This is a genomic window from Patiriisocius marinus, from assembly GCF_008974325.1.
Taxonomy (GTDB): Bacteria; Bacteroidota; Bacteroidia; order Flavobacteriales; family Flavobacteriaceae; genus Patiriisocius; species Patiriisocius marinus.
In genome coordinates, this window is record NZ_BKCG01000004.1 from 1 (window position 1) to 57,671 (window position 57,671).

General features: G+C 35.8%; 48 protein-coding genes and 1 tRNA gene (1 of these 49 running past the window's edge). 20 read left to right on the top strand and 29 right to left on the bottom strand.

Going from position 1 to position 57,671, the window contains the following annotated elements; all coding sequences use genetic code 11:
• The 4 genes from GBH57_RS08475 to GBH57_RS08490 all read right to left on the bottom strand — a co-directional run.
• The coding region (locus tag GBH57_RS08475; protein WP_151674041.1) for a DUF11 domain-containing protein at positions 1-7,868 on the bottom strand (7,868 nt) is incomplete at its 3' end.
• A 419-nt stretch (positions 7,869-8,287) separates the two neighbouring features.
• The gene (locus GBH57_RS08480) at positions 8,288-9,217 is read right to left on the bottom strand and encodes a zonular occludens toxin domain-containing protein (protein ID WP_151674043.1); all 930 of its coding nucleotides are present in this window, start codon (positions 9,215-9,217) and stop codon (positions 8,288-8,290) included.
• Positions 9,217-10,176, bottom strand: coding sequence for a hypothetical protein (locus GBH57_RS08485; RefSeq protein WP_151674045.1), 960 nt, complete (start codon positions 10,174-10,176; stop codon positions 9,217-9,219). The genes GBH57_RS08480 and GBH57_RS08485 overlap by 1 nt, the downstream gene beginning before the upstream one ends.
• 4 nt (positions 10,177-10,180) lie before the next feature.
• On the bottom strand, positions 10,181-10,633 hold the full coding sequence (locus GBH57_RS08490) for a hypothetical protein (protein ID WP_151674047.1): 453 nt from the start codon (positions 10,631-10,633) through the stop codon (positions 10,181-10,183).
• 148 nt (positions 10,634-10,781) lie between these two features.
• On the opposite strand from GBH57_RS08490, the gene GBH57_RS08495 reads away from it, so the two are divergent.
• The 3 genes from GBH57_RS08495 (at position 10,782) to GBH57_RS08500 (ending at position 14,637) form a co-directional block, all read left to right on the top strand.
• Positions 10,782-13,637 (top strand): TrlF family AAA-like ATPase, encoded by a 2,856-nt coding sequence (locus GBH57_RS08495; protein ID WP_151674049.1) that lies wholly within the window; start codon positions 10,782-10,784, stop codon positions 13,635-13,637.
• A gap of 86 nt (positions 13,638-13,723) precedes the next feature.
• The gene (locus tag GBH57_RS16290) at positions 13,724-13,855 is read left to right on the top strand and encodes a hypothetical protein (RefSeq protein WP_262714254.1); all 132 of its coding nucleotides are present in this window, start codon (positions 13,724-13,726) and stop codon (positions 13,853-13,855) included.
• 50 nt (positions 13,856-13,905) lie between these two features.
• Positions 13,906-14,637 (top strand): hypothetical protein, encoded by a 732-nt coding sequence (locus GBH57_RS08500; protein WP_151674052.1) that lies wholly within the window; start codon positions 13,906-13,908, stop codon positions 14,635-14,637.
• Here the strand turns inward: GBH57_RS08500 and GBH57_RS08505 are convergent.
• The 6 genes from GBH57_RS08505 to GBH57_RS08530 form a co-directional block, all read right to left on the bottom strand.
• Complete coding sequence (locus GBH57_RS08505) at positions 14,606-14,983, bottom strand: hypothetical protein (protein WP_235904673.1); 378 nt, start codon at positions 14,981-14,983, stop codon at positions 14,606-14,608. The two genes, GBH57_RS08500 and GBH57_RS08505, sit on opposite strands and share 32 nt — an antisense overlap.
• Before the next feature lie 103 nt (positions 14,984-15,086).
• Entirely contained in the window at positions 15,087-15,332 is a 246-nt protein-coding gene (locus GBH57_RS08510) for a hypothetical protein (protein WP_151674056.1), read from the bottom strand.
• Positions 15,333-15,334: 2 nt separating this feature from the next.
• The gene (locus tag GBH57_RS08515; RefSeq protein WP_151674058.1) at positions 15,335-15,955 is read right to left on the bottom strand and encodes a hypothetical protein; all 621 of its coding nucleotides are present in this window, start codon (positions 15,953-15,955) and stop codon (positions 15,335-15,337) included.
• A gap of 9 nt (positions 15,956-15,964) precedes the next feature.
• On the bottom strand, positions 15,965-16,279 hold the full coding sequence (locus tag GBH57_RS08520) for a hypothetical protein (RefSeq protein ID WP_151674060.1): 315 nt from the start codon (positions 16,277-16,279) through the stop codon (positions 15,965-15,967).
• Between the two features lie 3 nt (positions 16,280-16,282).
• Positions 16,283-16,609, bottom strand: coding sequence for a hypothetical protein (locus GBH57_RS08525; RefSeq protein WP_151674062.1), 327 nt, complete (start codon positions 16,607-16,609; stop codon positions 16,283-16,285).
• Positions 16,602-17,615, bottom strand: coding sequence for a DUF7192 family protein (locus GBH57_RS08530; RefSeq protein WP_151674064.1), 1,014 nt, complete (start codon positions 17,613-17,615; stop codon positions 16,602-16,604). Before GBH57_RS08530 ends, GBH57_RS08525 begins: the two co-directional genes overlap by 8 nt.
• Positions 17,616-17,762: 147 nt before the next feature.
• On the opposite strand from GBH57_RS08530, the gene GBH57_RS08535 reads away from it, so the two are divergent.
• From GBH57_RS08535 to GBH57_RS08570, 8 genes are read left to right on the top strand one after another with little or no spacing between them, the layout of a single operon-like run.
• On the top strand, positions 17,763-17,957 hold the full coding sequence (locus tag GBH57_RS08535; RefSeq protein ID WP_151674066.1) for a helix-turn-helix transcriptional regulator: 195 nt from the start codon (positions 17,763-17,765) through the stop codon (positions 17,955-17,957).
• Between the two features lie 2 nt (positions 17,958-17,959).
• Positions 17,960-20,545 (top strand): type I restriction-modification system subunit M, encoded by a 2,586-nt coding sequence (locus GBH57_RS08540; RefSeq protein ID WP_151674068.1) that lies wholly within the window; start codon positions 17,960-17,962, stop codon positions 20,543-20,545.
• A gap of 1 nt (position 20,546) precedes the next feature.
• Positions 20,547-21,725: a restriction endonuclease subunit S gene (locus GBH57_RS08545; protein ID WP_161596082.1), complete on the top strand. Its 1,179-nt coding sequence runs from the start codon at positions 20,547-20,549 to the stop codon at positions 21,723-21,725.
• 12 nt (positions 21,726-21,737) lie between these two features.
• A complete protein-coding gene (locus tag GBH57_RS08550) occupies positions 21,738-24,863 on the top strand; it encodes a type I restriction endonuclease subunit R (RefSeq protein ID WP_151674072.1) in 3,126 nt (1,041 codons plus the stop codon).
• A gap of 44 nt (positions 24,864-24,907) precedes the next feature.
• On the top strand, positions 24,908-25,501 hold the full coding sequence (locus tag GBH57_RS08555) for a DUF4062 domain-containing protein (RefSeq protein WP_151674074.1): 594 nt from the start codon (positions 24,908-24,910) through the stop codon (positions 25,499-25,501).
• A complete protein-coding gene (locus GBH57_RS08560) occupies positions 25,498-26,985 on the top strand; it encodes an RNA-binding domain-containing protein (protein ID WP_151674076.1) in 1,488 nt (495 codons plus the stop codon). Before GBH57_RS08555 ends, GBH57_RS08560 begins: the two co-directional genes overlap by 4 nt.
• Entirely contained in the window at positions 26,982-29,654 is a 2,673-nt protein-coding gene (locus tag GBH57_RS08565) for an McrB family protein (RefSeq protein ID WP_151674078.1), read from the top strand. The genes GBH57_RS08560 and GBH57_RS08565 overlap by 4 nt, the downstream gene beginning before the upstream one ends.
• Positions 29,651-30,928, top strand: coding sequence for an McrC family protein (locus GBH57_RS08570; protein WP_151674080.1), 1,278 nt, complete (start codon positions 29,651-29,653; stop codon positions 30,926-30,928). The genes GBH57_RS08565 and GBH57_RS08570 overlap by 4 nt, the downstream gene beginning before the upstream one ends.
• A gap of 5 nt (positions 30,929-30,933) precedes the next feature.
• Here GBH57_RS08570 and GBH57_RS08575 read toward each other — a convergent pair whose 3' ends face one another.
• From GBH57_RS08575 to GBH57_RS08595, 5 genes are read right to left on the bottom strand one after another with little or no spacing between them, the layout of a single operon-like run.
• Positions 30,934-31,884, bottom strand: a complete 951-nt coding sequence (locus GBH57_RS08575; protein ID WP_151674082.1) for an AAA family ATPase — start codon at positions 31,882-31,884, stop codon at positions 30,934-30,936.
• A gap of 2 nt (positions 31,885-31,886) precedes the next feature.
• The gene (locus tag GBH57_RS08580; RefSeq protein WP_151674084.1) at positions 31,887-32,093 is read right to left on the bottom strand and encodes a hypothetical protein; all 207 of its coding nucleotides are present in this window, start codon (positions 32,091-32,093) and stop codon (positions 31,887-31,889) included.
• A 6-nt stretch (positions 32,094-32,099) separates the two neighbouring features.
• Positions 32,100-36,359, bottom strand: a complete 4,260-nt coding sequence (locus GBH57_RS08585) for a strawberry notch C-terminal domain-containing protein (protein ID WP_151674086.1) — start codon at positions 36,357-36,359, stop codon at positions 32,100-32,102.
• Positions 36,352-36,753, bottom strand: coding sequence for a hypothetical protein (locus tag GBH57_RS08590; protein WP_235904674.1), 402 nt, complete (start codon positions 36,751-36,753; stop codon positions 36,352-36,354). Before GBH57_RS08590 ends, GBH57_RS08585 begins: the two co-directional genes overlap by 8 nt.
• Before the next feature lie 20 nt (positions 36,754-36,773).
• A complete protein-coding gene (locus GBH57_RS08595) occupies positions 36,774-39,434 on the bottom strand; it encodes an N-6 DNA methylase (protein WP_151674090.1) in 2,661 nt (886 codons plus the stop codon).
• Between the two features lie 327 nt (positions 39,435-39,761).
• Between GBH57_RS08595 and GBH57_RS16295 the strand changes: the two genes are divergently transcribed.
• A complete protein-coding gene (locus GBH57_RS16295) occupies positions 39,762-39,893 on the top strand; it encodes a hypothetical protein (protein WP_256867456.1) in 132 nt (43 codons plus the stop codon).
• A gap of 11 nt (positions 39,894-39,904) precedes the next feature.
• On the opposite strand, the gene GBH57_RS08600 is transcribed toward GBH57_RS16295, so the two are convergent.
• Genes GBH57_RS08600 through GBH57_RS08615 form a run of 4 tightly spaced genes read right to left on the bottom strand, consistent with a single transcriptional unit; the run spans position 39,905 to position 42,959 of the window.
• Entirely contained in the window at positions 39,905-41,059 is a 1,155-nt protein-coding gene (locus tag GBH57_RS08600) for a glycosyltransferase family protein (protein WP_174844034.1), read from the bottom strand.
• Positions 41,059-41,331, bottom strand: coding sequence for a hypothetical protein (locus GBH57_RS08605; RefSeq protein ID WP_151674091.1), 273 nt, complete (start codon positions 41,329-41,331; stop codon positions 41,059-41,061). Before GBH57_RS08605 ends, GBH57_RS08600 begins: the two co-directional genes overlap by 1 nt.
• On the bottom strand, positions 41,331-41,816 hold the full coding sequence (locus GBH57_RS08610; RefSeq protein WP_151674092.1) for a hypothetical protein: 486 nt from the start codon (positions 41,814-41,816) through the stop codon (positions 41,331-41,333). Before GBH57_RS08610 ends, GBH57_RS08605 begins: the two co-directional genes overlap by 1 nt.
• A gap of 3 nt (positions 41,817-41,819) precedes the next feature.
• Positions 41,820-42,959, bottom strand: coding sequence for a hypothetical protein (locus GBH57_RS08615; RefSeq protein WP_235904675.1), 1,140 nt, complete (start codon positions 42,957-42,959; stop codon positions 41,820-41,822).
• A 616-nt stretch (positions 42,960-43,575) separates the two neighbouring features.
• Here GBH57_RS08615 and GBH57_RS08625 point away from each other — a divergent pair.
• The 4 genes from GBH57_RS08625 to GBH57_RS08635 all read left to right on the top strand — a co-directional run bounded on the left by GBH57_RS08625 (position 43,576) and on the right by GBH57_RS08635 (position 46,453).
• Entirely contained in the window at positions 43,576-44,271 is a 696-nt protein-coding gene (locus GBH57_RS08625; RefSeq protein WP_151674094.1) for a hypothetical protein, read from the top strand.
• Positions 44,268-44,546 (top strand): hypothetical protein, encoded by a 279-nt coding sequence (locus tag GBH57_RS08630; RefSeq protein WP_151674095.1) that lies wholly within the window; start codon positions 44,268-44,270, stop codon positions 44,544-44,546. Before GBH57_RS08625 ends, GBH57_RS08630 begins: the two co-directional genes overlap by 4 nt.
• A gap of 124 nt (positions 44,547-44,670) precedes the next feature.
• Positions 44,671-44,844, top strand: coding sequence for a hypothetical protein (locus GBH57_RS16010; RefSeq protein WP_161596083.1), 174 nt, complete (start codon positions 44,671-44,673; stop codon positions 44,842-44,844).
• Between the two features lie 4 nt (positions 44,845-44,848).
• Positions 44,849-46,453 carry a recombinase family protein gene (locus tag GBH57_RS08635; protein ID WP_151674096.1) on the top strand — a complete coding sequence of 535 codons (1,605 nt, stop codon included), beginning with the start codon at positions 44,849-44,851 and terminating at the stop codon, positions 46,451-46,453.
• Here GBH57_RS08635 and GBH57_RS08640 read toward each other — a convergent pair.
• Positions 46,419-46,492, bottom strand: a tRNA-Arg gene (locus GBH57_RS08640). The genes GBH57_RS08635 and GBH57_RS08640 overlap by 35 nt on opposite strands.
• A 156-nt stretch (positions 46,493-46,648) precedes the next feature.
• On the opposite strand from GBH57_RS08640, the gene GBH57_RS08645 reads away from it, so the two are divergent.
• On the top strand, positions 46,649-46,828 hold the full coding sequence (locus tag GBH57_RS08645; RefSeq protein WP_151674097.1) for a hypothetical protein: 180 nt from the start codon (positions 46,649-46,651) through the stop codon (positions 46,826-46,828).
• Between the two features lies 1 nt (position 46,829).
• Here the strand turns inward: GBH57_RS08645 and GBH57_RS08650 are convergent, their stop codons facing one another.
• The 7 genes from GBH57_RS08650 to GBH57_RS08680 form a co-directional block, all read right to left on the bottom strand.
• On the bottom strand, positions 46,830-47,105 hold the full coding sequence (locus GBH57_RS08650) for an ATP-dependent Clp protease adaptor ClpS (protein WP_151674098.1): 276 nt from the start codon (positions 47,103-47,105) through the stop codon (positions 46,830-46,832).
• A 5-nt stretch (positions 47,106-47,110) separates the two neighbouring features.
• Positions 47,111-47,953: a 50S ribosomal protein L11 methyltransferase gene (gene prmA, locus GBH57_RS08655; protein ID WP_151674099.1), complete on the bottom strand. Its 843-nt coding sequence runs from the start codon at positions 47,951-47,953 to the stop codon at positions 47,111-47,113.
• Positions 47,954-48,035: 82 nt separating this feature from the next.
• The gene (tpiA, locus tag GBH57_RS08660; RefSeq protein WP_151674100.1) at positions 48,036-48,788 is read right to left on the bottom strand and encodes a triose-phosphate isomerase; all 753 of its coding nucleotides are present in this window, start codon (positions 48,786-48,788) and stop codon (positions 48,036-48,038) included.
• Between the two features lie 29 nt (positions 48,789-48,817).
• Positions 48,818-49,324 (bottom strand): TlpA family protein disulfide reductase, encoded by a 507-nt coding sequence (locus tag GBH57_RS08665; RefSeq protein ID WP_151674101.1) that lies wholly within the window; start codon positions 49,322-49,324, stop codon positions 48,818-48,820.
• A 20-nt stretch (positions 49,325-49,344) separates the two neighbouring features.
• Positions 49,345-50,418 (bottom strand): ABC transporter permease, encoded by a 1,074-nt coding sequence (locus tag GBH57_RS08670; RefSeq protein WP_151674102.1) that lies wholly within the window; start codon positions 50,416-50,418, stop codon positions 49,345-49,347.
• 3 nt (positions 50,419-50,421) lie between these two features.
• The gene (locus GBH57_RS08675) at positions 50,422-52,080 is read right to left on the bottom strand and encodes a BT_3928 family protein (RefSeq protein WP_151674103.1); all 1,659 of its coding nucleotides are present in this window, start codon (positions 52,078-52,080) and stop codon (positions 50,422-50,424) included.
• A 25-nt stretch (positions 52,081-52,105) separates the two neighbouring features.
• Positions 52,106-52,645, bottom strand: coding sequence for a DUF1599 domain-containing protein (locus GBH57_RS08680; protein WP_151674344.1), 540 nt, complete (start codon positions 52,643-52,645; stop codon positions 52,106-52,108).
• Between the two features lie 51 nt (positions 52,646-52,696).
• Here GBH57_RS08680 and folP point away from each other — a divergent pair, with 51 nt between their 5' ends.
• From folP to GBH57_RS08695, 3 genes are read left to right on the top strand one after another with little or no spacing between them, the layout of a single operon-like run.
• Complete coding sequence (folP, locus tag GBH57_RS08685) at positions 52,697-53,533, top strand: dihydropteroate synthase (RefSeq protein WP_235904676.1); 837 nt, start codon at positions 52,697-52,699, stop codon at positions 53,531-53,533.
• Positions 53,534-53,577: 44 nt separating this feature from the next.
• Positions 53,578-54,348 (top strand): diadenylate cyclase, encoded by a 771-nt coding sequence (locus GBH57_RS08690; protein ID WP_151674346.1) that lies wholly within the window; start codon positions 53,578-53,580, stop codon positions 54,346-54,348.
• Between the two features lie 9 nt (positions 54,349-54,357).
• Positions 54,358-55,200, top strand: a complete 843-nt coding sequence (locus tag GBH57_RS08695; RefSeq protein WP_151674104.1) for a DUF3667 domain-containing protein — start codon at positions 54,358-54,360, stop codon at positions 55,198-55,200.
• Here GBH57_RS08695 and GBH57_RS08700 read toward each other — a convergent pair.
• Entirely contained in the window at positions 55,164-56,927 is a 1,764-nt protein-coding gene (locus GBH57_RS08700; RefSeq protein WP_151674105.1) for an ABC transporter ATP-binding protein, read from the bottom strand. The two genes, GBH57_RS08695 and GBH57_RS08700, sit on opposite strands and share 37 nt — an antisense overlap.
• Before the next feature lie 17 nt (positions 56,928-56,944).
• Positions 56,945-57,671 carry the 3' portion of a tRNA pseudouridine(38-40) synthase TruA gene (truA, locus tag GBH57_RS08705; RefSeq protein WP_151674106.1) on the bottom strand. Its footprint extends 23 nt past the window's final position, so only the last 727 of its 750 coding nucleotides appear in the window; the start codon falls outside the window, past its right edge — the gene reads right to left on this strand; the stop codon is at positions 56,945-56,947.

Consider the following 57,671-nt stretch of genomic DNA (forward strand, 5'->3'; position numbering starts at 1 on the left):
ACAGATACGCCTGTCGCATCATCTGGTCCTGAATTTGAAATCGTTAACTCAAAGGTAATCGTGTCTCCAATGTTAGGTGTCGAACTACTTGATAAGCTTATGCCTTTTGTTAATTCTAAATCAGCTTGAGTTGGAACTACTACTTCATCATCTTCATCATCTTCACTTTGATCACCATCATCATTATCTGGTTCACTATCTGGATCATACTGATCACTATCTGTAATCTCTGCTATATTTCTATATTCGTCTATTGTACCTGTTGGTGCATTTACCGTTACTTGGTAACTGACTACTGTACCTGTTAATGGTACACTCGCTAAATCCCAAGTAATTGTTGTACTTCCTGCATTGAAAACACCACCATTATCTATACTTCCTGATACTAATGTATATCCGATTGGTAAAATATCATCGACACTTACATTTGTAGCAACTGATGTTCCATCATTTGTTATTGCAATACTAAAGGTTAGTACATCTCCAACATTTACTGGTGCGCCATTGTTATCTACAACCGTCTTGTCTAATGATAAGTCTGCTGTTTCTGGTATAATATTAAATGTGTCTTCATCATCATCATCTCCATCGCCGTCACCATCTTCATCAACGGTACTATCTGTACCTGGATCACTATCTGGATCATCTTGATCACTTGCAGTAATTTGTACCGCATTTGTATATTCTCCTGCTGCGCCTGTTGGTGCATTCACTGTTGCTTCATAGGTTACTGTTATACTTCCATTGGCTGGAACAAACAATCCTGTCCAACTTGCTGTATTTCCTGTTGCAACTCCTGCATCATTAACTGTTCCTAATGTATATCCTATTGGTAATACATCTTCTACTGCAACACCTGTTGCGTCATCTGGTCCGTCATTAGTAATCACTAATTCAAATACTAAAGTATCTCCTACATTTGGTGTTGCACTTCCTGAGGCTAAACCTTTACTGATACTTAAATCAGCTTGTGCTGGTGTAATCGTTATTGTATCCTCATCATCATCGTCACCATCGCCATCGCCATCTTCATCTACTGTACTATCTGTCGTTGGATCACTATCTGGATCATACTGATCACTTGCAGTAATCTGTGCAGCATTCGTATATTCTCCTACTGCGCCTGTCGGTGCATTCACCGTAGCTTCATAACTCAGTACAACTGTACCATTGTTTGCTGCTACTGTTAAACCTGTCCAATCTGCTTGATTACCAGTTTGAATACCTCCATTGTTTACCGCTGTAAGAGTAAAACCTAATGGTAAGATATCTTGAACAGATACATTGGTGGCTACATCTGGTCCTGCATTAGTTACTACTAAAGTAAACGTTACTGTATCTCCCACATTTGGACTCGTAGTATCAATACTCTTTACTAAACTTAAATCTGCCTCTTGGATCGTTACGCCTGCTGTATCCTCATCATCGTCATCTATACCATCGCCATTATCATCTACACCTGACCCTGTTGTTGGATCACTATCTGGATCAAACTGATCGCTCGATGTAATTTCTACACCGTTCAAGTATTCTCCTGAGATGCCTGTTGGTGCATCTACTGTTGCATCAAACGTTAAGATTACTGTATCTATTCCTACTGGTACTGATAACCCCATCCAATCTATTTGATTGCCTGTCGCTATTCCGACACCACTAATATTTACTATATTACTATAACCACCTGGCACTATATCTTGTACCGAAACACCTGTTGCAGCTACACTTCCTGCATTGCTAATTGCAATACTAAAAGTTACGACATCGCCTACATTTGGGGTGCTATCACTTACTGTCTTCTCTATCGATAAATCTGAAGTTTGTGGTGTAACTTCAAAACTATCCTCATCATCATCATCTCTATCGCCATCACCATCTTCATCTACATTACCATCGGTACTCGGATCACTATCTGGATCAAATTGATCACTTGCTGTTATCTGTGCATTATTTAAATACTCGCCTGCTAAACCTGTTGGTGGATTTACTACTACATCATAACTTAATGTGATACTTGTTCCATTAGCAATACTTAAACCTGTCCAATCAATCTGATTCCCTGTTGCTATACCTGAGTCACTTATCGTACCTCCTGTGATTGTATATCCTATTGGAACTAAATCTTCTACAGATACGCCTGTCGCATCATCTGGTCCTGAATTTGAAATCGTTAACTCAAAGGTAATCGTGTCTCCAATGTTAGGTGTCGAACTACTTGATAAGCTTATGCCTTTTGTTAATTCTAAATCAGCTTCTAAAATATCAAATGTTTCAGAATCCTCATCATCTTCACTTTGGTCGCCATCATCATTACCTGGATCACTATCTGGATCTTCTAAATCACTTCCAGTTACTTGAACTGTATTTGTATAATTTCCTGAAGCATTTACTGTAACATCGTATGTTAGAGCAACTGATAAACCATTTAGTATTGCTAAGTCTGACCATTCAATAGAATTGTTTCCAATAATAAAAACTCCTGAATTAGATATCGTTCCAGGAACTAAATCAAATCCATTAGGAAGTAAATCCTCTAAATCTACTCCTGTAGCATCACCTGGACCATTATTTTCAACTAGAACTGTAAAAGTTACAGTATCTCCAACTGAACCTGTAGCAGGAGATGCTGATTTAGTGATTTCTAAATCTGCTACATCTAATGTCACTTCAGCATTATCTTCATCATCTTCACTTTGGTCTCCATCATCATTGTTTGAATCACTATCTGGATCTCCTTGATCACTTGCTGTAATTTGTGTACTATTCACATACTCGTCTGTTGCCCCTGTTGGCGCATTGACTGTTACTGTAATATTTAAAACTGCATTTGTACCATTGGCAATTGTTCCAACTGTCCAAAGTCCTGACGCAGTATTATAGCTTCCACCAGAGTCGTCACTTTGGTAAGTGTATCCTGCTGGAATTTGGTCTACTGCTTCTACATTGGTAGCATCGTCTGGGCCACTATTATTTATTGTAAGTGTAAAAACTACTGTATCACCTACACTTACTGGTGTTGTTGGTGCTACAGTTTTAATTAAAGATAAATCTGCAGACTCGATTGATATTTGAGCAGTATCTTCATCATCATCATCACCATCACCATCACCATCTTCATCAGTATTTTCGTCTGTAGTTGGGTCACTATCTGGATCAAAATTATCACTTGTTGTAATTTGAGCATAATTGACATATGGTCCAGAAGCATTTATTGTTGCTTGGAATGTAAGATTTAGTGTTGCTCCATTGGCAATATCTAAACCTGACCAAGTTAATGTTTGCGTTGCTAAATCGAATGAACCAGAATTAGAAACAGTTCCTGGCACTAAAGAATATCCTGTTGGTAAAACGTCTTCTACGCTTACACCTGTAGCATCAGAATTTGACGCACTAGCATTGTTATTGAAAATAGCAATAGTAAACGTCACTACATCACCTACATTTCCTGTAGTTGGAGATACTGATTTAGATAATTCTAAATCTGAAACAGGTATAATTTCAATTGTTACTTGATCAGAAGTTGCTGCACAAGTTCCATTAACTACAGTCCATTCGAACACATAGGTTCCAGCAATTGTATTGGTTACTGCAGTATTTGGATCGTTAGGGTTTATAAAATTAGCCGTAGTTGGTCCCGAAACTTGAGACCAAGTACCTTGTCCAACACTTGCTGGATCTGCTCCTAAAATAACTGGTGAGAATTGTACTAAAGATTGATTAGGTCCTGCTTCTGCAACTGCTGGAGTATCATATACAATAACTTCTACTGTATCTTCAGAATCACATCCTCCACCTATTACAGTCCAAGTAAATTCGTATACTCCTGGAGCCAGTCCAAGAATTAAACTATTTGGATTATTTGGCATCGTTATATTTACTGGATTACCACTAGTGAGTGTCCAAGTGCCTTCTCCTACTGTGACAGGAGTTGCATTCATAAAAGTATCTGTTTCATCACATAATTCTTGATCTGGACCTGCTGCTGCAATTGAAGGAGGCGTTCCAGTAAAAGTTAATGTTACGTCATCGAATTGTGGTGCACACGATCCAGAAGAAAAAGGACCATTAGACACTGTCCATCTTAAAACATAAACATCATCTTCTCCATCACCTAAATAATCGTCTGGAATATTTGAAACAGTTGACGCTGGATTATTTGGACTATCTATAACAATCATAGCACCAGTATTATCTGTTTCTGTAGTTGCACCAGAAGTCACAGATACAAATGTCCATGTACCTAAACCAATATCTGGAGATGTGGCTTCTAGTTGTGTATCTTGTTGACAAGCTAAATCTTGATCGTCTCCTGCAAAAATTATTGGACCTGGTGCTTCAAAAGCTTCTACTCTAACTATATCAGATCTATCGTCACAGTTACCAATTGAGAAATTTAACTCAAATATATAAAGACCTGACAAGGTAATGCCATCAACAATTGTCACAGCTGTATTATCATCTGTAAAAGTGATATTTGCTGAAGGTACTGGTCCAGATAAATATCTCCACTGGGCATTTGTAGCATCCGCAGGTAATGGAAATACAGTATTACCACTCATAAGTGTTGCTTGATTAGTATCTGCTAAACAAATATCTTGATCAATTCCTGCATCAGGCTCTTCTGTAAGACCAGCACTATTATCAATAGTTACTGTAGTTGTAGTGTTACATGGCGCTCCTGGTCCTGGATTTGGGTAATCTGTAGTATACTCGTAAACATATACAGAACCGGGATCTATTGAAGCACTTGCTACATTATTATTTGTTGGAGTTTGAGTTGGAGCAAATGGTGCTATTACACCTGGAGTAGTATCTCCATCTACAGACACTATAGTCCATGTACCAGTACTTCCAGAAGTTGCTTCTAAAAATACGCTATCTGCTTGACATAAATCCTGATCACTTCCTGCTGATGCTTCTTGAAAATAATCTATAGTAACCTCTGCGAAAGAATTATCACATAAAGGAGAACCACTTGTTGTTGTCCATCTAAAAACGTAACTACCAGTTATTAGACCAGAAACCGTTGCTTCATTAACAGTCATTGGATCTACTACAATACTTGGAGTATTTGGACCGCTTATAATTGACCATGCTCCTGTTTCTGCATTTGGATTTTGTAAAGGGTTAGCTATTAATGTGGTTGATGTACCATCTGTAGCAGAGCATAATGCTTGGTCTCCACTAGTAATTACTGCATTGGTTGGTGGTATACCAACTTCTATTCGTACTTGATCTGGAGCATTTGCACTCGTACAAGCTCCATAATCTATAACCCATTCGAAAACATAGACTCCATCTAATAAATCTGAAAATGTTGCCGTTGGGCTATTTATATTGTCAATTGTGAATCCTGTAAGACCAGAAACTAAATTCCAAGTCCCTGTACCTCCAAGAGGTGCAGGATCTGTAGCATTCATTGTGAATGATAATAATACTGGATCTAAACATAATGTTTGATCTGCACCAGCACTTATCACTGTTGCTATATCTGCTACTATAACTTCAACTTGATCTGTAGTTGGAGGACATCCATTTGTTGGAGTTGTAAATTCTACTGTCCATTCAAAAACATAGGTTCCTATTGTAAGATTATCTATTCCTGTTATTGGATCATTTACATCATCAAAACCAGCAGTAGTAGGACCAGAAACTTGAGTCCAAGTTCCAGTTTCATCTACATCTAAAGGCACTGTTTGATTTGCAGCCAAATTTGTTGTGGTATCTGTAGCGTTTAAACATATATCATCTCCTGCGTCAGCTATTGTAGGCGACTCGTCTGCTAATGTTTCAACAATCAATGTATCAACGGCTGGTGCTCCACAATCTAAAAACCCTGGCGCTTCATCAACCGTCCAAGTAATCGTATATTCATTACCATTCGCTACTGTTGCATCTCCAACAGAAAAACCTGAAGCAATCGCATTAGGATCGTTTACATCTGAAAACGTAATTGTGCTTGGTCCAGTTGCAGTCCAAAAACCTTGTTGACTATCTAATAAAGGATCTGCACTTAATTGCACATCTGCATTTAAACAAATTAATTGATTTGGACCTGCTTCAATTGGCAAGTTACTTGTAGGAGTTACTGTAACAGTTGTTGTGGATTCAGCAGGTGGTGAACAATTAGGGCCAGCACTTACAGAATAACTAAACGTATATATTCCAGGTATTAGACCCGTTAAACCTGGTTCTGAAATGAATCTGTCGCTAATTATAGCATTTGTCATTCCATCAGGACCATCAATTAATGACCAAACTGATGTTTGACCATCCTCTGTGGCAAGCCCAACTAAACCTCCGTCCATTTGACCACAAGCAAAAGTTTGGGGTGTACCTGCATTAGTCCCAGGAACAGATTCAGATATAAATATACTTATAGAACTATTAGCTTGATCACAGCCACCTTGCTGTGAGTTACCATTTCTTCGTCTTCTAAAATTAACTGTGTAAGTTCCAGCTACATCAAATATATCTATTGTAGTTGGACTACCTCCTGCACCTACATAATTGGTTGGAAATGTTAATCCAGAATCTACTGGACCACTTGTAATACTATATTCTGTTACATTACCACTCGTAAAAGCAAAAGGTACATCTACTGTAGTTTCATCGCAATTTACATTTATGTTATCGCCTCCATTAACCAATATAGTCACTGGGTCAACATTATAACTAATGTTCACTACTGCTGTAGAGAAACAATTTGTTACTGTATTTAATATAGTGTATGTAAATTGATAAGAGTTTGAAGCCACTAAACCTGTAACTTGTGTTGTACTGCTATTTGGATTTACTATAGTAGCTGCTGGACCACCTGTTTGCGTCCAAGTCACTGTCTCATTTGCAAATTCTGAAAGATTACCTATTAAGGTTGTTTCTGTAATAGAAGCATCACAAAACCTCTGATCGCTATTTGTTGTTGAAGCTGTTGTTACATCCTGTGTTGCAGGAGGAACCGTTATAGTTACTATATCGTCACCGCTAACACAAGGTCCATCAACATCCCATCGAAACACATAAGTCCCTTCTGTTAAAGGCCCAACACTTGTATTATTATTATTTTCATCACCAATAGTTGGGCTTGTAGGCCCACTAACAAACGTCCATGTACCTTGCTGTCCGTTTGTACCATTACCTGCAAAACTTCCGTTTAAATTATAATTCTGGCTTATTGTATAACAATTTGTCAATGTTTCATCTGGTCCTGCATCTACAGGATCGACTCCACCAAAATTAGTTATTACTATATCATCTGAAGACATACAACCATTACCACCTGTAATAACCCAACTTAAAGTCGTGCTACCTGCAGATCCTTCTGGCAGTGTTATCGATGTTGTTGCAGAATTTACATCTGCTATTACAACACCAGATGCGTTACCACCCGAAATTATCCATTCACCTGTTTCTCCTGCTCCTGCTGGATTACCAATTATATTAAGAGAACCACTACTATCTGGACAAGACTCTAAACCTTCTCCTGCGTCTGCAACTGTAATTGGTAAAACACTTACACTAACAGTTTGAGAAGGTGTTTCTCCGTTTCCACATTCTGCAAACAACCTAAACACATACGTATTTCCTGCAGTAGCCCCTGAAATAATAGGATCATCTGCCGAAGGATCACTAATGAATACTGAAGGTCCTGAAATTTGCTCCCAAGTTGGTCCATCTACGAATGTGCCTGAACCATTTCCATCAAGCTGAAAAACTTCGTTTACACATATAGTTTGATTAATACCTGCATTTACTGAACAGGATTGCGCATTAACGTAAAAGATTTGGCACAAAAATAGAATAGAAAAAAAGACAAACTTTTTTAAGCTAGTCGAACTAATTTCTTTTTTGAATGAGTAGATATGATCCATGTAATTTATAGTTTATAGTTTATAGGCATAATAATTCTCAAAAATATTTATTATGAATGTAATTCTTAGTTTTCTGTTAATAAAAATATAAAAAAATAGATTAAATGTAAATATTTCAGATTAAGTGTTAATTTTTTGTAAATAAAAAACTACAAATTAAAAAAAATGAATTAATGATTGAATTTCAAATGAAAAACAAGGCTATGGAGTTTGTAAATTAAATCAACTATAAGTTGATATGGTACTTAAAAAAAGAAAAGACTCAAGTTAAAACTTTTACATGGTAAAATTGACTAAAAGCATATCCCCGTATCGAATAGGAAAAAGCCCAATTAATTATTTTATTTCACATTTTTATGAATTATGCGCTTTAAATCCTCATCAAAATAGTTCGACTTTTGTCCCTTTGACTCCACCAATTACATCGGACTATTCAACCCATCCTCGTGATAACGTAACTTATCTGAAATCAATTTTACAATAGCCTCGTTCTTAGTTTTGTAAATGTTATTTCCGTCAAAATCCTGTTCATTTAAAAGCATCTTGACTTTACGGCTTTCTTCTTGGTCAATAAACTTTTTGCAGGCTCTTATAAATGCAGCACGACTGCAACCTTTAATGCGTTGCTCTCGCATATTGACGTACACGAAGAAACTCTTCTGGATTTTATATTCAAGTTCAGTAATCTTACCCATTGCAAAAGCATTAGAACATAATTCATACTGCTCATCTACGATAAGCTGACCAATGCGCACCATTTGATATTTAGGAATACGTTCTCGATAGCGCGTCACATCATCTACTTGGTGGTGCAATCGCAACCAAGTACAGTTCTGCCATTCAGAGGTTGTGATTTTTGCTACAGACTGGTGTGTGAGCACAATATCAATTCCTTTATGACGTACCGTACAAAGGGCACCTATCATAGACTGTCCTTTTGCACCTGTCATATAATGGTCGATATCGTCTAAGACTACAAGACCATTTTTATAGTGTTTCATAATCTTGGTGATGACTTCTTTTTTTTCGTCATTATCCATAGGCGAACCATCTGCATTAAAAGGACGAATACGTCTTGAAGAGACTTTGGTAAGTGCTTTTAAATGATTTGGGCTTACAGTTCTAAATTGTGGGTAATCATCATCGTTAGTATCAAAAGCCAAAACCTTGCGACCTTTCTTTCCCATTACTAAATGATCCATCATATAGTGTTTGATCTCTTGTTTGTTGCGATAGGTTTTACCAACGCCAGTTTCTCCACATACGAGCATAATCATTGGTTGACGCTCTAAATCTTCCTTCTTATAGCTTATGGGCTTACGACCACGATTTGATGCAATTCCAGACATTACGAATTGTTTTGTGGTTCTTCAGCAACATCTATGATGGGAATGTCATCATCAACTTCTTCAACCTCTATATCTTGAATGGTAAGTTTTGGTTTAATTTCTTTTTCTACTTCCGCTTTCGCGAAAGCGGAATCCGTACCATCTGAAACATCCTTATTTTCATCTTCCTCCTCAACATCTTCTATTTCTGTTTCTCCTTTTTCCTGACGGACGATGTCCAGAATGCGATTTTCCAGTAGACTGTTTTCGGCACGTACTTCCATAACGACTTGTGCCTTTTTCATTAAAATAGAAATAACCGCACCCATTAATTGCTGTTCTGGCGTTAGCTTTTTAGCCTTCTTGCGCAGGACTTGAGCTAGTAATGGTCTTAAGAGAGCTTGATCTTCTTTATCAAGCTTGATGCGTTCTACATTTTTATCATTCTGCTGGTCTACAACCTGAATGATTTCTTCAAACTCATAGAACTCTTGATGCTTTCTTATTTTTACGAAGTAACCACCGCCAACTGCAAGAACATTATTGGACATTCCCAATATCGCATCGGCTGCTTGATTAGCTTGTGCAAGTGGAACTTCAAAATCTTGGTCGGCTGCGGTTTCATCAGCTTCGGTATCAAAACCATTTCCGTTGATTTCTTGTTCTGGAGCATCAAGTGGTTCTTGTTCTTTTTCCTTTTCGACCTTGGCTTCCACCTTAGTTCTAAAATCGGTTTGAGTATTTCCGCTACGTCCAGGTTCTAGTTCATCAAGAGTTTTATGCTCTTGCTCTGGTTTCCAAACGTTCCAGCTTTTTTGTTTTTCTTCATCTGCATCAACAGGACGTTCGCCACCTATGTCTTTTTCAATTACAGGTTGGTTAAGCGGACTACTATCTTCGTTCTGTAGTTGTTCAAAATTGATTTCTTCTGGAGTTGCGGTAAGGGCATCTTGTACCTCTTGAGCGATTTTGTCTTGCATAGGCTTAGTTCAATTTTGCGATAAAATTGATAATGTTGTTTTCGAGGATTTTGAATTTTTCTACAAAAGGCTTGTAGAATTGAGGGATGGAAAGAATCTCATCACACTTATGGTAATTGTAAAGTATCGCACGTTTAGACTGCTTAAAACTCTCGCCAATCTTTGCATAACTAGAATCAGTATATTTTTTCAGCAAATAGTAACAGGACATACGAGCTTCACGATATTCTTGTACCGTACTTGTATAGAAGTTTTCTTCTTTTAAATCAAAGACTTCAATACTTTGAGAAATAATAAAAACGAGAAGGAGTTTCACTTTCTCTTTATCCTGAGTGGTAAGTTCTGTGTTGCTAGTCAAACTATCAATAACCTCAATAGTTTTTTGAAGTCCAAACTTCCCAATCAAGGAATCTATACTCTGTTGTAAATCGTGGTAATCGTGTGCTGTCTTTTTCATTGGGCAATTGCCGAATTGTTTGACAGGCAAACTACTAAAAGTTGTTTTTCAATTTATTTACAAAAAGTTTATAGAAGATTTACTTTGGTTTTTACTTGAGTAGGTAGGAATGTTTTTTAACTTGTAGGGTTTAAAATTTGAACAATAAATGAATAAAGGAGCGAAATTTTATAAATGCGATTTTCAAGTACATAGCCCAAGGGATATTGCTTGGACAGGAAATAGGTTTGGAATGAAATCCCCAGAGCTGGAACAACTTACTGAAGAAGAAAAAAGTGATTTAATTGATAAAAGAGAACAATTTTGCAAAGAGTATTTAGATAAAATTAGAAATTCAGGTCTCAATGCAATAGCGATGACAGACCATCACGATGTCACTTTTGTTAAGCATTTAAGAAAAGTTGCTAACGATGAAAATGAGATATTTGAACTTACTGGTGAAACTGAGAAAATGATTACTGTTTTTCCTGGCATTGAACTTACCATTAGTAGTCCACCAAGCCAAGCCATTCTGATTTTAGATTCTGATTTTAGTGATAGTCACCTTGACGCAGTATTAAATTTTATCGGCATTTTCCCAACTGATCCATTCCATAGAGAAACACTACCAACTGATCAAATTCCAGCTGAATTAATAAAGAGTTTTAAAGACCTCTACGGTACTTTAGATAAACTCCCTTATTGTAAAGGGAGATATATAATCTTACCGAATGTAAACAAAAGTGGTCAGCATACTGTGATGCGAAATGGATATAAAGATCATTACAAAAGTATGCCTTGCGTTGGAGGTTATGTCGATAAAGATATCTCTAGTGACGCAGGCTACCTGAACAAACTAAACGGGGGCGATGTAAATTATGGCAATAAGAGTTTAGGATTATTTTCGACATCCGACAATCGATTTGAAGACGGAAGGTATTTCGGCACCTATTCTACTTGGGTGAAATGGGCAGAACCTACTGCTGAGGCTATACGTCAAGCTTGTCTTGCTAAAGAATCTAGAATTTCTCAAATACTACCAGAAATTCCACAAGTTTTTATTGAATCTATAGATGTTACTGCTTCTAAATTTTTAGGAAGTTTTACTCTTAATTTCAACGAACAATATAATGCATTGATTGGTGGAAGAGGTACTGGAAAATCGACTATTTTAGAATACGTACGTTGGGGATTATGTGACCAAACAGTAAAAACAGGAAATTATGAAGAGTTAGATATTATTCAAAAGAGAAGAGACACCCTTATTACGAAAACGCTCGCGGCAGTAGATGGCGAAGTGAGAATAACGATGCTCAAAAATAATGTTAAGCATATAGTAAAAAGAGATTCATCTAGTAGAGAAATATTACTTAAAATAGGAGAAGGCGATTTTCAAAGAGTAAGCGAGGAGGACATAAGAAAGGTACTACCAATACAGTCCTACAGTCAGAAACAATTAAGTGATGTTGGTGTTAAAACTGAAGAATTAAAAAGGTTTATAGAACAACCTATTAAAGGAACTCTTGAAGGTATCTCTTATAAATTAGATGATACTAATGTAAAATTACGAGATTCATATAATCAACTCGTTCGTAAAAAACGAGTACAAGGAGAAATTACAAATTTTGGATTGGAAGGCAGTTCAATTAGCGGACAGGTTAAGGGAATAAGAGATTCTTTAAAAGGAATATCACCACAAGATCAAATTGTAATTGATAAAAAGTCAAAGTACGAGTCTGAGAAAACCATTATTGAGAACACAGAAACCGAGTTGAGCTTGTTCGAAGAAAAAGCAGACGACTTATTAGAGCTACTTAAACTATATCCCGAGCCGATAGATACTAGCTTAGAAAATGTTGAAAACCAAGAAATATTCAAGGAACTTGATAGTGTTGTAAAAGCTAAATTTGAAAAAATCAAAAAGACAACAGAAGAATTAAAAGATGTCTTTAGCGAATCTAATCTGAAGGAATACGATTCTGTGGTTGAGAAGTGGAAAGAAAAGGAAACTGCTTTCAATATACAATACGAAGCCGCAAAAGGGAAATCAAAGTTGAGTCAAGATCAGCTTACTACAATAAAAACGTTAGAAGATAGACTTGCAGAAATAAACACTACTATAGCAGAAAGAAAGTCAGTATTAAAGGAGTTGGGGAATCCAGAAGATGATTACGATAAGTACAAAACCTTGTGGAAGGATTCCCATCTCGAAAAAGTATCAACTTTAAATACTCAGGCCACTAAATTTACAGAACTCTCTGATGGACTTATCAAGGCAGAAGTTACTAAAAATATCAATTTACAAGTATTTAAAGAGAAGCTTCGCTCAATTTTAGAAGGAACTAGAATAAGAGAGGATCGTATCGACGCTCTTTTGGAGCACATCAAAACCAATCAAGACCCTATAATTGAGTTTATAGCTGTGACAGACGAATTACGATTACTGGCTGAATTCAAACTTGATGAGGAAAATCCAGATGATTTACCGGTCACTCCAATTTTGGACTCTACTGGCTTTACAGAGGATCATAAATATAAAATCCAAGCTAAAATTACGACTGACGACTGGTTACAGTTATCAATAACTGAATTGGATTTCGATCCTGAATTCTATTACACAACTAATAATGAATTAGGGGATGAAATTCCGTTCAGAGATGCTTCTGCAGGTCAACAGGCAACAGCATTACTCACAGTACTTTTGAACCAACCAGGTATTCCGTTACTTATAGATCAACCAGAGGATGATATTGACAATAGAGCTATAGATAATATAATTAAGAGTATATGGGAGGCAAAGAAAAAACGTCAACTAATATTTACAAGTCATAATGCTAATCTAGTTGTGAATGGAGATGCAGAACTTGTTATATGCTGTGATTATAAAGATTCTAGTTCACAAACTAGAGGTATAATAAAGGCTGAAGGCGCAATAGATAATAATATCATTAAGTCGGAAATAACTTCTGTAATGGAGGGTGGCGAGAAAGCCTTCCGACTGAGAAAAGATAAGTACGGTTTTTAAATAAATTCTCTATCGTCCAAAGTTTACAATCCACTTAAATAAAGCCTAATATATTTGAACCATTATTAATATTAAAACTCAAAATTATGGCAAAGTCAAGTGGTCTAAAAAATGCACCAAGTGCAACAGTAAACAAATCAGGAAAAGGCAGAGGTAATAATCCACCGAGAACAAGTTCAAGTAAAACTGGGAACTCTGGTTCTAAAGGAAAGAAGTAATACAAAACTGATGGTCGCAATGGCTAAAACATTGCGACCATATTGTTACTATGACAAAAGAAGACTATAAAATAGATAGATTTCACGAAACCTGGGAAAGTGGTATTCCCTATTGGTTCATTGGAGCTTGCTTACTTAATTATAATTTCAAATCGTTCAGACGTTTTTTAATTTATATTTCTCATTATAGCTCTGTCATAGATTTATGGGAGACTCCTTCTAAAGACATCAAAAACGAAGAAATAATAGCTGGATTTCAGCCACTATTCACAGAACGTATTCCTAAAAAGGTGCTATACCAAATAACTGGACTCAAATCAAAAACTACTTTTAATGAACAATTCAAAACCTATTTTGAAGTAAATGACTTAATAGGGAGAAAAAGTTTTACGATGCTAGAAGTCTATAAAATTTTAGAATTTTGGCAAGGTGAAGGTAAATGGGGTCGAATGCAAGCGGCAAAAAAAGAGATGTTAGCTGATATTATTCACAACGGAAATTATGAGCGAACTGCTGAAGAATTTAGAGGAGCATTGGGTAAAGAAGGTTACAGACCAAACCTTATATCTCCTAAAAAAATCAAACAACTCATTGAACATATTGATCTCACAGAAGAAAACCAGATTGAAGAACTTATGGGTTATAGAGAACTTCAAACTGGCTTATTATGGATGTTTGTAATAGTAATGATTTTCCATTTCTTCACTCAAAATGAGGGAGTTTTTAATGCAAATAGTAAATCGGTAAAAGCTATATCCTCTCCACCTCATACCGATACCTAAAAACACTAGTCCTTACCACACGATATTTCCCAATCACAGTATTCCAACCCAACTGCGTTTTTACACCCAAATCTCGAAATGTCGAACCAGCAATATTTCGGACACGTCCCATTCTTACTAACTCCTCTAAAATAGCTTCGTCATTAGCAGGTTTTGCAGCTTCCTTTTTAGGTGCTACTTTTTTAAGTTCTGGATGTTCTTCTAATGCATCTTCAATCTCATTAAACTCAAGCTTATCGGCATACTCTTCATCGATGTCCTCAAGAATTTCTAAATCCAGCTCTTCAAGTTGTTCTAGTAAGCTTCCTTTTTCACAATCTGAAACTGTTTCAAGTAGCTTATACATTCTATCAAAGATTTCAATCTTTTCTTGAATAGGTTGCAATAGTAATTTCTTATCCAGCTTGTTATTCTTCAGGAAAACCTGATGTTCTATTTTCTTCATAATCTTATGTTGTTATTGGGATGAGTTCCTGTTTATCTGCAATAGCATTTTCTAAAACGTTAGAAAGCGCTGCTGTCGCTAGAGAGGTCACGATAATGATACCGGTAGTTTTTAAAAGTTCGGCACCTTTGGGTATCTGTAATTTGAATTCCTTCGATGGGTCATTCTTACCTAAATTGTAATAGATAAGCGCTTCGGCAAAACCTATTGCGAGTCCAGCGCCTGTAATGATTAATACTTTTTTATTCATAGTTATTTGGTGGCTTTTTCTTCCATTTTATCATACTTGGCTTTAATGTCTTTTTCGCCAGCTTCGGCACGTACAAAGTTGATTCCGTAGGTATTCATAATACCTCTGTGTGCACGGAGCAGAATCTTCTCGGCTTCCTTTTGCATCTTCACATTATCCTTATGCGCTGGCGGAATCAAATTAGCAATCGCGATAAAATGATTCTTGATTTTAGTGTGGCGCATCGGCTTGGGTTTCTTAGGCTCATTCTTACGCTTTTCTTCATTAAAGCGTTTGATTTTTAACCGACACGCCTTGATGTCTTTACTCAAACTATCCAGTTCTTTCTTGACAGTTTTAGTAGGTTCTTTGTCCTTTTTTGGAGCATCCTTTTTAGAATCGGATGATTCTTTTTTAGACGTCTCTTTGGATTGCTTCTTTTCGGCTTTCTCAGCTTTTATGGCTTTAGGCGCGAGACGTTCCACTAACAGAAAAACCTTTTCAATATTCTCCTTGGCAATCTCTTCAAAAGCCTTTTTATCGTTAGTTTCTTTGTAGTCATCCAGTATGTCCTGCACAGCAGTTTGTAAAGCTTCAGGCTGCACATTGCTCATATCGAGCGCTTGTAATTGTTGTATGGTCATCGTTTATTTTTAAGCTGCGATTAATAATTCTAGTTCCAGTAAGTCTAACGCTCTGGCACGTTCTTTTTCTTGAAGGCGTATGATTTCTTTAGCATCACTGCGTTTATCTTTCTGTTGCATTTTAGGATGCAGCATCTCATATAAAAGCATATCTGCTTCTTGTGCTTTTACATCAGACTTGCTAAAATCTTCAGAAGTTGATTTGATTACTTCCCAAGCCTTTACAGGATCAAGTTTGCTACCTGTGAGATCTACAATTTCATCTTGATTTTTAATCTTCAACGCCTTGAGCGCATCCTTGGTTATATTCTTAGTTTTATACATTGTCTATAATTTATGATCTATGGCATATTGTTGATGGTACAGCGGTTCCAGCGACCAAATAAAATCATTTGCTTCCTCCTGGTCTGCATAGTGAATGGAACACAACTGCGACGTTCCATCGGTTTTAAAACACTCGTAACGGTAACATTGTAGTGGATTATCTTCGTTTGAGATATCTATCGTAGTCCAGCGCAGGATGAGTGTGTTTTTACGCTTTCGCGAAAGCATAATCTGAAAATCTGTACATCGTTCTTTACAAGCTTTATTGATCTCAATCGCTCTGTCCATTATCTTATGAATGACACTTTGTTTTAAGGTTTTCTTATCCATTTGGCTGCAACTGATTTTTATAATTGGTAATGATTTGTGAGACTTCCTTAACTGCCGAATCCATCGAATAACTTTGTTCAAAGACGAATCCTTTTGGGTTTATCGCTTTCGCGAAAGCGGTACCCATACTAGCCGAAATAGTTCCCAAACCAGAAGGAATCGTGAGACCGAAATAGTTGCTCATCGCCACCAAGGATTTAAACCCACGAAACCTGAAATAACGTGGGTCACTACTCATCAATAGCAATTGGTTTTTATCCAGTTTATCCTGAAAACGTTTCACACGCACACAACCCATCGTGACCTGATTATTGAAAGAAGTGCCCAACATCACATTCACTTCAACCGAAACGCCACGCAGTTCCATAAACTCCACAAGCTCTGCACAAGCCAGACCTACATAAAGCAAATCGTTACCCTTTACGTGAGCATTTGCGCCAGCCATAATGTAAAGTTGAAGCGACGGATACGACATCTGTTTATCTTTGAAATAGGCAAACACACTCTTAACCGAAGTGAGCACTTTCTTGTTTCCCAATTCAATATTCATCTGACTTACAGAGGTGTTAAGTGGCGAAGTGGTATTGATAGGAAACTGTTGATACATTCCCATCGCAGCACGCTCAAAAGAAAACACTCCAAGACCACGATCATTATAAGCCATCTTTGGTTTTGGCATTACAAAATCGTTGAGATATTGTAAATAATGTGTGAGTTTCTCTTTAATTTTTGGCTGAATCTCAGCTACCAGAGGCATCCCTAAAAAGATACGATGTTCGTTAAGTTCTTTAATGTCTTTAGGCGTTGGTGTGCCGTACCAATCAGTTCCACTTTGTAGTTGACTATGGGTACTTTCTTCTATAAAATTCCAACGCGACTGATTTGCAGACGAGAGGTTTTTAATCTCATCATCTACAAAAGCATTGAAAACAAAGACACTATCAAATAAAAGATAGTTGTATTTGCCATCAGGACTTTTAAGTGTATGTTGTTTTGGTGCGCTCACGTATGCTCATAAAAGTAAATTTTGAAGTGGTGTGAGTTGCGTAACAGAATGGTACTATGGAACTATTTACGACATTTTAGTACTCAAATAATGAGATATATCCTTCTAATTTTTATCTTTAGAAATTGCTAACTAATAGTGACAACGATGAACCGAATTAAAGCCGTTTTAGAACAAAAAGGAATTAAACAAAAGTGGTTAGCAAAAGAGCTAGGCAAAAGCTATAATATGGTCAATGCCTATGCGCAAAACAGGCAACAACCCAGACTGGAAATTTTGAATGAAATCGCCACTATACTGGATGTTGATGTAAGAGAACTAATAGAGCCAACTAAGAAATAACTATGAATAAACAACAACTTGCTGCAAAAATTTGGGAAAGTGCCAACCAAATGCGATCTAAAATCGAGGCAAATGAATATAAAGATTACATACTGGGCTTTATATTTTATAAATACCTATCTGAAAAACAATTACAGTTTGCCCGTAAAAACGATTTTACTGAGGAAAATATAAAAGCACTAAGTGAGGACGATACAGAGACCGTTAAGTTCATCAAAAAGAGCATCGGCTATTTTCTATCTTATGATAATCTATTTCATACTTGGATAGAAGAAGGTGCAGATTTTAGTGAGGACAACGTAATTACGGCACTATCAGCTTTTAATAGATCCATCAGTCCCAAACATAAAAAACTGTTTGACGGTATTTTCAATACGCTAGAAACTGGTTTAAGTAAACTGGGCGATACCGCTGCAAAACGAACTAAAGCCATACGAGACTTGCTATATCTTATCAAGGATATCCCTATGGATGGTAAGCAAGATTATGATGTGCTCGGTTTTATCTATGAGTATTTGATTGAAAAATTTGCAGCTAATGCAGGTAAAAAGGCAGGAGAATTTTACACACCTCACGAGGTTTCTGTACTGATGTCTGAGATTGTTTCAGACCATCTTAAAGACCGTAAAGAAATACAGATTTATGATTCTTGTAGTGGTTCTGGATCTTTGCTTATCAACATAGGTAGCAGTATCGCAAAGTATATGGATGATAAGGACAATATCAAATATTTTGCCCAAGAACTTAAAAAGAATACGTATAACCTTACCAGAATGAACCTGGTAATGCGTGGCTTAAAGCCTGACAATATTGAGACACGCAATGGTGATACTTTAGAAGACGACTGGCCCTATTTTGATGAAAACGATCCAGTACATAGTTACAACACACTTTATGTAGATGCGGTAGTTTCTAATCCACCCTATTCTCAAAAATGGTCATCGGCAAATAAAGAGTCAGATCCTCGTTACTCGCGTTTTGGGCTAGCACCTAAAACCAAAGCAGATTTTGCATTTTTATTACACGATTTATACCATTTAAAGCCAGATGGTATTATGAATATCGTACTACCTCACGGTGTATTATTCCGTGGTGGTGAAGAAGGCAACATACGTAAACACCTTATTGAAGAAAACCACATAGATGCTATTATCGGTCTACCAGCTGGTGTGTTCTTTGGTACTGGTATTCCCACCATCATAATTGTATTAAGGCAAAAACGAACCAACACAGATGTACTTATCGTAGATGCTTCAAAAGGATTTATAAAAGAAGGTAAAAACAATAAACTACGTGCCAGCGATATAAGGCGTATTGCAGATGTGGTACGTGACCGTAAGGACACACCTAAATTTTCTAAAAAAGTAACGCGAGACACCATACGATTAAACGACTATAACCTAAACATACCACGTTATGTAGATTCATCGCCAGCAGCAGAAAATTGGGATATCTACGCTTCAATGTTTGGCGGTGTTCCTGTAAAAGAAATTGATGCTTTGCAAGAGTATTGGGATGCATTACCAGATTTGCGCACCTCACTTTTTGAAAAAACCACAGCTATAAATGCGCAATTAAAAGTAAACGACATTAAAGAAGGTCTCTATGCGCATTCTAGTGTTTCCGCTTTCGCGAAAGCGTACCAAGAAGCATTTCACAGCTTTGAGTCTTACTTAAATGATAGATTACTAAGCGATCCCACACAAATAGGTATCTCTAAAGAGCAAGTCATTTTAAGCAACGACATCTTTACCAGATTGGACGCTATTGCTTTAATAGATGAATATGAAGCCTACCAATTGCTGGATGATAAATGGCAAACCATAAAAGTAGATCTCGAGATCATACAAACCGAAGGAATCGAAGCCACGCGCATAGTCGATGCTAATATGGTTATTAAGAAAAAGAACGGTAAAGATACTGAGGTACAAGACGGTTGGAAAGGGCGCATTATGCCTTTTGAGTTAGTACAACAACTATATCTAAGTGAAGCATTAGTGGCATTGCAAGAGAAGGAAAACAGACTGGTGCAAATCGCTGCAAGTATAGAAGGCATATTTGAAGACCTTACTGAAGACGACAAAGAAGAAGAAACCGTAAACGAGGCAAAAATAGGCTTTACAAATGCAGCCGTAATTCGCGAGGCAAAACAACTGCGTGCTGCCCTTAAAAAAAATAGTAAGCTGATGTTAGAGCCTTATGAAAAAACAATTATTAAAGTAGACGGTTTACTTACCGAAGAAAAGAAATTAAAGAAAGAAGTAAAAACTGATGCTTTAGCACTGCACCTAAAAACCAAGGACACTATTGAAGCGGTAACAGATTCTCAAATTACCGAGCTACTCCAACACAAGTGGATTAAACCAATTGTAAAATCACTACACAATTTACCAGATAATACAATAGATACGCTTTCGCGAAAGCTACAACACCTTGCCGATAAGTATGCTACGACATACTCTGAGGTCGCCAAAGACATTAAACAAGCCGAAAATAGTCTTGCCGATTTACTGGAAGACTTGACAGGAAACGAGCACGATATGAAGGCAATGAATGAGTTCAAAAACTTACTTAAAACCGAAAATTAAGATGGAAGAAATTAAAAATGTTCCTGAAATTCGGTTTAATGGGTTTAACAGTGAGTGGGAAAGAAAATCACTTTCAATGTTAGCCAATTTAGGTTCAAGTAAGCGAGTGCATCGAGAGGATTATGTGCCAAAAGGAATACCTTTTTTTAGAGGCACTGAAATTTCGAAGCTTGGAGAAAATACGATTAACGAAGATTTACTTTACATTTCTAATAATTTATTTCAAAAATTAAAAAATGAATATGGTGTTCCACAAAAGGGTGACATTTTAATAACAGCTGTGGGAACAATTGGCAACGCTTATTTAATTGAAAAAGACTTTGACTTTTATTTTAAGGATGGAAATTTAATTTGGATAAGTAATATTGAAATCAACAATAAATATTTATCTACTTTTTTGAAAAATGGGATTGGCAAAAAGAGGGTTTTAGAAAGTGCCATTGGCTCTAATCAAAAGGCACTGACGATGGACAAGTTGGGTTTAATTACGATTGATTTCCCAGAGCTAAAAGAGCAAAAAGCAATAGGAACATTTTTCCAAAACCTTGACAATTCCATAAAAAACCACAACACCCAACTCAAAAAACTAACCAACCTTAAAAAAGCAATGCTCATTAAAATGTTTCCGCAGGATGGTGTAAATGTGCCAGAGATACGTTTTAAAGGTTTTGATGGGGAATGGGAGGAAAAATCATTTTCCAATATTATTAATCTGAATAGTGGTCGAGATTATAAGCATTTAGAAAAAGGTGGGATTCCTGTTTATGGTACTGGTGGTTATATGTTAAGCGTAAATGAAGCTTTATCATATGATGAAAATGCAATAGGAATAGGTCGAAAAGGAACGATTGATAAGCCATATATTTTAAAAGCACCTTTTTGGACTGTTGATACTCTATTTTATGCTATTCCTATTGGCAACAATGATTTAGATTTTATTAACTGCCTCTTTCAAAAAACAAATTGGAAACAAAAGGATGAATCTACTGGTGTACCGAGTTTATCAAAAGTCACAATTAATAATACTTGCGTTTCTATACCAAAAGAGAATGAACAAAAAGAGATAGGTAGTTATTTCAGAACCCTTGATAGTTTAATGGAAAACCATAAAGAACAACTCAAAAAACTCAACCAAATCAAAAAAGCCTGCTTGAGTAAGCTTTTTATATCACAAGACTAATCCCGCCAGTATATGACAACAATATTTCATAAAGAAAGTGATTTTGAAGCCGCTTTAATTGAAGCGCTATCGCATAAAGGTTGGGAAAGTGAGGTAATAAAAAACCCAACAGAAAAAGACTTACTAGACAACTGGGCAAGCATCCTTTTTGAGAATAACCGCGATATCGATAGGTTGAACGACCACCCATTAACCAGTGGTGAGATGCAACAAATACTGGAGCAAATTAATGAGCTGCGCACACCATTGCGATTAAATGGCTTTATAAATGGTAAAACGGTAACCATCACACGAGATAATCAAAAGGACACCTTGCATTTTGGCAAAGAAGTAAGTTTAAAAATTTATGACCGTCACGAGATAGCAGCAGGACAAAGCAGGTATCAAATCGTACAACAACCCAGATTTGACAAAAAGAAAGCCATTTTAGGCGACCATCGTGGCGATGTAATGTTGCTTATAAACGGTATGCCACTTATACATATAGAGCTTAAACGCAGTAATGTACCAGTAAGTCAAGCCTATAATCAAATAGAAAAATATGCTAAGGCTGGTAAGTTTTCTGGACTGTTTGCACTGGTGCAAGTATTTGTAGCTATGGAGCCTGCGCAAACCAAATACTTTGCAAATCCTGGTCCAGACGGCAAATTTAATAAAGACTTTTATTTCACTTGGGCAGACTTTAATAACGAGCCTATAAATAATTGGAGTGATATCGCAACCTCTTTACTCTCTATACCAATGGCGCATCAACTTATCGGTTTTTATACCGTACCAGATAGTAGTGATGGCGTACTTAAAGTAATGCGTAGTTATCAGTATTATGCTGCAAATGCCATTAGCGATAAAGTAGCTAAAACCGATTGGAAAAGTAAACAAGCACTTGGTGGTTATGTGTGGCACACTACAGGTTCTGGTAAAACAATGACCAGTTTTAAGAGCGCGCAACTTATAGCCAGCTCTAAAGATGCAGATAAGGTTATTTTCTTAATGGATCGTATTGAATTAGGTACGCAATCCTTAAAAGAATACCGCGCCTTTTCTGATGATGATGAAGACGTGCAAGCTACTGAAAATACAGGTGTATTGATTACCAAACTAAAAAGTGGAGATCCTGCCAATACACTTATCGTGACCTCTATCCAAAAGATGAGCCTCATCAACGAAGAAGAAGGCGCAAACGGAGCAGACATTAAAATAATGAACAGCAAGCGTATTGTTTTTATTATAGATGAAGCGCATCGTAGCACTTTTGGCGATATGTTGATTGTGATTAAGGAAACATTTCCTTGGGCAATTTTCTTTGGTTTTACAGGCACACCTATTGAAAAAGAGAACCAAAAGAAAATGAATACCACGAGTACCGTTTTTGGTAACGAGTTGCACCGCTACACGATTAGAGATGGTATCAGTGATAAAAACGTTTTAGGCTTTGATCCCTATAAAGTCTTAACCTATAAAGACAAAGATTTACGCACTGCTGTAGCGTTAGAAAAAGCAAAAGCACAAACCGTAGAAGAAGCACTTGCAGATACTAAAAAGAAGAAAATCTTCCTAAAGTATATGAATGATGTGGAGATGGCAGGCGCATATACAACTGCTGGAACTTATGAAACTGGTATTGAAGATCACATTCCAGAGTCACAATACGATAGATCACAGCACTATAATTTAGTGATAGAAGATATTTTGGACAACTGGTTGGTTTTGAGCCAGAATAGTAAATTTCACGCCATATTTGCCACCAGTAGTATCCCAATGGCAATAACCTATTATCGTGCGTTAAAAGCGGCTGCGCCACATTTAAAAATAACAGCATTGTTTGATCCTTCTATAGATAATAATGGTGGATCTGAATATAAAGAAGAAGCGCTTGTTGAAATTATCGAAGACTACAACGAGCGTTATGGTCAGGACTTTAAATTGCCCACCTTTGGTAAAATGAAAAAGGACATTGCTTCGAGAATGTCTCATAAACAACCTTATCAACGTATAGAAACAGCGCCCGAAAAACAATTGGACATAATGATTGTGGTAGATCAAATGCTAACAGGTTTTGATAGTAAATGGGTAAACACCTTGTATATGGATAAGCGTATGCAGTATGAAAATATCATACAAGCCTTCTCACGCACAAACCGACTTTTTGGACCAGATAAGCCACACGGTACCATCCGTTATTACCGCAGACCGCATACGATGCATCGTAATATAAATTCGGCAATTAAATTGTATTCTGGAGATAAGGCAATCGGGCTATTTGTGCAGCACTTAGATTTTAATCTTAGTGTAATGAATGCTACCTATTATGAAATAGAAGAGCTGTTTGAAAGCGCAGGTGTTTCCAACTTTGAAAAGCTACCAGATGATTTATCGGAACGTGGTCGTTTTGCTAAGCTATTTAATGAGTTCAATACTTTTATGGAAGCTGCAAGAGTACAAGGCTTTACTTGGAATACATTAGAATATATTTTTGGGAAAGGCAAAGATAGGAAAGTGATTCAACTTGCACTAGACGAAGATACCTACCTGATTCTTGTACTACGTTACAAGGAACTTTTAGGCATAGGTGGCGGTGGTGATTTTAGTTCACCTTATGAAATCAATGGACATCTTACAGAAATAGACACAGGTAAGATTGATGCAGATTATATGAACTCACGTTTTGAGAAGTACCTTAAAAAACTGCAAAGCAAGGATGTAAGTAAAGAAGAGCTGCAGCAAACTTTGAACGAGTTGCACAAATCCTTTGCCAGCTTAACACAGGAGCAGCAGAAGTACGCTAACTTGTTTTTGCACGATGTACAACGCGGTAATGCACAATTAGAAGCAGGCAAAACACTTAAAGATTACATAACTATCTACCAGTATAACGCAAAGAACGATCAGATTAGAAAAGTCGCTACCGTTTTAGGATTAGACGAAGCGCGCTTACGCGAAATGATGGACTCTGGTCGTACAGAGAAGAATATAGATGAGTACGGACGTTTTTCAGATTTAAAAGACACCGTTGATAAAAATAAAGCAAAAGTTTACTTTGAAGAGACTGAAGGTACAGCTATACCAGCGTTTAAGGTAAATGTTAAAGTAGATAAACTGCTACAAAGATTTATTCTGGAAGGTGGGTTTGAAATTTAGAGTAAATGCATAAAATGAGTTATAGTAAAATCAAGGAATAGTTTATGACAGCAGACGGTAAGATTGAAATTATGATTGCCTCATCAGTGTATGGTTATGAAGACCAGATAAACCAAATATGTGGCTTGTTTGAGCAAATGGGCTATCAACCTATAAGTTCACATTATAAAACGATGTTGGTGGATCCAGGACTTTCAAATATGGAGAATTGTTTAAATGCAGTAGAAAGCTGCGATGCTTTCTTTGGTGTTTTGAGGCCGTTTTATGGTTCCGGAGTTATTGAGGAAACATCAATAACTCACGAAGAAATGAAACGCGCCATTGCACTTAAAAAACCGCATTGGTTTATTGCACATCGAGACATTAGAGTTGCGCGTACACTTTTAAAGCAGTATCGATTTAACGATGACAGGTCTAAAAATGAACAATTCACATATTCAAGGACAAACATTTTAGATGATATTCGAGTTATTGATATGTATGAGGATACTATACAGAATGGTGTCCCTATCCCAGAACGTGTAGGTCACTGGACAGATGAGTATTTTGATATAACTGATATTATTAAGGTGATACAAACTCAATTTGCTGACACTGATAGAATTTTACAAATCATTGAAAATATGAAAGCATTATGAGCAATGAAAACTTAAATTATATTGATGACTTGCTGAAAAAAGAGGAATCATCAACTTTAGAATTCAAAAAGTCTGCTACTAAGGAAGTAGTTGCCCAGGTCTTATGCTCTTTCTTAAACAAAGATGGAGGGCAGTTAGTCGTTGGTGTAGAAGACGACGGATACGTTGTAGGTTTTAAAGACGCGCACGTGATCTCAAAACATATTCAGAAATATGTAGTATCCTCAATTGTTCCTGAGCCTGTAGTGTCCGTAGATATTCAAAATTTTAATGATGAGCAAATTGTAGTTTATACGGTATGGAAAGGAACAAGTCAACCCTATATTTATGATGGTAGCGTGTTTATGCGCTTTGGTAATGAAACGAGAAAGTCTTCATCTCAAGAACTTGCCGATATTATTCATAGTTCTTCTTTTGCTGTTCAAAGATGGGAAACAAAACCTGCCATAGAGGTACAAATCGAAGACATTGATTTATTTGAGATTAAAGATTGTATTGAAGATGTAAATAAGACAGGAAGAGAACATAATATTCCAGATGATCCTTTGCAGTTTTTGAGTAAGTATGGACTTTATAAAAATGGCGATTTCACTAATGCCGCAGTTATCCTATTTGGAAATAAGCCAGTTACCTTTTTTCCTCAAGTTAGAGTTCGATTAACCGTTTTTCAGAATACTAAAGAAGATGGAAATTTGCTTTATGATAAAATATTTGATCATAATTTATTTAAGTCAATAAGAAATATAACCGATTTTTTTGATTTGGCTTTTGGAGTATCGAGTTCTTTTAGTAATTCTGATTGGAAAAGATCTGATAAAATTAAATTTCCAAGATTAGCCATTAGAGAAGCACTTTTAAATGCATTTATACATCGCGATTATTCTTCATTTTCCAGTAGTATAGCTATTAACATCTATCCTAATAGACTTGAAATTAATAGTTATGGAAGTTTACCTGAAGGTGTATCTGTAACATCACTTTCAGAAGATCATTTATCTATACCGGTTAATCCAGACATAGCGCATATGTTCTTTTTAAGAAACTGGATAGAGAAAATAGGAATAGGAACAGTAAAGATGATAGCTAATTGTAAAGAACTTGGTTTTAAACCTCCTATTTGGGACGTTCAAGATAATACTGTTTCTGTAGTGTTTCCTGATGTAAGTATTCCTTTTAAAGTAAATGAGGGAATAAATGAGGGAATAAATGAGGGAATAACTTTACTACTTAATGAACCAGTAAATGAGGGAATAAATGAGGGATTAAGTGAGGGGTTAAAAGATTCTTTAATAGAGATACTTAATGTAATAGATACTGAAGAAAGTATAAGAGCATCAAATATTACAGATATTTTAGATAAACCTTATAAAACTATAGAACGACATATCAAACTACTAAGAGATATAGATGCAATAGAATATAAAGGCTCTAAACGAACTGGAGGCTATCAAATCACAGAACATCTTAGAAACTTGATTAAATGACAGAAGAAGAGAAACAAATTTGGACATCAACCATTAAAAATGTTCTCAGAGAAAATGAAGAATGGGATGACAAAAACGCAAGTGAACGCTATCACGTAGTTTTTGAAGACATAAAGATGCCGCCAAAAGTTGTCTTGGCAAGAGTATTTGATCACATTGAAGAAAAATATCCTGAATTAGAGCTCAAATCAGTCGGTGGCGGTGTTCCCACAAATCAATTTTTAGAAGACTTTGGTTTTAAAATAATAGAAGACCTATTATTTAATAATACAGATTCAAAAAAACTAAAAAAGCATATTGATAAGAAGGTAAATAACAGATCATTATTTCAAGACTTTATCAATTTTGGATCTCAAATTTTAAACGACCTAGAGATTGAAGTTTATAAGGTAAGAATGGCTTTAGAAAGTCAAGGTAATCTTTCGGTCATTGTAGGTATGCGTGCTGCGTATTCTTATAACGAAAAAGATAGAGTGTCTCAGATAGGCTTTTTGGTAAGTACATCTTTCAAAGAAAAACATAGCGATAATTACGACTTCGTTTATGAATACCCATATAAAGGCAATCCAGATCAATGCTTTATAAAAATAGCAGTAGATGATTGGAATGAGATAGATAGCAAGCTTTTACAAGAACATAAAATACAGTTCAAGCTTCAATATGACGAGATCAAAAATTCAAAACGAACACAATGGAATGTAGAAGCAAAAACAACAAATAATGCTTATAAGTACATCCTTTTTAAGAATGAAAATATTGAAGATTTTATGACAGATCAAATAACACAAGATTCAGATATGGATTTAGTCCAAGCCTTAAGAGGCAAATACAAAAGAATCTGGCGATGCGCTGACTCCAATAAATGGGATGTTTTGAAAGAATACGATCTGTTGACATTTGACTGGTTAAATAATGATATAGATTACCGATCTATTAATATAAAAAACTTAGAAAGAGGACAACGAGCTATTGAACCTTGGGTTAATCAAATGAGAAGTGGCGATTTAGTATTTATAATGGGTAAAAATCAATACAATGGGATAGCTATTATTGAGTCCAGTTATAAATATCAAGAGAATATTATTGATATGGGTAGCAACGGTGAGAAACCATCCGTAAAGATTTCTTATATACACAAACTCGATCGACCAATCGATCACGGAATGCCATCCCACAACAATCCTACGACATTTGCCTATATCGATAAATATAGGTTTAGCTTAGAAAACACTGTAACGATGCTAGAGCAAAAAGTTCCTGAAGCATACGAAGCACTATTGGATCTGATAAAGAATAGTTCAAATCAAACAGGTAAAAAGAATAAGAATAGTGAAAATAGTTCTGAGGTAATAAACCAAATCCTTTTCGGTCCACCAGGAACAGGGAAAACATATCAGACGATTAGTACGGCGCTTTCTATAATAGATCCAGAATTTTTTAGGACTAATAAAAAGAATAGAGAAGCATTGGTAGCTAAGTTTAAAGAACTCACAATTTCAAATTGGACAGAAACTTCTGGACAAATAGCATTTTGTACTTTTCATCAATCATTTACTTATGAAGATTTTGTAGAAGGTATCAAACCAAAAGTAGTAGATGACAAGGATATCATTTACGAGGTGCAAAAAGGTGTTTTTAAAGCACTATGTGATCGAGCCAGAACTGCAACTAATGACACCTCAGATTTTGATACTGTTATAAGCAAGCTTCAAAATCATATACTTGAAAATGGCGTAGTAACGCTACAAACTAATCGTGGGAATAAGTTTGATGTTAATTATACGGGACAGACTACTTTTAGAATAAAACCTCACGAGTCCACACAAGAAAACCCACAATATCCTGCAGCGATAGATAATATTCGTATGCTATATGAAGGCGCTCCTTTAACAGATGTGTACAATCCTTCTTATGTAAAAGGCATACTGGAACATTTATTTGAAGAATATGGCTTATCTAAATTTGAGGAAGTAAAAGACAATGACAAACCTTATGTAATCATCATTGATGAAATCAATCGAGGAAATGTAGCTGCCATATTTGGAGAGCTCATAACTTTAATAGAAGTAGATAAAAGAGCTGGTGGCAAAGAAGAGTTGAGTGTCATTCTACCGTATTCTAAAAAAGAATTTAAAGTACCAAACAATGTACACATCATAGGAACTATGAACACTGCCGACCGTTCTGTAGAAGCACTAGATAGTGCTTTGAGAAGACGATTTAGTTTCAAAGAAATAATGCCTAAATATGATGTTATTCAAAATCACCTAAAAGAGAAGAACAACTGGAATGATTTAGAAATACATTCTATTTTAGAAAAAATCAATAAGCGGATTACACGATTGGTAGATAGAGATCATCAGATAGGACATTCTTATTTCCTGAACTTTACAGATAGATCAAATCACGGAATTACTCAGAAACTAAAGAGTATTTTTTCAGAAAATATAATCCCTTTACTTCAAGAGTACTTTTTCAATGATTTCAATAAAATAGGTTTGGTTTTAGGGAGAGATTTTTTAAAAGCTGTAGAAAAAGATAAAAACATTTTTGCAGATTTTCCTGAAGGTGATAGTGGTAATTATGAAGACGACATTTTCGAAATCATCGATCCAATTGATATGAAAAACGACCAGTTTCTTGCAGCCATTCAAAAGCTTGTTAATTGATAATAGATAATCATCAATATAAACCATTACAATTTTTTGAATATGACAGAGTCACTTTCAAGGGTAAATGGAGCGATCCTAAGTTTAATAAAACTCACTTTGAGGCTTTTGAGCAATATTACATAGCTAATCCTGACACTTCATTTTTTGAACTTATTCCTAATGGTGTGCGATTCAAACAATATGTTGGTGTAGTTCAGATAGGTAAAACAACTATCGAGGTGCTTCCCAAAGCAGGTAGGCATTCTGAAAAAGATGTATGGCAAGGTGTTTTGTTGGATATGCTTAAAGCCTGCCATTTACTTACTGCGCGTAATACAGGAACTGCCCAACTACGATTAAAGTCTAATTCGCTATTACATCTCTACTTTGAATTATTTTTAAATGAAGTAGAACTGCTTATAAAAAGAGGCCTTATTAAAAAATACAGGCGAGAAAATGCGCAAGCAAAATCATTAAGAGGACCTATTCAGTTTGCAAAACAAATTGCAAATAATACCATTCACAAGGAGCGCTTCTACATTAACGATAGCCTGTACGATAAAGATCATCACATCCATCAAATTTTAAATGAAACAATAAGAGTAATCTCCCATTTTACTGATGAAGCCGTCGTGCGTGACAAACTTAACCGAGTTAAGGCATTATTTCCAGAAACAAAATCACTGAAAGTAGTAAGTTCAGATTTTAAAAAGATTCCGCTTTCGCGAAAGCATATACCATATGAAAAAGCGCTTCTTATATCTGAGTTGATTCTCTTAAACTATCGACCAGATATCAAGTCAGGAAGTCGTGATTTAATTGCTCTGATGTTTGATATGAACAAACTATGGGAAGAATACATACTACAATCATTGAGGCGTGAAGGAAGCGATAGATTTACTATACGAGGTCAAAAGCAAAAAGTTTTTTGGAACAACTCTAAAGTTATCAAACCAGATATCGTAATTGAAACTAAAGATAAAGTCAACACCTATATCGTTGATACTAAATGGAAAGTAGTTAATGATGGTAAACCTGGCGATGACGATTTAAAACAGATGTATGCTTATAATTACAGATGGAATTGTAATCATAGTATGCTTTTATATCCATCTACGACAGACCAAACTAAAGTAAAAGGACAATATTTTAAAGCAGAAGATGGAAAAAGCCATTCCTGTGAATTAGCTTTTGCTCAAGTTTTAGATGGTAAAACATTAAATAAAAATATAGCGAAGGAGATATTACATTCGTTTGAGAATAGTAAAGAATCAATCGAGAATGTTCCATAGATTAATCATCCAATCCGCCTCTTAAACTCAGTTATAAAGGCCTGTTTCATACCACTACTTTTATAAGAATTCAAGAATCCTTCAAGGTTAATTTCGGTCTTGATATGTTCTGCTTTTTCTTTAGTCATTGCAATGAAATAACTGTGTAGAGCATCCTTCAAGGTTTTACCATTAGGCATCTTGCGATAGGTCTTGCCAAACTCATCTTTCATTCCAGTTTCTCGCTTCATTTCAAGCTCGTAGGCACGTTCAAAGTTGAGCATTGTACGAAGTGTCATAATATCTTCCGTATCGTCGTCGCCAGCTTCTTTGCCTTCGTACTTAAGAATCGATTTTCTAATGGTTAAACAAATATCTACGACTGCTGGATAAACGAGCTGTCTTTCTAAGGTTTCATTAAAACCAATGCGGTAAATACAACCGCTAAAACGATCTAATAATGAAGCATCTTGTTTGTTATTTCCAACGTAGTTTCCACTTGCGCCTTTACCAATAACATTACCCGTAGCAATACAGCCAAAGCTTCTATGCTTTTTAATAGGCTCATTATTTCCATTAAAGATGATAGCATCTTCACGCGCACTTTTTGCCAATGCATCATTTAATAATCCAGCAGTATTAGCATCAAGCTTTGGCATTTCGTCAAGGATTAAAACCTTTCCATCACGCCAAGCTTCGATAAGAGCTCCTTCTTTATAACCTGAAATAGTTTGACCACCTTTAATATCAATAGGCGAAGTCCATTGATTACAATTCACAATAGTAAATGGCAATTCCTGTCCATCATTTTCGGCTCGTCCTTTTATGGCGTATGCTATTTTCTCGCCTATGGTCGTTTTTCCTGTTCCGGCACTTCCCACTAAGTATGGATTGTTCCCAACACTTAAATCATCCATAATTTTCATAAACTGTGGAATCTGTTGTACTTCTGGGATATCTAATTTTCTGTTGTTCATTCTTAATTTCTTTTTGCTTTTTTGAAGAGCTTATCGGCAGCTTCGTTGGCTTCTTTTTTGGTTGAGTAGATACCATCGATTACATCTGCATCCATACCACGCCTAAATTTATTCTTGAGTTCTTGCATCGTTGTCGATTGACCATCAAATATGGATTTTCGAGTTCTGTAAAGTGGTGTGTACACGATGTACATTTTGTTAGGATTCACTTTCATCTATTTCAAAGCAATTTGTAGTTGATTAATTAATTCATCGATAGACGCGATTTGAGCGATGGTATCTTCATAGAAAACACGACCTAAATCTTGAGCGGTGTAATACCCAAAAACAAATTCTGCATTCCCATCTTCGTGTAGATTATTCAAAATAAAATAACCCATTGCCTCAATCGCTTCGTGTAATGGCAAGTCTCTTGCTTCTTCAATGATGGTATTAAAATCGTCTTTAATACCTGTCTGAAGAATCGTTGTTTTCCAATCTTGGTAAGGTTCTTCAACATTCTTAAAAATGGGAATGAGCGAATAGTTGTATTTCTCTTTATCGGTTAGAGGTCGATTGTAAATCACTAAACCAAATTCATAATCTGCAGATGGTTCTTCATAACTCACAAAACCAATAGTAGGATTACTTCCTTGGCCATACGCCCGACCTAATTGATACTTAAAATTTCCTTTTTTCTGTTTGGTCTGTGCTTTCCAGTCCGTTTCATTTTCAATTTCCCAATCTTCGAGTTCACGAGCTTTGCCCATATACTGCACTTGAAAAGCATCCAATCGATTTAGAAACGGTTGCAGGTTTTCCAAATGTAATGCGCCAGTCATATCGCCAGCATTTTGCACAAAATCTGGTAATTCGTCTTGTGATTGACCAGATTCTCGTCTTAATAACGAACGTAGTTTTTCGTCAATTACCGCTGGATATAAATCCTTTTTGTCTAAATAGACTTGATAGTAATTATCACTTATTCGCTTTGCGCGAAAACTTAACTTGTGATCTGCAAAGAAGTCATCTAAATCCAATTTGCTAATAATTGGATACGCTTCAGAAACGGGAAGCAATGCCGAATCTGCCTCGCCTTCTTTGCCAAAGTCTCTATGCAATAGGATTCCATTCTTGATGGTTCCTTCTTTGGTATTGTATTTAATCAATTTGTTTTGAGTACCGATCTGACCTGAAGCACCTACGATATTCTCGGTTAGAATGTGTCTGCGTTCACGTTTTGAAGATGCTTTTTTTATAAGTTCATTCCATTCCAAATTTACCATTTGCACATCTGCATCGGTAATGCCACGACTCTCTGTAAATACCTGGCTAATGAAACTCTGCTCGGCAGGCTGTAAACTGTAGGTTAAAATCTTACGGGAATCTGTAACACCAAATTTTAAACTGATATTACTCAACGTATATGGGTTCTTACCAGATTTCCCGACGCTCACACCCAAGAAGATTCCCCAAGATGGTTTAATGGTCGTACCAATAAACGGAACACGAATCACATCGCCAATATTCCACATATTTATATAGCGCAGAATGATGCCTTGAATATTTTCTAAACCAGCAATATAAGTGGTAAGCTGAGAAGTCTTCTGATTGATAAGGGCTTCAAGTTTATTCCAATCCGATAGAATCTTTTCATTCTCTTCTTCGGTTTCTCCGCTACCTCTTTGTGGTAATATTTCACGATCTTCTTTTAGTTTTTCTATGACTTTGAATCGCTTTGCTTTTCGGTCTTCTAACAATTTAGGATACGCTTCGTTGATTTGATCTTCTAACTTTAATCGCACCGGAACTGGTTTTTCGCCATCGAGTGCATCTTGAATACGTTCATCGATATCTTGTTTGGTGAAAGGTCTCTTCAGATTATTGATGATGGTAATATCTCGAACCGTGTCTTTACCAAACGGCGTACGACCGCCTTGACCTTTTTGAAACAGGAAACGCTTTTTTACTTCGGCATCGAGTGGTAAGAATTCAGTTTCCAAGTCATAGGTTCCTTGTTGTTTTTCTAGTTTGATTTGATGGTCGTAACGCTCTAATAAATCATCATACAAAGCATCTTGATCTTCCACTTTTAATAGTCCAGCTCTTCCTGTCAATTGACGAATAGCACCTTCTTTGAAACCATTACGCTCATAAGAAATAAAGCCTCGCTTATCGGTTTTCTTTTGATAGGTAGGATAACCCAATTGTTCCATCATCTCTTGGTTTTCATCTACCCAATTCCACGCAGCGATATCTCCATATTTGTTTAGGAAGTCGGCACTTTTCAGCGTGTCGTCATTCGTCTTTTGTGATCCTGTGGTGTTCGCATCAAGCGATTTTAATTTCGCTTTAAGCATTGTCATTAAACGCTTTTCGGTAGGAATGTCGCTGGTTATATAATAGTACTCTGGCAAGTTCACTTGACCAGTACGATTGATACGACCACGTTTTTGAACTTCGGTATTGATATCCAATTCAAACTGATGCACAATCATTGCACGTTGACGCTGATCTTTAAAATCTTTACTCGCGTGTGCAGAAGATCCTGTACTACCACTTTGATTAATAAGCAGCACATCATAATCGCCACTATTAAACATTCTAAAAGAGCGTTCTGTATTACTTCGAAAAGACTCTACAGCCGCTTCATCATCGGTTAAATCGATACGTTGATTACGACCGGTAACTTCTGCTACTTTAAAGAACATATCCGAATGTCCGCCTAAGTGTTTGGGTTTCTTTTCGGTTTGTAATAAATGAATCAACTCGTCAATGGGCGAAATAGAAAGTCCCGAACTTTCTAATAACATTCGTTTTTTGATGTCGTTGTATTTTTCAATACCATTCTGAGGCAATTCCTCTAACTGAATACGTTCTCTGGTTTTTTCGCCATCAATCGCCACATAATTATAGTTGAAGATTCCGTCAAGTCCTTTTACCAAAGTTCTAACAAAGTCCAGTTGTTCTTTAGGAATGACATCGCCACTTACTAAATTCAAATCTTTCAAGAACGCACCCATTGTGGATTTGAATGCGATGACTACCTTTTTGTCTTCCTTCAGTAATTTGATGGTGTGTGCTACCACATCTTTGACTTTCAAAGCAAATAGCATTTGGTCAATGATATTGAACACACGAGAGAAATATGGCGATTGTTTTACGCCAAGTCCTCTTGGTTTTGAAGACATATGCTCTCCTTGCGCTTTCGCGGAAGCGTGAACATCTGCCAATAATGGCGCAACAAATTCCTGCTCAAAAGCGACCACATCATTCATTAAACTAATGATGCGATTCACACTCTCACGACTCTTACTGCGTTGTGGTTCGGCATCCAGTGTAATATAATCTACATTGATACCTTCGTTGGAACGCTGACGTCTAATGAGCTGACCACTTTCTGAAAGATTTGAAGCTACAATTTCTTGCAGCGCCAATCCGCCACTTGTCATTGAACGCACAAAATTCGAGTCGGTCAATCCTGTTTCAGCGATGGCGGTTTTCTTCGCATAGAAAGGCATCACTTCTGGATATTTGGCGAACGTAGCACTCAAAAAGCAACAGGCTTTAGTTTGCGGTAAGACTTCGCGCATCCAGGTACCGATGATAGAATCGAAACCACCAGCCATATGCGACTCGTCGAGAATGAAGATGAGTTTCTTGTATTTCTTACTTCCGTCGATTCCGTTATTTACCATTTTTTCAATCCACATTCGTTTATATGGATGTGCAGATTGCACCTGAGAATAGGTGGCAAAAATCATATCGTAACCCAATGGTAGATGGTCGAGCGTCAATGGAATTTTAATCGTTGGCATTTTGTCGGGATCTGGTAACTTCTTACCAATCTTTTTATGGTATTCAATAGACTCTGGACTCTCCGTTGGAAATTCTATTTCGTTTGAAATCAAGTCAGCTTGGGCAGAACTACTGAGTGGACTAAATACCACATTACCATCTGCATCTTTAATCTTTGCATTAGTATCTGTATTGACAATAAAAGGTCTAATATTTTCAAAACCTATCGCTTTCAAATCGCGATACATATCGGTAAACAAGTCTGGTTTTTTAGTGAAAAAGACAGGAATATAATCGTTCATAACTGCGTGTCGTATCACCGCAGCAGCCTGCCGACCTTTTCCTATTCCTGTCTGATCTGCTATAATTATGCCTTGCTCATTCTCAAATTGCTTGAGATACAAACCAACCGCATCAACCTGTTCTGCGCCCAATCCACTCCACAATTGTTTGGTAGATTCGTACTTTAATTGGTTACGCACATAATTATCAATATTGCCTTTTGATTTCACAATACTGTTGAGCGACTTCTGAACCTCAAATGCCATATTACGAGGAATAAGCGTATTCATTCGGTATGGAGCTTTTGACTTTGGAACGTATTCCACTAAAGCACTTTCTTGCGTGGCAAGTTTTGCAACTTCTTCGGCATCTTGCTTAAAATCTGCCTGTTCTATTTCTAATTCTTGATTACTCATTCTTATGTTGGGCTAATGCTTCTAAATAGGTTCTTAGTGTAATTTCTGAATACAGCTGAATCGCTTCTTCTTTACCCATTCCGCTTCCATAAAGCAGGGAATCTTGAGGCGCAGTTTCATCCAGTTTATCCCAACTTTCTTTAAGCGTCCAGAGTGCGAGTTGCATCTTGTCTGTATTGGCAAGAAAGTCAGCTATTTCTCCTACCGATTTCCCTTCGGTATAGACCAGCTCCAGATAATCTTCAATAAGAGCAATTGGGTTTTCACCTTTCGCAAAAGCGTGTTCCACCAGTTGATGTAATTGAATGTAAAGCGCTGCTTCGTGATCTTCATAGCGTTCAAAAGGTTTTGTGTTTGTGACCATAAAGAGCTTTGTGCTCGTGTCGTTAGGCATTAATTGATTATTGAAATAAATCATTTTGTACGTGCGGTTTTAAGCTGTTTTATGATGGTATCGATATTTGGTTTGATATGCGATCTGGTTTGCTTCCAGAGGTCTTCAAACGTCTCTACCATATCTTCTAAATGTGGTTGTTCGCTCTTATTTGGTGCTACTCCAGAAGGTTTAGTTTTACGACCACCAATGAGTATTAACATTGTTTTTGTGACAGCACCTTGCTTGTTATAGAGCTTGTAGCTGTTCATATTAATCACATCATCCACTTTGTAATGACGATACAGCCAGTTGAAAAACGGGCGATATTTTGCAAAGAGACCATCGTCGCCAAAATAGACGTGACCCATTATTATGATTGCTGCTTTACCATCATCTTTCATCGTGTAAAGTGCCAATCCAGCCATCAAGTGTTCCAGGCGAATATGGTTTGCTAATCCGCGATGCTTATTAAAGTATTTCTGAATGATGCGTTCTTTATCAAACTTAGAATCATCCCAACTCGCAAAAGGCGGATTAGTTACCACCACATCGTGAACTTTGTGCATCATTTCCGGAAAAGGTTGTGCTGCGTTGTCAGAAGTGATTCTCCCAAAACCTTGGTGTTCCAAAGATTGTTTTCGGCTTTTATCAATCTCGTTTACGTGTGTGATTCTTGGATTTGCTCCAACAAGTAGTAACCCATTTCCAGCACTTGGTTCAAAGATGAACTCGGCTTCATCCATTCCCGTGTATTGTGCCACGATGGCTCCGATAGGACAAGGCGTAGAATATTGTTTGTAGAGCTCTTTGCTGCTGTCAGAATACGCATACGTTGGTTGCACCTTGTTCCAAAATAGCACCATCTTTTTCAGTCGTGTTTCAAATGGGATGGGTTCTCTGTAGAGCATTTTGTACCACAACAACCAACTCAATTCCACCGCTTCCCAAAGTGCGCCCATAGTTGGTGCGTTGGTTTCTTCTCTGAGCTTTTCAATCTTCTTTTTTGATAGGCGTTCCGCTTTCGCGAAAGTGGTATGCATAATAGCAATGACCTTATCTAAATAGTCATTAGGTTCTTGCTTCTTTTCTTTTTTAGGTTTAGGTTCTGGAAGTGATTCTTCGACCTCTAAATCCTTGTTCATATAATCCTGAATGACCAGTTTGGATCTTTCTAATCGACTTATTTCCCATTCAATATCATTGAAAGCTTCTTTGGACTGCTTATCGGTTCTTGGCTTGTTCGTATTAGGGTTGACTAATTCCAATTTTTTTTCAACCAATTCCATTAATAATGAATCCATAATCATAATGCCTTTTGCTAAATCTGCAATAGGTCTAGAATGTTCTACCGCAGACCACCATTGATGCCTGTCATCATAAGCGCCTATTTGAGAAGCTAAAGTTGACACACTTTTATAGCCAGTGTGGACGTTTACATAGGGATAATCTAAATCTGTAGGATAGCCGATTTCTTCAAACGCCTCACGACCGCGACTTTCCCACTCACGAAGTACGGTAGAACGATTGACGCTGATTCCATAATCATTAGGATGCGCCATTTGCGAGAGGCGAAATAAATCTAATCCAGAAGCCTGCTCAATAGTTTCGTCTGTAATGTTGTAGAGTCGCTTAAACTTCATTCTCATAAAGTTGGCGTCACTCAAATTAAGTCCACCAGATTGAAATGGTTCTCCAGCTTTGGTTGGTACTAAAACATTGGGAACGATATGATCGCGATTAAAAATATCTTTTGATAAGGATAGCGTTTTAGGAATCGCTTCTTTCAGATGGAAAAGAGGCAACTCGAGCGATTGATTCAAGCGATTGATTTCCATTAACGCCATTGTGCGAGTTGAAAATGTCAAATCAAAAATCCAATCCTTAAAGTTTTGTAGCGCTTTTAAAAGTTCGTTTTTAAAACGGAGGTCGCTGGATTGTTCCTTCGCATCCTCTAAATCTAAAATGGTGGTGGCTATAATGGTTTCATCTTCTCCTTCAAGTGTGTCTTCTAAAATTACAAGTTTGCTGAGAACTTCATTTAAAATCTCACGAGTAGAAATCTTACGCTCTTTATCAGTTCTGTAACCAGGCTCATTTTCTGTAGCGTCTTCTTCAAGAGTTTCTTCGTTTTCAGTTTTGCTATAATCTATAGGAAGGTCGTTTTCTACTTCCTTAGCAGGCTCGTTTTCTATTTCCGTTTTCTCATCGACTTTAAAACGATTTATGATTTGCCCTTTGTCATATATAATGCGGGCTTTGCGCTTATAGTTTCTTGGAGAGACTTCGACGTTTTGCAAATCGTCTCCATATTTGGTAATGGCATATTGAGTGGCAATTTGCATTGCGACCTTCTTATAGGGATCAAATAACACATACTCATTCTTCTCGGCTTTTTCTTTACCTCGATAGGAAATCGTAACAAAACTGAATTTGCTTTTGTCAATGTTTTCCAAGGAAGGTTGAAACGATGGATACATCGAAACCGTTTTCCAATCGTCGCCACGAGAAAACGCATCTCCTAAGGAAGTAGCAAAACTTTTATAGGCTGGATGTGCGTCTGCATACCAGGTGTTTTTCTTCTTTAAAACCTCGCGAAAGCCCAATTCTAATAGGAAGGTCGAAAACTCTTTGGGTAGGTTTTCACCGAATAGCAATTCAATTGCGTTTTTCTTTTCGTTCTCTGTAATCGTTACCTGCATCTGTATTGGGAATAGGAAAACTCATCGCTATAGGAGGCTCGTTTTCTCTTTGATTTAGGATAAATATAGATTTGAGAGTCGCGTGAATGACCTTACAGAAATGTACTTCGGTACGTCGGGATTATTTTGAAATTACGCTGAAATGGTTAATCGTAGGAAAGGCAAGGGTTCTGAATTTATGGGTGGGATAAATTAGTAAGATTATAGCGGTACTTGATGGAATTCCTTATTAGAAATTGTTGATAAGGGTTGATAAGTCCTAGTGATAAGCTTTTGAGCAAAATTGAATTTTGGCTATTTTTAGAATGAATAATAAACTAGATAGTTATGGGCATTAAAACAGGACCTAAAAGAATCGCAAAATCTACTGGAAAACCAGATAGACGACAAAGAGACAATAAAAGCACACCAGGAAACACTCCTTCCTTAAAACCACATAAGCATAAGAAAGGAGATTAATTCTGTAATCATTAAATGAATGCTTCTTGAGAGTAACTGAGCTTCTTTTGAGTCCAGCTATCTTTAATCCAAACCGATTTGATTGCATTCTTCCCAATTCGGTTAATTAGTGTTTTATCCTTAATTTGGTGGTTAATTATATCCAACCACTCAGGAACCTCACTCGCCACAAATCCATTCTCACCATCACTAATTAGTTTTGAAGTAGGATGGTAAATAGAAGCTACTATTGGAATACCGAAAACGGAAAGCTCCAATAATAATTGGTTGTTTTGGTTTCTGGTAAACAGCCCTTCCTTGGCAGGTAGTAAAACGACATCCAGTTGCAGACTATTCAGTTTTTCAAAATAGTCCAAGAAGGAAACAGAATCGTGTATTTCACAATCTATTTCTTTGAGGATTAAATCTCCTTCCAGAGAAGAATGGGGCTTGCCGAGACATACAAATTGAATTTTCTCTCCAAAAGTTTTTCTCATTTTAAAAAGGACTTCCTTAAGAGATAGCAAATCTTCTTCATTTGGTTTTATTAAGCCTACTCGTAATTTCTCTGAAGTGTTTCTTGTAAGTGGTGGCATTTCTTCATAGCCATATCTGGAGACTAAACTAGGAAGGTATTGCACAAACGTATTTGCGTTTTCTAAACGGTCGTCAATGAATCGCTGCAAGAACTTTTGAAAAGCTTCATTGGCTACAGTCACGATATCCATTAGACCCAAATTATTTTCTAGGCACTTTAGTTTGTCATTAGTTAGCTTTCGCGAAAGCGGAATTGAAACAGGTATTGCAAAATAATTTCTATCTAAGTCCATTACTAATTGAACCGAAGGATTGAGTGTTTTAATGGCTTGCATCAAATAAGTCACATCACTAAAAAGCGCAGGGAAAATGATGTAATCTGCCCAGGTAATTAAACGCTCATCCAGCTGATTAACAAAATCAGAGAATTTCCTTGAGAAGTCATTGGTCTCGATACTAGTAATAATCGCCTTATGCGTATCTGTTTTATTGATTTCTAATGCAGGTGTTATCATTCTATAATAACCTGTCGCATTGAGTTTGGGACTCACATAAAGCAGATGAATTTTATCATCTGCTTCTATATTATATCGCTGGTCAAAAATGTTTTTAGGATTGAGCTTCGCTTGTAATTCTTTGATCGTTCTCATTATGTAGTTTCAAGTGAGTTCTCAATACCTTCATAAAATTTTGCGATGCGCTGTCCGGTTGCTTTGTCATAAATCTCGATGGTACCAGCTAGCGGACCATATTGTTTTATCTTTTTTCTGAAACGTTCCATACCAGTTTCTTTGCTACGTGTTCTTGATAGTTTGTGCTTCCAATCTATTGAATACATTGTTCTTACGTTGCCGTCTTTGAACCAGACAATCATTTTTGTAAATGAATCTTGTCCTAGTTTCCATCCTTTGCTTTGTGCCATTATTTGAAATATTTAATTAGTGAATTAAGTGGGATTTGTTTGATGAACTCTTCATTTTGAAAAGCCCTAACCTGGACTTTATCGTCCTTGAGATGAATCCAAATACGGACGCTTTCTTCATCAATACGATTGGCTTCTGCAAACTCTTTGAGATATTGTTTGATGCTAAAGGCAACTTTATTCTGTACGTTATCCAATTGTGCCAATTGCTCTTCCATAAAGAAATACGTGAGTTCTTCTGTAGGTATGGCACTTACAGGCTTGCTCTGATTATACAGAAATGAGCGTATGATGTGATCTTTTTGGAAAATCCTAATGTAGAGACGATCCTTCGGAATTTGAAGTCTGTGAGAAATGTAGTTGGTGCGATTTGTGATATTTTTCGTAACCATATTTTCGTAGCCGAAAATATCAACCGTCAAATCGGTTAATGCACCTTTGAGTTTTTTGCTCAAAGACGCATCATTTTTTTTAAATGGGTTCATTTTTTAAGTATTAAGTTGTAAATATTTGTGTGTAGAATGATTTAAAACGGAAGCGTGAAAGGTGTTCAACAACTCTGGTTGACCTAATTTGCTGATTCTGGTTTCGCAAGATCTAAATAGCTCAAGACGAGGTTTTTGTTTTGCAGTTTCTTTTTTCTCATTGTTAAGAAAACGACGAATTTGGGCTTGTAAAATCAGTTTTAACCGAACCTCGTATTCTCTTTTCTTCTGTTTTTGGTACCAGATTCTGGTTCCAGTAAAACCTGATGGATTTTTTGGGTCAAAGTATTTGTCTGGGAGCTGGACGTATCGTCTTGTTGGGTCTTTGGCAATGTATTTTTGAACAATTCCTAAGCGACTTACGTAAACTTCGTGGACGTTTTGTAATTGTTTGTCAGAGACAGGCTCGTACCACAGATAAAGCAGTTTCAGCGCGGTTTTCTCTTGACTTTGGGTAAGGTAATGGTCTTTGTAGATGGTATTTCGCGCCAGTTTCCAAAAGGACTTGACGTAAAATGATAGGGAAGCGGAACGAGCCTGATCGACGCCTGAAATTTCGGCGCCAGTTTGATCTGTGGCTCGTGATTTCCGCTCTATTTCCCCTGCATCATTATTTTTTTTTGGGTCTATTTTTCCTGTGTATCCTGTAAAAGTGTTACTAGTAGCGTTGCGTGACTCATAACCGTTTGTGAGTGGTAACGAACTCGCTTTAGTCTTCAACTTATCAACGCCTATTATTATATTATTTATGTAACCATTGTTACTAGTATCTGTATGAGGACAAGTTGTCGTTTTAGAATTTTTAAAAAACTGATTATCAGTAGATTTTGATTTTTCAGTTTGAAGCTCTTTTTTAGGCTTATTAACGGCTTTTACACCACCTATCAACAATATATTTGGGTTGATAAAAAGCTCGTAACCAGAGTTGGAACCGTGCCATATCTTTTTAGTGATGATATTAGCTTCTATGAGACGTTTGAGGTGTCTCTGGATGGTTCTTGTGCTTGCTTTGGCACGTTTTGCCAATTGCACGTTATTAGTCTTTAATGGAGGTAAATTCTGTAAATCTATGGCAGCTATACTATTTGCCTTCAGTAAGGATATAGAATAAATCTTAATGATCTCTTGAGTGGTTAAGATCATTGCCTGTCTTATATGCGAAGAGAGGTTTTTTGTGCTTGCATTATGCTGGTTAACGTAACCTTCTAAAGCATTAAATGCGATTGAGTATTGTATGATGGCCATTGTTTAGACAATAGCCAGTAATCAGCTTTTTGCTGTCTGTACTGGTAATTTGAATGAAGTGCCCGTTTGAGCATCTTAATTTTTAAGCCTCGTTGAATAGTATCTCTGTTCGTTTCTTAATAGAAGATCGCTTTTCTTCTTTTTCTTCTATAAGGTCAAGACACAATTCATAAATAATTTCTACACTACTGGGTCTGATAGATTGTAGTCTAAAAAACTTGGTAATCGTGGGGCGTGATAATTGTGTTTTGCTTTTTATGACGTTCACGGGACTATCATAAAGCTTTTCCATCCTGAGAACCACCTTTTTAATATCTTCTGTTAGGTACATTAATTAAATGTTTAATAAATTAATTGACAACATATTGTAAATAAAATATAAATAAAACATCATTTACACTTTATTTGATGCCAAATATACTTAATATTGCATTTCAATTAACATAATAATCTAAAATAATGTTGTTTTAAAAACAATAAAGTAAATAACGTATTGATAAATAGATAGATATAGATGAAAGAAAATCCCCAGTATGATGAGATAGACCTCAAATTTGTAAATGCAGTAGATGAAGTGATCGCTGTAAATTCTGAGTTAGGCATTAAACCCAACAATGATAGCTCAATCGGCAAAGAGGTATATCCCACTAATAGAAGTATAGTTTCTGCAGTAAGAAGTAGATCGAAGCATATTCCGCATTTAGCGCTCATCAATTTTGCTAAACGTTTTAATATAGATATGAATTATTTTTATAATGAAACACCATTGATGTATCAGCCTCCATCTATCACAAATATTACTGTCAAGGGCAATAGTATTCAAAGCACAGGAAATAATTCAACAAATATTAATGCAGGAAAAGGAAAAATTCAAGGTATTTATACAGCAGAAACTGGATCCACAAATACTCTTGTAGAGGTTGTAGAGGTCAACACAATGATTAATAATTTCATTTCTCAAATAGATGGTGAACGCGTAAAACAATTCTTGACTATAATTTCAAAAATACAAATGGAGAGCAAATCTTCTTCTGATAAATTAGAACGTATTTTAATTGAGAAATCAGAAGAAATAAAGGAAATGCGCATTTCATTTAAAAAAGAGATGAGAGAGTTAAGAGAAGAGCTAAAAGAGACGCGTGATAAACTAGATGTTTCTCTAAAAAGAGAAGTGGATTTATTAAGAGAGCTATTAAATGAAAGGAAATGAGCTTTATTATAGAGCAAAAGGATTCAAAGTCATTAGATGATTTTAGTCCAGAAGAACTTCAGTTGATCAAAATGACAAGAAATCAAAAGTTTCAGTCATTGAGAATCGTAAAACGTAACGGTCGAATTGATATGATTGAAGGTGTCGAACGTATCGAGGACAGAACTAAAATAGTAGACATCCTTAAACAACACGATTATCAGAATATTGAAATTAAACAAAGCGATGGTAGAATCGTCTTGATTAACAGAACAGTAAAAACAAAGGTTAAGTAAACCAATTAAAGCAACTGAGTAGAGTCATCGGAAATACCGAAGCGATGCTACGAGATCATAAGGATCACTATTTCAGATTCAATTGTAACCAATAAGTAATGGAGCGATTGATAAGAAAATTAAGATGTCTAACTCAATTGCAGTAGAAGAAAAACCTACTTTTAAGAAATATGATGCTGAATGGCTTCAAAAGTTTGATGGCTTCGAAGATTATTCAGATAAGAAAGTAGAAGAGACAATAAACCAGTTAGAAGAATTTGCAAAAGTACTTTGTGAGCATCTTCAAAATAGTAGTTAAGCATATGAAAGACCAAACAATATTTGATCAGTTTGCCAAAAAAGGTAAAGGACAAAAATTACGAACAGATGGTAAAGCTGTTATATACACAAGAGTATCTACCAAAGAACAGGCAGAGAACAACGCCAGTTTAGAAACTCAATTAAAGTACTGTAAGGAGCTTGCAAATAAAAAAGGACTTGAGGTAAGTGAGTATTTTGGAGGAACCTATGAGTCAGCTAAAAGTGATGAGCGTAAGGAATTTCAAAAGATGCTTAATTATGTAAAGCGAAGAAGTAACGTAGGCTATATCATTGTCTATTCTTACGATAGGTTTTCAAGGACTGGAGCTAATGGCGCTTACATAAGTGATCAGTTAAAAAGACAAGGTATTGTCACAATATCAGCTACCCAAGAGGTTGATACTTCTACAAGTGCAGGATCATTCCAACAGAACCTTTACTATATGTTTTCTCAGTTTGATAATGAATTGAGAAGAGATAAATCTGTGTCTGGAATGCAAGAGAAACTTCGCAAAGGACATTGGACAGGCGCATATCCGTTTGGCTACACAAATGCCAATCCAGGAAAAGGAAAAACTCCCAAATTTGTTATTACAAAAGAAGGAAGGCTATTGAAGCAGGCTTTCTTGTGGAAAGCAAACAGCAATATGTCTCACGTTGAAATCGCAAATAAATTACAGGAGAAAGGGCTTAAAATAAATGATAAGAGATTGAGCGTTTTATTTAGAAATCCATTCTATTGTGGACTTATAGTTAATAGCCTCATACCAGGAGAAGTTATTGAAGGCAATCATCAGCCTATGATTACTAAAGAGTTATTTCTTAAAATTCATAACCTATTGAATACAGGAACTGAGACCAGAAAATACTGCGTAGATGATGAAAACTTACCTCTGAAAACATTCTTGAAGTCCACAACTTGTGGAACTCCTTACACAGGGTTTATCGTAAAGAAAAAAGGGCTTTACTATTATAAGAATCGTCGTAAGGGAAGTAAGGAGAATAGAAGTGCTAAGAAACTACATCAAGAGTTTTTAGAGCTTTTAGAGACCTACAAGCTAAAGGATAAGAAGTTTGTAGCACCATTAAAGGAAATGGTTTACGACACTTTTGTAAGTATGAATGAAGAAGCCATTAAAGAGACCAAAGAACTATCAAGTGGTATAATCGCTATTGAAATGAAGTTAGATCGTTTAGAAGAGCGCTATGTCTTTGAAGAAATAAATAAGTCTCAATATGATAGATTTAGGACTAAGTTGGTAGCAGAAGTTAATCAAAAAAAGAAAAATTTATCAAAACATAGCTTCGATAGTTCTAACCTTAAGAAGTCGATAAATATTGCATTGAAGTATGCACTTAATCTACCGCTATTATGGAGCTCTGGAGATATTGAAGTCAAAAGAAAACTTCAATATATGGTCTTTCCTGATGGTTTAGGGTATGACTTCCAAAACAAGAGAGTTCAAACTTTTAGAGTGAACTCAATTTTTGCTCAAATAGCCTGTTTATCAGATACATTAGAGGGAAATAAAAAAGGGAACTTTCAAAATAATATTGAAAATTCCCGTTTAGTGACCTCGACAAGATTCAAACTTGTAACCTCTTGAGCCGTAATCAAGTGCGCTATTCAGTTGCGCCACGAGGCCGAATTCCAAAACAAAACGCTTATTGTTTCGGGGTGCAAATATATAAAAATCTTATATATCTATCCTACCAAAATTTAAAAAAATTTTAGCATTTGTTAGTATTTTCTTGGGAACGATTTAAAAATGTAAGAACTAACTTTATAAAAAACCAAAATCATGATAGACAAACAACAAGATCTTCCTAAATTTATTAAGGATACAGACAACCAAAAAGAAGAAAATTACATTCTTCAGGATAATAAAAAAACTAAATTTGGAGCAACTTTTATTATCATAATAGTAGCAGTACTAATTTTAGCAGTAGTTGCAAGTTCAATGTTTATTACTTGGGAATAGTTTAAACTATTTCTGCACTTAAACCTGCATCTAAAAGCATACTGCAGCGCGGTTTTAACTCGTCTAAAGGACCAGTTTTTACCGTGCATTTACCTTTGTAGTGCACTATTATTGAACATTGCTCTGCTTGCTCTGGCGTATGGTCACAGGCGTACATAAGTGTATTTATTACGTGATCAAAAGTATTAACCTCGTCATTAAACAACACAATTTGATTATTGAGCAATTCCTGTTCTAGGACATCTACCTCTTCTTTATATTTTTCCTCAGTACTCATAATATCTACTCTTTCTTTATAAAATGGGCGGCAACCCAATTGTTCTTCTCTTTATTTTCAACGAATTCTAAATTCAAATTATTGCAACATTCAGTTATCAATGGCAAATCTTCTAAGTAAAAACCACTTAAAAACAATGAGGCATTTACTTTCATTGCATTAGCATATACATGCATATCATTTAATAGAATATTTCTATTTATGTTCGCAATAATAGTATCATACTTAGTAACTTCTGAAATAGTACTAGCATCACCAAGTGCTATATTTATATAACTGCAGTTATTGCGGGCTACATTTTCTTTACTATTCTCAACACACCACTCATCAATATCAATAGCATCAATAGTCGTTGCTCCTCGCATACTTGCTAAAATTGCAAGTACTGATGTTCCACAACCCATATCTAAAACCGTTTGATCTTTTAAGTCAGTCTCTAATAGAAACTTTAAAATCATATAAGTGGTCTCGTGATGACCTGTCCCAAAACTCATCTTTGGTTCAATCACAATTTCATAAGGCACATTATACTCTTTATGAAATGGTGCTCTAACTGCACATTGATCACTCACCACAATAGGATCAAAATTTTTCTCCCATTCAGAATTCCAATTAACTTGAGCGATATCTCTTTGCCCATATGTTATTTCAAATTCATCAGATTCTAGAATGAATATATCAGATAAAATATCCTCACGCCATTCCTCTTTTTGAATATATGCTTGAACGCCATCTTCATTTTCCACAAAGCTTTCAAACCCTGCAGCACCTAACTCGGCTATTAAAATTTCAGTACCAGGTTGTAATGGCGAAATCTTAAAATCGTATTCTATATATACTTGACTCATAATTATTTACCTGACACTTTAATAGGTCGCAAAATTATTGCTAACTAACCTAAATAGATATTATTTTATAAAACTTTAACTTTTAAGCAAACGCATTTACAATAGCCATAAAATCATCGGCTTTTAATGCAGCACCACCTATCAAACCACCATCAACATCTTCTTTACTGAAAATTTCAGCAGCATTACCTGGCTTAACACTTCCTCCGTAAAGAATCGACACTTTTTCTGCTACATCGTTACCAAAGGCGTCTGAAACAAGATTTCTAACAAATTTATGCATTTCCTGTGCTTGCTCTGGGCTAGCTGTTTCACCTGTTCCAATAGCCCAAACCGGCTCATATGCCAACACTATTGAATCCCAATTTGCAGCTTTAATATGAAACAATCCTTCTTGTAATTGTTCTTTCACAATATTAAAATGATTGTCGTTTTTACGCTCTTCTAACTCTTCTCCAAAACAGAAAATAGCTGTCATATCATTCTCTAAAGCTGTATCAACTTTAGCTGCAAGTATTTCGTTAGTTTCCCAAAACATTGCTCTACGCTCGCTGTGTCCTAAAATAACCGTAGTGACTCCCACGCTTTTTAACATAGTTGCAGACACCTCACCTGTAAATGCTCCTGAAGTTGCTTGATGCATATTTTGAGCAGCCACCGCAATTGGGTAAGTTCTTAAAGACTCGAAAGCATTGTACAAATTAGTAAAAGCAGGTGCAACAATAACCGCCACATCTTCAGGAATTACTTGAGTTTTCAACCCCGAAAGCAACTCCATAGTTTTGTCTAATCCATTATTCATTTTCCAGTTTCCGGCTACAATTTGTTTTCTCATGTCGTAAAATTTACGCTTAATATTAATTATTATTTTTCTGAAATAGCACTCAACTCAAGCGCTTTTCGTAGTCTAAAGTCGTTGGCCTCTATTGCTCTATAAACAACAATTTTACCCAAAGAATCCACCATTATATATCGTGGAATCCAATCTAAATCTATTGCGTCACAAAAGGGGCTTTTCCATCCAGCAGAAACAAAATAATGCTCCCCTTCTATACTGTATTTTTTAATTCCTCTTTTCCAACTTTCTTTTGTTTTATCGAGTGATAAAAATACAAATACTGCATCTTTAAATTCCTCTTGCAATGCTTTAACTTTTGGCATCCCAACAATACAATCCCGACACCATGAAGCCCAAAGATCAATTAATATTGTTTCCCCTTTGTGCGCTTCTAATATTGATGAAAACACTACCTGTTTATCTTCCTGCGATATAAAAACATCATTTAAAGCTTCCTTCGGAAATACTACAAGATCTTGGCCTTGCGAACAACTTGTAAAAATGATTGCACAGAATAACAGAATATATCTCATATTATTTAAGCCTTTTTAAATTACGCTCTAATTTTAGGATCAAGCCATCCATAGAGTATATCTACAAATATATTGATTAGTATAAAGAGGGAGGCTATTACAATTACAGTCCCCATTATTACTGGTAAATCACTTTTATTTAATGCGTCTACTATTTCTTTTCCAATTCCGTTCCAACCAAAAATAAATTCTACAAACACAGCACCAGCTAACATTGAAGCAAACCATCCTGAAATTGCTGTTACCACTGGATTTAAAGCATTTTTGAGAGCGTGTCTTCTAATAATGGTACTCATAGATAACCCCTTTGCTTTCGCTGTACGAATATAATCCTGACTCAATACTTCAAGTAAAGAATTTCGCATCAATTGACTTACTACTGCAAGGGGACGAATTCCTAATACTACTGCAGGCAATATTAAGTTTTTCCACTGTATATATTTTCCGTTTCCAAAATCGTCTACTTCATATAAACTACCAGTCATATTCAAACCTGTGTATTCGTGCAATAGGAATCCGAAAAACCAAGCAAACAGAATGGCACTAAAGAATGATGGAACACTCATCCCAAAAGTGCTTATTAGTTGGATTAATTTATCGAGCCAACCATCTTTGTCCACAACTGAAATAACACCTAAAAAAACACCTAAAAACATTGCAATCACTATAGACGAGATCGCTAATATAAATGTATTAGGTAGTGTTTCGGAAATTACAGCACTTACTTTCTTTCCGCTTTTTTGAAATGATTCTCTTAAATATGGGAATTTTATAACAGTTGTCACATTTCCGAAGGAAAATAAAGGTATTGCTGAATATTTTTGCTCTTTTAAATAAGTATAATCTTCTGGGTTTGTGCTATGAAATGAGATAGGCGATAAATCGTTTACGTAAAGTACATATTGATCCCAAAGTGGTTTGTCTAAACCGTACTTTTTTTCAACCGCAGCAACTTGTTCAGCATTTTGATTTTGCCCTAACATATCTTTTGCAGGATCTGCGTTTAGCACCATAAACAACATAAAAATAACCGTAACTACTCCAAAAAGTGTTAAAAGCGCATAGCCTATTTTTTGAAGTATATACCTAACCATCGGTTACTGCTTAACTTGATCTATCGTTAGCACTTTATATTCAAAGTCGTCGCCAAAAAGAAGCTTCGCGTATTCTTCAATAGTTTGGTCATAGCCAGCTTCAACACGACGCTTGTTAACATTTTCTGGATCTTCAATAGGCCAAATAAATTCATCTCCATTAATTGTGGATCCTTGAGTTCCATAAATTTGTGGTTTATCCTGCCCCATCAAATAACGATCTTCCATCATCGCAACAAGTCTGAATGGAATTTCACCTTCTTTTCCAGCTTTTTTAATCATAGGAAGATACTTTTCTATTTGGTCTGGGTTGTGTTGTAACACATACCAAGCTGCTGTATTGGTTGGTTCACCAACAATAGATTTTCCTGGATAACCTTTAGCATCAAAATAATCTGCAACAAATTTCAAATTAGTTGCATCAATTACTTCTTGCATACGCCATAAACTGTCGATGTTTTCAGTTCCATCTTGCATCATTTTACGATATTTCTGATCTAAAACAGCTATACTATCTAATCGTTTTTTAAGCTCAAAGTCCATTGATGGAATTGCTCCCTCTTGTTCATTTAATTGAAGTTTATCAGCGTCATTAAAATGAAGTTTTTGAGTAATAGTACCTTTTTGAAGTTCAATAATACCTGGATTACTTCTTACAATAGTTTTTAATGTAGTCATGTCACAGAAATAGAAATCAAAATTAAGATGGTATTTCTCTGTTAATTTTTCAGTTTCTTCAGTAGATGAAGCTGACATACCAATAACCTTATACCCTAGCTTTAAGGCTTTATCAGTTGCTATTTTCAAAGGTATAAACCCGTCATTTTCAGCATTGTCAAGGTTGTAAGCCATAACCACTATTAGGTTTTCTGTGCTTAAAAAATCTTCCGTGAAATCATTTCCATCTCGTTCAATACTAAAATCGTGCACTGGTGGCTCATAAGCTTCTTGAATTACTTCAGTTGTAGCACTTAAAAGTTCTCCTTCAATTCCTGGATCTTCTCCTAAATTGACTACAACTTTTTCTTCACCATTAACATTATATACCCACGTATATTCATAAATAGGCTTAGGTGCGTCTGGAGGAGTTTCCATTCCTTCTTTAATATTTTTACCTATAGCATAAGCTCTAAAATCTACTATTGGCAAATGCATTAATACATGGTAACCTAACCAAAGACAAAGAATAAACGATATAAATACAATAAAACTACGTGAGAATTTCGTGAAAAACGGCTGTATGTATTTTTGTCCATAGAACAAAAACAAAATTAACACTAGCAATACTACATCCTTCGTAAAAGACTCCCAAGGTGTTAGTTTTAAAGCATCTCCAAAACATCCACAATCTGTAACTTTATTGAAATACGCAGAGTAAAAAGTAAGAAATGTAAACCCTACGATAAGTACTAATAAACTCCACAGTGTAAACTTTTTAGCGTAACCTACAATCAACATTACACCTAACAATACTTCAAAAATAACTACTGCTACAGCAATTAATAATGCAAAAGGGACTAAAAACTCTAGATTTAAAACCTCTGGAGCAAAGTAATCACCTAACTTAAATGAAAATCCTACTGGATCATTTAGCTTGATTAAACCACTAATTATAAATAAAACTCCAACAAAAATTCTGGCTACTCCTACAAGTATTTTCATAATGTATTTTTAATATTTGTTTTCCTTAAGCTGCTTTTAAATGAATAAGTGCAAACACTGCATAGTTTATCATATCCTGATAATTAGCATCTATCCCTTCACTTACTAATGTTTTACCTTGATTGTCTTCAATTTGCTTTACTCTAAGTAATTTCTGTAAAATCAAATCGGTTAAGCTACTCACTCTCATATCTCTCCAAGCTTCACCATAATCGTGATTCTTATCGAGCATTAATTGCTTTGTAATAGCAACTTTTTCATCATAAGCTTGGGTTGCTTGCTCTAAAGTTAAATCTGGCTGTTCCACAACACCAAGTTCTAATTGCACTAATGCCATTATTGAATAATTAATTATCCCAATAAATTCTGAAACTTGACCTTCATCAACTCGTTGCTCTTTGTTTTGCTGTAAACCCCTTATTCTTTGTGCTTTTATAAATATTTGATCTGTCAATGACGGCAATCTCAATATACGCCACGCACTTCCATAATCCTTCATTTTATTAATAAACAATGATCTACACATTTCAATTACATCATTATATTGTTTAGAAGTATCTGCCATAATATCGCTAAGTTTTCCGTAAATTTCGGGTAAATTAATCACATTTAAAAATTGCGCACAATCAACTGTAAAGGTACATTAATTGACCTCTCTTCACCAACCGTGATGGGGATAATAAATGTTACGCCGGATAGCTTTTACGATGGTGGACAAACCACAAATATTGAGGACATAACTAGCCAGGCAAGTAAAATGCTTCTAGCTGGAGCTCAATTTCTAGATATAGGAGGCTATAGCTCACGCCCAAATGCAAAGGATATTAGCGAAGCCGAAGAACTTGAAAGAGTGATTCCAGCAATTGAAGCAATCGTCCATAAATTCCCTGAAGCAATTATTTCCATTGACACTTTTAGAAGCGCTGTTGCTAAAAAAGCAATTGATGCTGGTGCGGCTATAATTAATGATATTAGCGCAGGTTTACTTGATTCTGAAATGCTACAGACCGTTGCCCGTTTGCAAGTTCCATACATAATGATGCATATGAAAGGAACACCGCAAACAATGAAAGAACTTTGCAGTTATGACAATATAACTAAAGAAGTAATCTTCTATTTTTCAGAACGAGTTGCTGAAGCTCGAAAACTTGGTATAAACGATATAATAATTGATCCAGGTTTTGGATTTACTAAAACTGCTCAACAGAGTTTCGAATTATTAAACAATCTCGAATTATTGAGCGCTCTTGATGTTCCAATTTTAGCTGGAGTTTCAAGAAAAAGTATGATTTATAAAACATTGAACGTTTCGGCTAAAGATGCACTCAACGGAACCTCAGCCTTGCATATGGTTGCTTTAGAAAAAGGAACATCAATCTTAAGAGTCCACGATGTTGCAGAAGCAGCTGAATGTATCACACTTTTTAAGCATCTTAAAAAAACAGCTTTCTAATAAATATTTTACATTTACATAAAAACAGACCTTAAGTGGATTTAATTGAATTTACAGATTTCAGAATAATAGATGCCATCGATATTTTACTCGTTGCAGCACTACTCTATTACTTATACCGACTTGTTAAGGGAACTGTTGCCATTAATATTTTTATCGGAATCGTGATCATTTATGGAATTTGGCGTCTAACCGAATTACTTGAAATGGAACTGATGAGTAAAATTTTAGGAGGCTTTCTAGGAGTTGGAATGTTTGCTTTAATTGTCGTATTTCAGCAAGAAATAAGAAAATTCCTATTAATGGTTGGATCCACTAATTTTAATGCTAAACGAATTTTTAGACAGTTTAAAACTATCTCTAGAGATACGGTGGCAACAACTAATATTGCCCCAATAATAAAGGCTTGTAAAAAAATGGCCGATACAAATACAGGTGCTTTAATTGTTATTAAACGTAACAATAGCTTAGACTTTGTAAAATCGAGTGGTGATGAAATGAACCTCGAAGTAAACCAACCTATTATAGAAAGTATTTTTTATAAAAATAGCCCATTACACGATGGTGCTATGTTAATTGAAGAAAATAAAGTAACTGCAACTAGGGTAATCCTACCTGTTTCAAATGATAGAAATATTCCATTACGTTTTGGACTTCGACACCGTGCTGCTGTAGGAGTAACAGAAAAAAGTGACGCTGTTTGTTTAGTTGTTAGTGAAGAAAACGGACAAATATCCTACTTAAAAGATGGCGATTTTGTGCTTTACGACACCCTGGAAGAACTCACCCAAATTATACACAAAGACTTAAGTTAAGCCTAAAATATGAATTGTAAAAATTGCAAAAGGGCTTTAAGTCTTGAAGATAAATATTGTAACGAATGTGGTGCAAAAGTGATCAATCACAGACTAACTTTAAAACATTTTTTCTCTGAAACGGTAGAGAATATGTTTAGTATTGACACTAACAAACCACTTAGAACTGTAGTTGACTTAATATTAAAACCAGCTAAAGTAATTGGTGGTTATATAGATGGAGTTAGAAAAAAATATTTAAATCCATTCGCATTTTTCACCTTGGCTATTACGCTTTCAGGTTTGTATTACTATCTAATAAATAATGTTTTCTCTGAACTTTTAGAAGGAACGATGAACTTTGGCAAAGTACAAACAGAAGGTGAGAAGGAGATGACAAAAAACATGTTTGATACCATATTTGAATATCAAACATTCATATTTTTCTTATCTATCCCATTACTAGCTTTGATATCAAGACTCGTTTTTTTAAAAAATAAAAAATACAATTACACAGAGCACCTTATTATAAATTTATACGCATATTCATTAACTTCAATTATTATGGTATTGTTTTATTTAGCAACCTTATGGAACGTTAATTTATATATTGCGGCAAACCTTTTTGGAATGCTATTTCTATTTAGTTATTACTTGTATGCACTACAGCAACTGTATCAACTTAATGTATCGCAAACAATCTTGAAATTTGTGCTGTTTGGTTTTATATTTTTATTAATACTTATAATAGTAAACGTAATTTTAATTGCAGGCGGCGCATATGATGACCTATTTGAACAAATAAATAAACAAGCTGAACTTCAAAAATCAACTTCCTATATAGCTTCTTCTGTCATAAACTGGACTTCGTAAAGATTACGATAGTATCCATTTTCGCGTTTAAGCAACTCGGCATGAGTACCGGTTTCCACTATTTTACCAGCATCCATTACAAGTATTTTATCTGCTTTTTTAATGGTTGCTAATCTGTGTGCAATAACAATTGATGTTCGACCTTTCGTTATTTTCTCTGTAGCAGTTTGTATCATCTCCTCTGAATAGGTATCTACAGATGATGTTGCTTCATCTAGAATCAAAATACCTGGCTTGCTTACATAAGCTCTTAAAAATGCTATTAATTGGCGCTGTCCTGAAGACAACATTGCACCCCGTTCTTTTACATTATAGGAGAAGCCTCCCGGAAGTGTGTCAATAAATTTTGCAACTCCTATTTCGTGTGCTGCAGCTCTCACTGTTTCTTCCGTGATATCGGGATTATTAAGTGTAATATTATTTAAAATAGTATCTGCAAATAAAAATACATCTTGTAAAACAACAGCAATCTGGGATCTTAAGGAATTGAGTGTATATTTTTTTATTGACACTCCATCAATTAAAATCTCTCCACTATTAATTTCGTAGAATCTATTTAATAAGTTGATAATAGTAGATTTCCCAGCACCTGTTGAACCAACAATAGCAACCGTTTCTCCAGATTTAACTGAAAAGGATATATCGTTAATCACCTCTTCGTTTTCAACGTATCCAAAACGTACATTTTTAAACTCAATCGCTCCTTTTGTCTGAGACATTTCAACCGTACCTTCATTTACAATGTGAGATTTAGTATCTAAAATTGCAAATACACGGTTAGCTGCAACCATACCCATTTGTAGTGTATTAAACTTATCAGCTATTTGACGAAGAGGTCTAAACAACATTTGAGCTAACTCTATAAATGCTACAATTAAACCTAAAGTAATGATTCCATTTTCTGCAGCATTTAAACCACCAAACCATACTAATAAACCAATAGCAACAGAAGACGCCATTTCTGCAATAGGAAAAAAGATAGAGTTATACCATACTGTTTTCACCCATGCCTTTTTATGCTTTTCATTTATTTTTTCAAAGGCCTTGTATTCAGTTTCTTCACGTGCAAAAATCTGCACTATTTTCATCCCTGTTAATCTCTCTTGAACAAAGCCATTTAAATTAGCTACTTGATTTCTTACTTCTTCAAAGGCCACTTTCATCGCTCGTTGAAAAACTCGAGTTGCATATAAAATTACAGGTAATATAGCAAAAACGATTAGTGATAATCGCCAACTTTGATATAACATAAAACCTGCGATAGCGCCCATTTTAAGTAAATCTGCAAGAATCATAAATAGTCCTTGGCTAAAAATACTAGAGATAGTTTCAATATCATTTACTGCTCTAGTTGTCAATCTACCCACAGCACTTTTGTCATAATACTGCATTTTAAAACTAGTCATCAATCTAAATAACGATACTCGTAAATCCTTTATTACACTTTGCCCAAGCCAGTTTGCATAGAAAATAAAAGCAAACTGAAACAATACTTCAAGCACTAAAACCCCTAACATTATAGAGATAAAATAAACAAGTAAATTACTATCCTGTGGCACTATAGACTCATCTATAGTACGTTGTAAAAAATAAGGTCGTAGTATTGCGAGAATAGACATTGCAACTGCTGCAAAAGCCACAAAAAAGAAAACTAAACGATACGCGTTTGTAAACGCTAATAAGCGCTTAAAAAGTTTAAAATCAAAAGCTTTTCCAGATTGGGCCATAGTTTTATTCTGAAATTTTAATGTTTAAATATTGTTTTAGGATATCCTACTTTGGTAAGATACAAACCTTTCGCTGGCGCCGAAGCTCCCGCATTACTCCTATTTTTACTAGCAAGAATCTCTTTTAATCCTTCAATGGTTGTCACCCCATATCCTACATCTAATAAGGTACCCACAATGGCTCTCACCATATTTCGTAAAAACCTATTTGCCTCTATGGTAAAGATAAGCATATCGCCTTCACTGCTCCAATGTGCCTTTTTAATATCACATAAATACGTTTTCACATCTGAATTTGATCTTGAAAAGCATTGAAAATCTTCGTATTCTAAAAGTAAAGATGCCGCTTCATTCATTTTTTCTAAGTTTGGCATAGTATTAATTTGATGTGCCAATCCTTCTAAAAAAACACTTTTTTTAACCGAAATATGATATTCATATTCCCTAGAAATAGCGTGAAATCTAGCGTGCGAATCTTGATGAACCTCCCTAATTGCTGATATTAAAATATCCTTTGGCAGCATGGAGTTTAATCGATAGATTAATTTATCAACATCTAAAATTTCGGCTAAATCTACATGCACTACTAATTGTTTCGCGTGTACACCAGCGTCAGTTCGTCCTGCACCCATCACCTTAATTTCGGTGCGCATTAATGTTGATAGCGTTGTTTCTAAAACCTCTTGAACGCTTAAACTATTAGGTTGCTTTTGCCAACCACAATATGCGCCTCCGTTGTAAGAT

Excerpts from the sequence above, each read along its gene's own strand:
- GBH57_RS08485 (WP_151674045.1), bottom strand. The coding sequence starts at position 10,176 with ATGCAAGACAAAATCGCTCAAGAGGTACAAGATGCCCTTACCGCAACT.
- GBH57_RS08600 (WP_174844034.1), bottom strand. The coding sequence starts at position 41,059 with ATGAGAACGATCAAAGAATTACAAGCGAAGCTCAATCCTAAAAACATT.
- GBH57_RS08560 (WP_151674076.1), top strand. The coding sequence starts at position 25,498 with ATGAGCAATGAAAACTTAAATTATATTGATGACTTGCTGAAAAAAGAG.
- GBH57_RS08610 (WP_151674092.1), bottom strand. The coding sequence starts at position 41,816 with ATGAACCCATTTAAAAAAAATGATGCGTCTTTGAGCAAAAAACTCAAA.
- GBH57_RS16010 (WP_161596083.1), top strand. The coding sequence starts at position 44,671 with ATGTCTAACTCAATTGCAGTAGAAGAAAAACCTACTTTTAAGAAATAT.
- GBH57_RS08550 (WP_151674072.1), top strand. The coding sequence starts at position 21,738 with ATGACAACAATATTTCATAAAGAAAGTGATTTTGAAGCCGCTTTAATT.
- GBH57_RS08535 (WP_151674066.1), top strand. The coding sequence starts at position 17,763 with ATGAACCGAATTAAAGCCGTTTTAGAACAAAAAGGAATTAAACAAAAG.
- GBH57_RS08505 (WP_235904673.1), bottom strand. The coding sequence starts at position 14,983 with ATGTATAAGCTACTTGAAACAGTTTCAGATTGTGAAAAAGGAAGCTTA.
- GBH57_RS08595 (WP_151674090.1), bottom strand. The coding sequence starts at position 39,434 with ATGCAGGTAACGATTACAGAGAACGAAAAGAAAAACGCAATTGAATTG.
- GBH57_RS08670 (WP_151674102.1), bottom strand. The coding sequence starts at position 50,418 with ATGGTTAGGTATATACTTCAAAAAATAGGCTATGCGCTTTTAACACTT.
- GBH57_RS08590 (WP_235904674.1), bottom strand. The coding sequence starts at position 36,753 with ATGCCTAACGACACGAGCACAAAGCTCTTTATGGTCACAAACACAAAA.
- tpiA (WP_151674100.1), bottom strand. The coding sequence starts at position 48,788 with ATGAGAAAACAAATTGTAGCCGGAAACTGGAAAATGAATAATGGATTA.
- GBH57_RS08555 (WP_151674074.1), top strand. The coding sequence starts at position 24,908 with ATGACAGCAGACGGTAAGATTGAAATTATGATTGCCTCATCAGTGTAT.
- GBH57_RS08500 (WP_151674052.1), top strand. The coding sequence starts at position 13,906 with ATGACAAAAGAAGACTATAAAATAGATAGATTTCACGAAACCTGGGAA.
- GBH57_RS08480 (WP_151674043.1), bottom strand. The coding sequence starts at position 9,217 with ATGTCTGGAATTGCATCAAATCGTGGTCGTAAGCCCATAAGCTATAAG.
- GBH57_RS08615 (WP_235904675.1), bottom strand. The coding sequence starts at position 42,959 with ATGATCTTAACCACTCAAGAGATCATTAAGATTTATTCTATATCCTTA.
- GBH57_RS08575 (WP_151674082.1), bottom strand. The coding sequence starts at position 31,884 with ATGAACAACAGAAAATTAGATATCCCAGAAGTACAACAGATTCCACAG.
- GBH57_RS08540 (WP_151674068.1), top strand. The coding sequence starts at position 17,960 with ATGAATAAACAACAACTTGCTGCAAAAATTTGGGAAAGTGCCAACCAA.
- GBH57_RS08680 (WP_151674344.1), bottom strand. The coding sequence starts at position 52,645 with ATGGCAGATACTTCTAAACAATATAATGATGTAATTGAAATGTGTAGA.
- GBH57_RS08525 (WP_151674062.1), bottom strand. The coding sequence starts at position 16,609 with ATGGATAAGAAAACCTTAAAACAAAGTGTCATTCATAAGATAATGGAC.
- GBH57_RS08605 (WP_151674091.1), bottom strand. The coding sequence starts at position 41,331 with ATGGCACAAAGCAAAGGATGGAAACTAGGACAAGATTCATTTACAAAA.
- GBH57_RS08495 (WP_151674049.1), top strand. The coding sequence starts at position 10,782 with ATGAATAAAGGAGCGAAATTTTATAAATGCGATTTTCAAGTACATAGC.
- GBH57_RS08650 (WP_151674098.1), bottom strand. The coding sequence starts at position 47,105 with ATGAGTACTGAGGAAAAATATAAAGAAGAGGTAGATGTCCTAGAACAG.
- GBH57_RS08515 (WP_151674058.1), bottom strand. The coding sequence starts at position 15,955 with ATGACCATACAACAATTACAAGCGCTCGATATGAGCAATGTGCAGCCT.
- GBH57_RS08585 (WP_151674086.1), bottom strand. The coding sequence starts at position 36,359 with ATGAGTAATCAAGAATTAGAAATAGAACAGGCAGATTTTAAGCAAGAT.
- GBH57_RS08700 (WP_151674105.1), bottom strand. The coding sequence starts at position 56,927 with ATGGCCCAATCTGGAAAAGCTTTTGATTTTAAACTTTTTAAGCGCTTA.
- GBH57_RS08635 (WP_151674096.1), top strand. The coding sequence starts at position 44,849 with ATGAAAGACCAAACAATATTTGATCAGTTTGCCAAAAAAGGTAAAGGA.
- GBH57_RS08545 (WP_161596082.1), top strand. The coding sequence starts at position 20,547 with ATGGAAGAAATTAAAAATGTTCCTGAAATTCGGTTTAATGGGTTTAAC.
- GBH57_RS08695 (WP_151674104.1), top strand. The coding sequence starts at position 54,358 with ATGAATTGTAAAAATTGCAAAAGGGCTTTAAGTCTTGAAGATAAATAT.
- GBH57_RS08565 (WP_151674078.1), top strand. The coding sequence starts at position 26,982 with ATGACAGAAGAAGAGAAACAAATTTGGACATCAACCATTAAAAATGTT.
- GBH57_RS08630 (WP_151674095.1), top strand. The coding sequence starts at position 44,268 with ATGAGCTTTATTATAGAGCAAAAGGATTCAAAGTCATTAGATGATTTT.
- GBH57_RS08675 (WP_151674103.1), bottom strand. The coding sequence starts at position 52,080 with ATGAAAATACTTGTAGGAGTAGCCAGAATTTTTGTTGGAGTTTTATTT.
- GBH57_RS08665 (WP_151674101.1), bottom strand. The coding sequence starts at position 49,324 with ATGAGATATATTCTGTTATTCTGTGCAATCATTTTTACAAGTTGTTCG.
- GBH57_RS08645 (WP_151674097.1), top strand. The coding sequence starts at position 46,649 with ATGATAGACAAACAACAAGATCTTCCTAAATTTATTAAGGATACAGAC.
- prmA (WP_151674099.1), bottom strand. The coding sequence starts at position 47,953 with ATGAGTCAAGTATATATAGAATACGATTTTAAGATTTCGCCATTACAA.
- GBH57_RS08520 (WP_151674060.1), bottom strand. The coding sequence starts at position 16,279 with ATGTATAAAACTAAGAATATAACCAAGGATGCGCTCAAGGCGTTGAAG.
- GBH57_RS08625 (WP_151674094.1), top strand. The coding sequence starts at position 43,576 with ATGAAAGAAAATCCCCAGTATGATGAGATAGACCTCAAATTTGTAAAT.
- GBH57_RS16290 (WP_262714254.1), top strand. The coding sequence starts at position 13,724 with ATGGCAAAGTCAAGTGGTCTAAAAAATGCACCAAGTGCAACAGTAAAC.
- GBH57_RS08510 (WP_151674056.1), bottom strand. The coding sequence starts at position 15,332 with ATGAATAAAAAAGTATTAATCATTACAGGCGCTGGACTCGCAATAGGT.
- GBH57_RS16295 (WP_256867456.1), top strand. The coding sequence starts at position 39,762 with ATGGGCATTAAAACAGGACCTAAAAGAATCGCAAAATCTACTGGAAAA.
- GBH57_RS08490 (WP_151674047.1), bottom strand. The coding sequence starts at position 10,633 with ATGAAAAAGACAGCACACGATTACCACGATTTACAACAGAGTATAGAT.